Below are 55,546 nucleotides of genomic sequence, written 5' to 3'. Positions count from 1 at the left end.
CGCAACGAAATACGCTGTCCGCGCGATTTCCGATGGGCTCCGCCAGGAGAGTGACGATATCCGCGTAACCTGCATTCATCCTGGCGTGGTGGAAAGCGAGCTGGCCAACACGATCTCCGACGAAGCCGCTGCCGCCGCCATGAAAACCTGGCGTGCTATTGCCCTGCAACCCGATGCCATCGCCAGGGCAGTGCGCTACGCAATCGAACAGCCCGACGATGTCGACGTCAACGAGATCGTCGTGCGTCCGACGAAGGCGGCGCATTGATGCGATCCACTTTGGCCGCAATGCTTACGGGTATTGCCGTTGCTGTAGCCCCAACCGGCCTGACCCTTCCTTCAACTCCAATCCTTGCGGAGGAATCAATGACGCGCCAAGATCACCCCTATGTCGGAATGTGGGTCACCGAGGATCGCCATATCAGGCACGAACTCCTGCCGAACGGCCGTTATGACGAAGCGCGCGGTGACCGCGAGAGCGCCTATCGGGGACGCTATGAAGTGCAGGGCAACCACATAGAATACTGGGACGATACGGGCTTCACCGCGGACGGTGAGTTCGTCGAAGGCGTTCTCTATCATGCCGGCATGATCCTTTATCGCCAGCGGTAGAGAGCCACCCTGAGACAAGCAATTCAGGGTTCCACAAGGCGCTATTGCATGCCTTGCATGAGGCGCTCGGCAGTTTGCACCACAAGGCCCGCCACACCACATATCTCCCAGCAAGCGCGGCGGAAAGAAGCAGGATCGCGGGCAGAGTCGACATTGCAAATGGTTGTCACTATATAGCGGCGGCTTTGACGGCTCGCCTTTTACGTGGTGCCGGCGAGTGCGCGGTAAATGTGCTAGCTATTGTGTTATCTATTGTGATCTAAAACGGCTTGAAAACCGAAAAAAAGCAAATAGAAACAATAGCGCGGGTCAAACGAGTTTCGTCGAGAGAATCAGTCCTCAAGAACCAGAACGTGCTCCTTGAACCACCATTCCCTTCAGCTCTGTGGACCTCGGACAAGTTCGGCTTGCCGGGCGAAGCCGAGTCGGCTCGAATGGCAGCACGCATCTTTTCGAAGATGCCGACGTTTATGATTACCAATCGGCATAGCCGCTAGGGAAACAGCAGTATGAGTGAACACGCGATCGAGTTCTTGCGCGGGTGGATTGGCGAAAAAGTCCATTGCCAGCCCTCGCCAGCCAGAATCGAGAAGCAGGCCGAGACCCTCGCGAGGGAATGTGCGGCCAAAGCTGCCGAAGCCGGCATACCCCTGGAGGATATCCAGGAAGAGGTCGGCGACATTCAGGAGCTCATTGCTTCGAGGCTCGAAGAGGCGGCCGAGGCCGATCAGGACGAGCAGAATTCCAACAAGCCTGCCGGCTGACGGATCGCCCCCGGCAAAACCTGCCGGGCGATTATTGCCTGTCTGATGCAGTTGCGCGGTCTTATCGCCGCGCAGCCTTGCCAAATCTCTCCTCGAGCCATGCTTTCGGCAACGCCGGCACGAAATTGCCGTCGCGCCCGGTCATGTCATCATTGGCGACCAGCGCGTTGAGGATGGCTTCCTCCACGCTCTGAACGACGGCGTCGAAGAACGGGTTGATGTCGGCATCCGGTATGTAGCCGGCGCTGACCAGCTTGCCGGCGGCGCCGCGCGCCGCATCGGCATTGGCCGTGCTGACGGCGAGAAAAATATCGCCGGATGAATTGTATCCATAGCCGCCGGTCAGCGCGACGCCGAGCGGCACGCGTTTCGCCAGTCTTTTCAACTGATGCGGCATGAATGGCGCATCGGTGGCGACGATCGCGATGATCGAGCTCTTTTCCGCTCGCGGCGTGTTGTCCCGGATCGCCGGTTCGGCGAGTTCCGCTCCGGCCCTGACGCCACGCACGACAAGGTTCCGCCGCGCACCGAAATTCGACTGGACGAAGCAGCCGATCGTGAAACGCTCTCCGTTCCAGTCGACGCTGCGCGAGGATGTGCCCGATCCCGCCTTGAAGCCAAAGGTGATCATGCCGGTGCCGCCGCCGACGCTGCCCTCTTCGATCGGCCCGCTTTCAGCCATCTCGAGCGCCGAAAATACATGCTCGAAGCTCACATGGTGGCCGTTGATGTCGTTTAGAAAGCCGTCATAAGTCTCGCCCGCTACCGGCAGTGCCCAGGCGCTGTCGAGCGATTGCGGCAGCACCTTCTGCATCCAGCGCAGCGTTGCGTCGCGGCTGACGCCGCAGGAATGCGTGTTGGTGATGGTGATGGGAAGATTGAACGCTCCGAGTTCCTCTATCAGATGCGAGCCGGTCAGTTCGCCATTGCCATTGGCGCTGAACACGCCGGCGAACGCCGGTACGGCCAGTTCGCCCCTGGGCCGTGGCAGGATCGCGGTCACGCCGGTGCGTACTGGACCCTTGCCGACAACGGGCGGCCCGTCCCCTGAGATCAGCGTGGTATAGCCGACCGTCACGCCAGGCACATCGGTGATGGCGTTGAAGCGGCCCGGCGTGCCATCGAATGGGATCGCGAAGGCGCGGGCGCGCGGTTTGCCCGAGGGCGTCGCAAGATGAGGGTCGGTCATTTCTTCCTCAGAAAAGCGAACCTTGGCCGCCCGGCGCCTTGAGCTTGGCCGCGGGCTTGGCAACCGTCTTCGGCCGCGCCGTGCCACTGATGGCGACTGCATCCGCGGTGCCGTCGGCGAACTCCAGCGAAAGCGCCATTCCCGACACCACGTCCGTCGCATGCTTGACCACCGCGCCGTCCACATCCTTGACCAGTGCGAAGCCCCGCGCCAGCACGGCCTTGTGCGAGAGCGTCGCCAGCAACCGATCGGCCTGCGTCAGTTTTCCACGCAGACGGTCCAGTCGTCTCGAAATCGCGTGGTCCTGCCGCCGCGTCAGGGCCAGCAGGGCATCGCCTTGCAGTTTCTGCCGCCTCGCGATCGGCGCCGGTGACAGTCTGGCCGCCGTGCGCGAAAACCGCGCCCGACGCTCGCGCACGATGGCAAGGAACGCCGCTTGCGCACGGGCGAGGTCGCGGCGGGTCAGCGTGCGGGCTTCGTTCATGCGCCGCGACAAGGTGGCCGTCGTCAGCCGCTGCCCCAGAAGCCTGGCCCGCTTACGCTCGACGCTGACCGACAGCGCCCGGCCAAGCCGGCTCGTCGCCTCGTCGAAGCGCCGCCGCGGCAGCGCCAGCAACTGGTCGGGCGAGGGCAGCGCACGGGCGGCCGCGCGCGCCGCTTGCCGCTTGCGTTCGAAATTGCGCGACACCGCGGTGTTCAACCGTGCGCTGAGACCGGCAAGCGTCGCTTCGAGGTCGACCTTGACCGGCACGGCGATTTCGGCGGCGCCCGTCGGCGTCGGCGCCCGCACATCCGCGGCCAGATCGACCAGCGTCCAGTCGGTCTCGTGGCCGACCGCGGAAATCAACGGAATGGCCGAAGCGGCGACGGCCCGGGCGAGCGCTTCGTCGTTGAAGCCCCACAGATCCTCCAGGCTGCCGCCGCCGCGTGCCACGATCAACAGGTCGGGCCGCGGGATGGCGCCGTCCCATGGCAGTGCGTTGAAGCCGTTGACAGCAGCGGTCACCTCCGCTCCCGCCATTTCGCCCTGCACCCGCACCGGCCAGACGAGCACATGCAGCGGAAAGCGGTCCTTGATGCGGTGGATGATGTCGCGGATGACGGCGCCTGTCGGCGAGGTGACGACGCCGATGACGCGCGGCATGAAGGGCAGCAGGCGCTTGCGGCCGGCGTCGAACAGGCCTTCGGCCTGCAGCCGGCGCTTGCGCTCTTCCAGCAGCGCCATCAGCGCGCCGGCACCGGCCGGCTCAAGATTGTCGATGACGATCTGGTAGTTGGACTTTCCGGGATAGGTGGTCAGCCTGCCGGTGGCGATCACCTCCATGCCTTCCTCTGGACGGAATTTCAGCCGGCTCATCGTGGTCTTCCACACCACGGCGTCGAGCCGCGCGCGATCGTCCTTCAGGCAGAAATAGGCATGGCCGGAGGAATGCGGCCCGCGATAGCCGGAAATCTCGCCGCGCACCCGTACATTGCCGAAGACGTCCTCGACCGTGCGCTTCAGCGCGCCGGAAATCTCGCTCACCGTATACTCGGTGGCGTTGGTGCGTGATTCGGATGCTGTGTCGCTCATCGGCCGATTGGGGGACGGTTGTTGGCCGCCGTCAAGGCGCCTGTATCCGGCCGCGTGTCATAACGCGATCCCATCATCTCGCTACGGCCAAAAATTCGGCAGCCAGATAATCGCTGAACGCTCGAACTGCCGGCAACAGGCTGCGCCCCGAAGGCGACAGCAAAGTGATCCCAGCCTCTCCCGCCGTCCATTGCGGCAGGATGCGTTGCAATATGCCATTGCCTGTTTCGGCCTGGCAGAAATAGGCCGGCAGCGCCACGATCCCCAGGCCCGCGATGGCAGCCTGTTTCAGTGTTCCCAGATCGTCGCTGCGCAAGCGCGCCGTGAACGGCATCAGCACAGTCTCGCCGCCGGTGTTGCGCAGATTCCAGACCGCCCCGCCGGTCGGCCCGTTCAATGCCAGGCCGCCATGGCCGGCAAGGTCCTGTGGGCTTGTCAGTATGCCTGCGCCGGCAAGATAGATGGGTGCGGCGAAAAGGTGCCAGGGCGTCGGCGCGAACCGACGCTGGATCAGGCTGGAATCGGGCAGCGGCTCGACATGGCCGCGAAGTGCAAGGTCAAACCCCTCGTCGACAAGATCCACATACCTGTTGGTCGCGTGCTGGATGATGTTTACCTTGGGAAACTTTAAAAGGAACCGGGGTAGCAATTCCGCCAGGAACGACTGCGCCATGCCGATCGAGCAGGTGAAGCGGACCGTACCGCTGGGCTCGGCCAGTCGTCGCGCCGCGGCGCCTTCGGCCGATTCCGCCTCGACCAGCATTCCCACAGCAAACTGATAGACCTCCTGGCCGATATCAGTGACGGCGAAGCTGCGGGAGGTTCGCTGGATAAGACAGACGCCCAGCTGCTTCTCGAGCTCGATGATGCGCCGGCTGATGTTGGACTTTGATCGTCCAAGCGCGTGGCTTGCGGCAGTGAAGCTCTGTTTCTCGACCACCTTCGCAAAATAATAAAGATCGTTCAGATCCAGCACAGTCGCACATCGTTGCCAATAGAGGACGATACTTCCAATTCTATACCATTTTGGCTGTTTCGTCCAGATATTACCTTGCCAATTGCCGCGCTGATCAGCAGGTGCTGGGCTCCATTTGGAAAAGGAATAGGCATGACCGACCAGTTGAATATGAGCCACCACTCGAGCGTGGCTGACGTATCGGCCCGACCACGGTTTGGTCTGGTTTTGACATTGCTGGCTTTTGCCCAGCTTGTTATTTCGATCGACTACAATATCGTTTTTGTCGCTTTGCCCGAGGTCGGCCTGGGCCTCGGCTTCTCGGCGCAGACCCTGCAATGGGTCGTGAGTGCGTATGCGGTTGCGTTTGGCGGCTTCCTCTTGCTTGGAGGCAGGGCATCCGACCTGCTTGGGCGGCGGCGAATGTTCGTTTTCGGGCTTGTCCTCTACGCAGTGTCTTCGCTGGTCGGCGGTTTCGCCACGACGCCTCAGATCCTGATTGCCGCGCGCGCCGTGCAGGGCTTGGGCGGCGCCTTTCTTTTCCCGGCCACCCTGTCGCTGGTCAACACCACCTTCAGCGAAGGTCGCGAACGCAATATCGCTTTGTCCGTATGGGCCGGCTCTGGTGCCGGGGGCATGGTTCTGGGCTCGTTGCTTGGCGGCGTGCTGACCCAGGCATTCGGCTGGGAGGCGGTGTTCTTCGTCAACGTGCCTGTGGCCGGCATCGCGATCGTGGCGGCCTTTCCGGTGATTCCAGCAGACAGCGGGTACCAGTCAGGCCGCAAGTTCGATCTGCCGGGCGCATTGACGGCGACGGTCGGTACCACCCTGCTCGTTTTCACGCTCGTCCAGGGTCCAGAGTACGGCTGGGCCTCACAGGGTATTCTGGTCAGCGCTGCCGTTGGGATCCTGTTGCTGGCGCTCTTCGTGGCCATAGAGGCGCACAGCCGCGACCCGTTGCTGCCGCTGCGGCTGCTGGCCAACCGCAACCTCAGCACCGGCGTCGTCACCACATTCCTGTTCACCGCCACGTTCGGTTCTTTGCTCTATTTCCTGTCTTTCTACTTCCAGACAGTGCAGGGCTTCGGCGTTCTGCAGACTGGTTTCGCCTTCATGGTCCCGATGTTGGCCGTCTTGTCGGGCAATGCGCTGAGCGGTCGGATGGCGACCCGCCTGGGTACACGAAACACGCTCGTCGTCAGCCTTGCGATCGGCGCGATTGGTACGGCGGCCCTGGGCATGGCCATGTCGGCGGACAGCACTTATGCCAACTTGGTCCCCGGACTGATTGTCTTCAGCCTCGGCGGCGGCATCACCTTCCCAACAATGTTCGCAGCCGCAGCCAAGGGCGTTGCCGCGCATGAGCAAGGCATCGCCTCAGGCATTGCATCCACGGGTCAGCAGGTCGGTAGCGCGGTGGGGCTGGCTATCCTGGTTGCCGTTGCAAACGCCGGCACCGGCGGTTTGACAGGAGAAGCGCTGCGCGTCGCTACCGCTGAGGGTGTGCGGATGGCCGTCTATCTCGCCGCTGCCGGTACCGCGGTGATGATCCTCGTCGCACTGAATTTCCGTCGTCATTGAGCCCGAACTTGCTTCGGCTCCGCGGTGGCGGGCCCCATGGCGCTATGAGACACGAAGCCCTACCAGCCCGGCAGGATCTGGTTCGGCTTGGTCCGCTTCATCTTCGCGAAGGCGAGGGCGGCGAAATCGAACGTGCCGGTCTCCTCGCCGAGCGGCACGGAAATATTGTCGAGGCTTTCCGAAATATGGCGGGCGAGCGCGTCGACGATCTCCGGCCGCGAGGTCTGGCCGCGCATGATGCCGATGCGGCAATCGGGCAGGGCGCCGAAACCGTCGGCCTCGCCCAGCACCCGCATGCCGGGCCGCAGCGCGCATTCCGGCAGCACCGAGATCGCCAGGCCGGAAAGCACCGCCGCGGCGATAACGGTGGCCGAGAAGCTGGTGAACAGGATGCGGTAGTCGCGGTTCTGCTGGTCGAGCACATCGGCGGCGGCCCGCCGCCAGATGCAGTTCGGCCGGCCGAAGGCCATCGGCAGGATCGGCTGCTCATGCGTCGCATGATTGGCCGAGGTAACCCACAGCAGCGGTTCGCGCCGCACCACTTCCGATTGGCCGCGCGCGTCATTGTGCGTCACCAGCGCCAGGTCGAGATTGCCGCGCTTGATGTGTTCGACCAGTCCCGGCGTCGGTTCGCAGATAACGGTCAGTTCGACATGCGGGTTGGAACGGGCAAACCGCGCCATGATCTCGGGCAGGAAGCGATCGGCATAGTCGTCCGGCGTGCCGATGCGGATGGTGCCTTCGAGCCGGCGGTCGTCGAAGGCGGCCAGTGTTTCCTTGTTGAGATAGAGCAGCCGCCTTGCGTAGGAGAGCAGTCTGTCGCCTTCCTCGGTCAGCCGGTTGGTGCGGCCGTCTTTTTCGAACAGCGGCTTGCCGATCCGCTCTTCGAGCCGCCGCATCTGCATCGACACCGCAGACTGGGTGCGATGCACGGCTTCCGCCGCGCGGGTAAAGCTGCCGGTGTCGACAATCGAGATGAAGGTCTGCAACTGATCGAGATCGAGCGGCGCTTTCATCGGTCTAATCCATCATTGATGTTGATGCTAAAGATTAGAAACATTCGTTGGATTAATCAATCGCGCCGTGGCAAATTCCGACTGTCCACATGAAGGCATGTGAATCGAAGCCGGAACGGCCGCTGTCGCCAGCGCCCGATCGACTGGTTTCGCTCGTTCGAATGTGAAGGAGACCGACATGGCTACGTTTGATTTCGCTACCGAGACCTCGCGCATCACCTCGCGTCCGGCCGTTGCGACGCGCGTGGCCAATGCCGCTGCCAATGTTTACCGCGCCTGGAAAAACCGTCGCGCCTTTTATCGCCTCGGCGAGATGTCGGATGCCGAGCTCGCCGACATCGGTCTGACCCGCGCCGACCTGCACGTCGCTGTCGGTGTGCCCTTTGGCCGCGATCCGACCGAGAGGCTTCGCGTCATCGCGGTCGAGCGCGCCGAAACGATCGAGGATATTGCCCGCAAGGTGGCCTGATCGCACAAATTCGCGATTTTGGTCGCATTGAACCTTTTTGAGGCACGAAGCCACCAAGTTACGCAGGCTCCCCACTCCCTGCCGGATCCCCCCGGCCAGCCTGCGCGCTGCCCGGTCCTCCCAGGACCGGGCTTTCTTTTTTGGGCGGCACTGATGATTGGATGCCGGTGTCTAGTCTACCGCCGGCCCATACCCTGCTTGAACTGGTCGAAGATCGACTCCATGCCTTTCTGGTAGTCGTCGCGCTGCTGGGCACCCGTCTCGAACATCTTGCCGAACAGGTCGTCGAACGGATTTCTCGGCCTGCCGCTCGGATTGGCCTGCGGCTGCGGCGCCTGGGGCTGCTGGGGCGCCTGACGCGCCTGCGGCTGCGGTTGTTGCGCACCACCGCCGAACATGTCCTGCAGTACTTTGCCGAGCGGATTGTCACCATAAGGGTTCTGTGTCTGCTGGGGCTGGTTCTGCGGCTGCTGCGGCTGTTGCGCGCCGCCGCCGAACATGTCCTGCAGCACCTTGCCGAGTGGATTGTCGCCATAAGGGTTCTGTGTCTGCTGCGGCTGGGTTTGCGGCTGCTGCCCGCCGCCGAACATGTCCTGCAACAGCTTGCCGAGCGGGTTGTCGCCGTAAGGGCTCTGCGTCTGTTGCGGCTGCTGTGCGCCGCCGAACATATCCTGCAGGACCTTGCCGAGCGGATTGTCCGCCGGGCCTGCAGGCTGAGGGGCCGGCGCCTGGCTGCCGCCGCCCGCCTGCCACATCATCTGCTCGATGAGCTCGCCGAGCGGATTGCCGCCGCCGGGCCCACCCCCTGCCGCATGCATCTGCCCGCCTAACTGGTTGGTGGTCTGCTTGAACAGCCCGCCCATCATCATCGAGGCAATTGCCGGCAGCATCTGCTGCAACACCCGCTGGCTGACACCGCTCGCCTGCGCGGCCTGGCTGGCGACGGCGCGTGACAGATCCTTCGAGCCGAACAAATGCCCCAGAATTCCGTTGCCTTCATCGAGGCCCTGCGGCGAGAAGGCCCGGCTTGCATCCTCGAAATATTTGGCGTGCTGGCCGCTGGCCATCGCCGTCATGAAGGAGCCGAGTCCATAAGGGTCCGCTGTGTTGCGCTTCAGCCCCTGCGAAAAGGCCGGCAGCAGCGCCGCGACCGCCGCCTGCGTCTGCTGCTGCGAAAGCCCGAACTGCTGGGCCAGCGCCTGCATGCCATTGCCGTTCTGGGCCTGTGCCAGAATATCGAACAAGGAAGGCATTGTTTTCTCCTCCGGCAAATCCTCGTTTGGAGAAGCCTAGTTCGTTTCCATCACTGATTGAAGCGAATTTGCCGGACCGTGGCTCATGCGGATAGCGAAGCGTTAATACGCGTATTCCATGAACACCGGCTCGATCGAGCCGCCCCAGCGTGTGTGGTAGGCCGACAGCATCTCTTCGGCGCTGGTCGTGCCGCGCGCGACGACCTCGTCGAGCGTGTTGAGGAACGAGGTCTCGTCATAGCCGTCGCGGTTCTTGCGGCCGCGGTTCTTCAGTCCCATGCGCGAGATGACGAGCACGTCGCGGGCGATCTCGCGCAACGTCGTGTTGCGGAAGGGCGCTGAAATGCCCTGTTCCGGCACTGCGTTGCGCATTGCCAGCACTTCGTCATAACTCCAGCTCGAAGTCAGCGCCTCGGCCGCGTCGAGCGCAGCCGCATCGTAGAGCAGCCCGACCCAGAAGGCCGGCAGCGCGCAGATGCGCCGCCACGGCCCGCCATCGGCGCCGCGCATTTCGAGAAAGCGCTTCAGCCGCACGTCCGGGAACAGCGTCGACAGATGGTTCGCCCAGTCGCCCATCGTCGGCAGCCCGTCCGGCAGTTCGTTATGGGCAGCACCTGCCATGAACTGGCGGAAGGTGATGTGCGTCATGTCATGGTACTGGCCGTCGCGGATGACGAAATACATCGGCACGTCGAGCGCCCATTCGACATAATCGGCAAAGCCGAAATCGGGCGAGAAGCAGAATTCGAGCAGGCCGGAGCGCCGGTTGTCGGTGTCGCGCCAGATCTCGCCGCGCCAGCTCTGCAGGCCGTTCGGCCGACTTTCGGTGAAGGGCGAGTTGGCAAACAGCGCCGTCGACAGTGGCTGCAATTTCAGCGACACCTGCATCTTGCGGCGCATGTCGGCTTCGCTCTCGAAGTCGAGGTTCACCTGGATGGTGCAGGTCCGGTACATCATGTCGAGGCCCTTGGTACCGACCTTGGGCATGTAGCGGGTCATGATCTCGTAACGCGATTTCGGCATTTTCGGCGTCTCGGCCAGCGACCATTTCGGGCTGCCGCCAAGGCCGAGAAAACGAATGCCCATCGGTTCGGCGATCTCGCGTACCTGCGCCAGATGCGCATTGCCTTCGCGGCAGGTCTGGTGGATCGTCTCCAGCGGCGCGCCGGACAGCTCGAACTGGCCGCCGGGCTCCAGCGAGATCGCGCCCTGGCCGGTCGGCTCGACCAGGCCGATGATGCGGCCGGCATCCATGATCGGGTCCCAGCCGAGTTTGTCCTGCATGCCTTCGAGGATGGCGCGGATACCGCGCTCGCCGCCATAGGGCACCGGCGCATTGCCGTCGATGTAGAACGGGAATTTCTCGTGCTCGGTGCCGATCCGCCATTTGTCGCGCGGCTTGTTGCCTTCGGCCAGATGCTCGACGAGTTCGTCGACGCTTTCTATCGGCCGGAAATCGGTAGTATCGCGCGCCATAACAGCCCTCCGCACATGACCCCGAAAATCGGCTTCGATTTTCGGAAAGGATCATGTGCCCAATCAATATGCTACAGCGTCCTTTGCGCGCCCGAAAGGACGCGCTGCGCTGCAGAGCGGCCGGACGACCGCCGGCGCTAGATGGACGAAATGTCAGTAGCCGATCAAGCGAAAAATCCTGAGCCAGAGGGTAACGGGAATTGATCACCAATCGCCGATTGTCGCCTGGATCAGCGCCAGTGCCGCCACCGCCGCCGTATCCGCTCGCAGGATGCGCGGCCCGAGCGGAATGGCGGTAACGAAGGGCAGCGCTCTCAGCATCCCGCGTTCCTCGTCGGAAAAGCCGCCCTCCGGCCCGACCAGCAGCGCGAGCTTGTTCTCCCGCACCGCCTGCAATGCCGGCAGGGGATTGTTGGTGGCGGCATCCTCGTCGCAGAAGATCAGCCGCCGCTCACGATCCCAGTTGCCGAGCAGGCGCTCGAATTTTTCCGCTTCGCGCACATCCGGTACCGCCAATATGCCGCATTGTTCGGCCGCCTCGACGACATTGGCGCGCAGGCGCTCGATGCCGGGTCTTGCCACTTGCGTATGCTGGGTGATGACCGGCTGCAGGGTGCCAGCGCCCATCTCCACCGCCTTTTGCACGAGGTAGTCGAGCCGTCCTTGCTTCAGCGGCGCGAAGCAATAGACGAGATCGGGCAGTGGCGGCTGCGGCCGCTGCAATTCCAGCACCTTCAGGCGCAACGCCTTCTTCGATTTCGCGGCGATCGCCGCCGACCATTCGCCGTCGCGGCCGTTGAACACCAGAACCTCGGCGCCTTCGCCGAGCCGCAGCACATGGGAGAGATAATGGCTCTGCTGCGGGCCGACCTCGAACTCGGTATCCGGTCCAAGCTCGTCCGGCACGAACAGCCGCTGCATCTTGTAATTGGCGCGCATCGCCGAGGAATGCGGCAACGTCACCCTCGGCGTCAAGCCTCGGCGGAAGGATGCCAGACAGGCTCGTAGCCTTGCTGCAGCACCGAAACAGTTGTCGCCGGCGTGAGCATGTGGATTGGACCGTCGGTAAAACCGCCGAACCCCACCGGTTCGCGATAGCCGCCGAAACTCCAGGACAGCGCGGCGCCGTCAAACAGGGCGTACGCCCTGTTTCCTGACGAGATCATCATGCCGTCCGGCAAGTCCGCAAGCGCCTCCGGTTCCAGTCTCGGCGCCGGTCCGCCCGATGCCAGGCGCTCCTTGTGCAGGCGCTTGTCGAGTTGCGGCGCGCGCGGCTCGGCAATGCCGAAGGCGTCGCCGAAGCGCTGGACAAAATCCCTGGCTCGCTCGCGCCGGCAGAAAAAGCACGGCCGGTGCCCGGCCGCCAGCGCCGTCACCTCGTCGAGGAAAAACAGTTCGGTCCAGCCGGCCTTGCCGCCCAATTGGTCGTCGCTTTGCCGGTTGCGACCCATCGGCTCGCGCCGCACATTGCGGAATTCGCAGACGCAGATGATCCAGGCTTGCAGCGCCCAGCGCTTCTTCAACAGCGTTCTCGTCTCGGCGTCGTGAATGATGCCGCGATTGCCCATGAACAGGCCGCGCTCCGGCACGGCATGGATGGCGCCGAACGGATCGACCCGGTTTTGCAGTGGCATAGGCGTTCCCTGTTGGCTGCAATGCTGGCGCCATGATATCCCTCGCTGCATCTATTTCATGTCAGCAGGTTTCGATGCGGGTCTTGGTCGTCCAGAACTTCGACAATGAGGGCCTTGGCCAGATCGGCGCGGCGCTTGTCGAGGCCGGCGCCGATATCGATCTGCGCCGGCCCTATCGCGGCGACGCGCTGCCGCAAGATAGCGGCGGGCATGACGCCATGGTGGTGCTCGGCGGCGCCCAGAATGCACTGGACGACGAGCTCTGTCCTTATTTTCCGGGCCTGCTCGACCTGACGCGCGATTTTGCCGAGAGGGATCGCGCGGTGCTCGGCATCTGCCTTGGCGGCCAGTTGGTCGCGCGCGCCTTTGGCGGCGAGAACCAGATCGGCGGTGCCTCGGAGTTCGGCTGGCACGAGGTAGCGCTCACCGCGGCCGCGAACGCCGATCCGGTGCTCGCCGCCTTGCCCGAAAAATTCCCGATCTTCGAATGGCACGACGACACCTTTGTCTTGCCTGAGAGGGCCGTGCGGCTGGCCGGCAACGCCGTCGCCGAGAACCAGGCGTTCCGCATCGGCCGCGCCGTCTATGGCTTCCAGTTCCATTTCGAGGCCGACCGGCCGATGGTTCGCGACTGGAGCACCTCCTTCGCACCGCTGATTGCCGAGCGGCATCCTGAATGGGCAGGTCGGCTCGACGATGAAATGGCCCGCAACGGACCGCAAGCCGATGCCGCCGGCCTGGCCATCGCCCGCGCCTGGGTGGCGACGATCTGACGACTCATACAGCCAACGTTGCCTATTTGGCGACGTTGCATATTTGGCACGCGGCGCCAAATCCGCCGGGGATAACGCGTTTCATCCTTGGCCTGTGTCAATCCGCTAGCCTAAAAGGCGCCGCTCTGCATCTTCCGTGCAACCGCGATGAACCTATCCTGTGACCCGCGCGACACACCGCCGATACAGAACATGCCTAGAAGCGCGAAACCGTCAGACATTTGCGACGAATTTTGCGTTTCAACGCATTGGTAACCCGCTCGTGCATAGATGCAGGAAGCTCAACAAGAGATGACGTCCGTGAAAGCAGCCTTTTTGTCCTTTGCCATGTTGTCGGCCATTGTCTTGTGCGGCCTCGGCATTTATTCCGCCGACGCAGCCAACAACCACAATGCCGTCGACGGCTACGGCGTCACCGCCGCGCTTCGCTAGACCCTCTGCTCATAACCCCACGCCTTCCCTAAGCCCGCTCACCCGTGACTGTCAGGATATGCTTGTCCGCGCCGTCCACGACGAGCGCGGTGAGGTTTCCCGACTGCCAGGCGAGGGTGTCGACATTGACGCGGTTGCCTGTGATCTCGGGCTTGGGCACCGGCGTATGGCCGTGCACCACGATCTTGGGATGAAGACCGGTGTGATCGTGGAAGACCTCGCGGATCCAGATCAGGTCCTGCGGGCTCTGGCTTTCCAGCGCAATGCCGGGCCGGATGCCGGCATGGCAGAAGAAGAAATCGCCGAACGTCACTGAAAAGGGCAGCGAGCGCAGGAATTCGACATGGTTCTGCGGCACCGCCTCGACCAGTGCGGCGTGCCCTTGCCGCAATGCCGCATCGGCGCGGCCAAACCAGGCGCTGCTCCCACCGAGTGACACACCATACGACAGCGCCGTCTGGATGCCGCCATAGCGCATGAACAGCCCGTCCGGATCGGGGACATCGAGAAAATCGAGAAAGCCGAGATCATGATTCCCGGCCAGCATCAGGTGACGCGGATCGCGTTTTTGCGCGTCGATCAGGAAATCGATGACGCCTTTGGAGTCCGGGCCGCGGTCGACATAGTCGCCGAGATGGATCACGCGCCAATCGGCCGACGGCCTTTGACCGAGCTCCGCCTCGATCCGCCGGTGCATGGCGGCCAGCAGGTCGAGCCGGCCGTGCACATCGCCGATCGCATAAAGGCGCATGCCTTGCGGTCCGCGCGCCTCGTAAAAATTGATGCCGGGCTCCGTCAATGCCTGCGTCGCCTCCGTGATCATGCTGTCACGGGACTTTAGCGCCGAAGCTGATCCTTGCCCATGTCGGTGACCAGACGCTTTCCGCACAGTGCCAGCGTTATGTCCATCTCCTTGCGGATGATTTCCAGCGCCTTGGTAACCCCTTCCTTGCCGAGTGCGCCGAGGCCGTACAGGAAAGGCCGGCCGATATAGGTGCCCTTGGCGCCGAGGCACAGTGCTTTGAGCACGTCCTGGCCGGAACGGATGCCGCCGTCCATATGCACCTCGATCGTGTCGCCGACGGCATCGGCGATCTCTTCGAGCGCCATGATCGATGACGAGGCGCCGTCGAGCTGGCGGCCGCCATGGTTGGAAACGATGATCGCATCGGCACCCGACCTGGCCGCCATCATCGCATCTTCCTTGTCGAGAATGCCTTTCAGGATCAGCTTGCCGCCCCAGCGCTCCTTGATCCAGGCGACGTCCTTCCACGACAGATGCGGATCGAACTGCTCCTTCGTCCACGACGAAAGCGAGGCGAGGTCGCCGACGCCCTTGGCATGGCCGACGATGTTGCGGAAGCTCCGGCGCTTGGTCCCGGCCATGCCGACGCACCAGCGCGGCCTTGTCGCCATCTGCCAGAGGTGCTTCGGCGTCATCCGCGGCGGCGCCGAAAGCCCGTTGCGGATATCCTTGTGGCGCTGGCCCAGGATCTGCAGGTCGAGCGTCAGCACCAGCGCCGAACATTTCGCCGCCTTTGCCCGGTCGATCAAATCGAAGACGAAATCCTTGTCGCGCAGCACATAGAGCTGGAACCAGAACGGCTTCCTGGTCACCGACGCGACATCCTCGATCGAGCAGATGCTCATCGTAGACAGCGTGAACGGCACGCCGAATTCTTCCGCCGCCTGCGCCGCCAGCATCTCGCCGTCCGGATGCTGCATGCCGGTCATGCCGGTCGGCGCCAGCGCCACCGGCATCGCCACCTTCTCGCCGATCATGGTCGATTCCAGCGAGCGGTTGTCCATGTCGACCAGCACGCGCTGGCGGAACTTGATCTTTTGGAAATCCTCTTCGTTGGCTCGGTAGGTGCTTTCGGTCCAGGCGCCGGAATCGGCGTAGTCGAAGAACATCTTCGGCACACGGCGGCGCGCCAGGTCCTTGAGGTCGGCGATGGTGAGGATGCTGCTCATGGATCTTTTTCCGCTGGTTCTTCGCTGGTTCGTCGTTGAATTTTCTGGCCGCGGCCTACGGCTGTTTTCTTGCCGGCTCGCCATCACCGGGCTCGGAGCGCTGCCTGAGCCTCAGCCGCGACACGCGCTGCCAGTCGCCGCTGCGCTCGGCCTCGGCCATCGACCGTTCGACATAGGAGATGTGGTCCATCGCCGCCTGCCGCGCCGCGGCCGGATCGCCGGCCTTGACCGCGGTGTAGATTGCCCGGTGCTGCGAAAGCAGCGCCTCGCGCGCACCCGGCACGCTGAACACCAGCCGCCGGTTCTGGAACACGCCTTCCGACAGCAGCCGGTAACAGGCGCGCAGCGTGTGCAGCAGGATGATGTTGTGCGCGCATTCGCAGATCGCGTGATGGAACTCAACGTCGATTTCCGCCTCGTCGTCGAAATTGCCGGTCCGGTGCGCCTCGTCCATCCGTGCCATGATGCGGTCGAGCAGCGCCAGATCGTCCGATGTGGCGCGCCGCGCCGCATATTCCGCCGCCACCGCCTCGATCTCGCGGCGGTACTCCAGATAGTCGGTCACCGCCTTGCGATGCATCGAGATCAGGTCGGCCACCGGCTTCGTGAACAGCTGGCCGATGACGTCGGCGACATGGGTGCCGCCGCCTGGCCGTGTCGTCAATAGCCCGCGCCCTTCCAAGGCTTTCAAGGCATCGCGCAGGATCGGCCGCGACACCTCGAACTGGCGCGCCAGCTCGCGCTCGCCCGGCAGCCGGTCGCCGGTGCGCAGCACGCCTTCGAGGATCAGGCTCTCGATCTGCTGCACCACCTCGTCGGCGGTGCGCGAATGCTCGATCCGGGAGAAAATGTCGCTCAAACGGGGTGCCTGGGGGTTGAACCGATGTCGCGCAAGATAAAGCCAGCGTCGCCAACTGGTCAAATTATTTATCCAATTCGCCCGGCCGGGTCGGTTTCACAGCCGCGGCTTCATATCACCTTCTGCTAAACTGGCTGTTTGCGTCCCCTGGCGATTGCCTCTAGAGCAATTCCAGGAAAAGTGTGAAACGGTTTTCCGTCCGGAATTGCGCAGAATCAAAGGGATAGAGCGGTTCGGCGTTTCCGTGAAACGATAAAACCGCTCTAGAGGGACATCATTGCCAAAGGGCTCAGAGAAGCCCGGGGGACCAGCCGTGCCAGACGCCGACCCGTCCAATCTCGAATTCCAGCTGCGCGCCAAAGCCATGGGCGGCAGCGTCATGGGCTTTCCGGCGCACGAAGGTCGGCCCGGCGCGCTCGGCGAGGTCCACGCCCGACCGCATCCGCTGGTCGAAAAGCCGCGCGTGCTGGTGCAGCTTTCCTTCATGACCGAAGGCGGATCGAGCGTCGATCTGGCAGTGCTTTCGGAACTGTCGCAGCGCCTTGGTATTGCCGCGCCCGACCGCCATGCCCGCCATCACGCGATGAAGTGGGGCAAGGGCTCGCTGCGCTGGGAACGGCACACGGAGTTCTCGACCTATCTCTGGGAAGGGCCGCTCGCCGAAAACGGCAGGGGGCAAGAAGATACCCCCTTCGGCAACGGGTTTTCGCCGCCGGGCACGGTGATTTCCGGCATCAGGCTCGAAATCCGCAAATGGACACCGGCGAACGAGCGGCTGATCGCCGGCTTCGACCCGACCAGCCTGTGCTATTCGCTGGTCGAGCGCGGCAACGCGGCCATCGTCACCGATTTCCGCCAGGATGGCGACGGCTTGACCCGCATGCTGGTGCTCGATCGCGGGCTGACACCGGCGCGCACCGGGGCGCTGTCGCAGCGGCTGATCGATATCGAGACCTACCGCACGCTGGCCATGCTTGGGCTGCCGCTGGCGCTGATGCTTTCGGGGCGTGCCCGCCGCATCGAGGACAGGCTGGCCCAGACCACGCTGGAAATGAAGGTCGCCGAAACCCGCGACAGCCAGACCTTGCTGGCCGACCTGACCGAACTTGCCGCCGAACTGGAGGCGGATGCCGCCTCCAGCCTCTACCGGTTCGGCGCCAGCCGTGCCTATGACGGCATCGTCGGCGAGCGGCTGGAGGCGCTCGAGGAAGAAGCCGTGCCCGGCTACGACACCTGGGGCGGGTTCCTGCAGCGGCGCGTCGCCCCGGCCATGCGCACCTGCCGTTCGGTCGAGGAGCGCCAGGCCAATCTGTCGCGCAAGCTGACCCGCGCCACCACGCTGCTGCGCACCTGGGTCGACGTCGAGGTCGAGAAGCAGAACCGCGATCTCTTGGCATCGATGAACAATCGCGCCCGCCTGCAATTGCGCCTGCAGCAGACGGTGGAGGGACTCTCGGTCGCCGCCGTTTCCTACTATGTCGTCGGCCTCATCGGCTACGTCGCCAAGGGCGCCTCGATCTTCGGCCATGCCTTTGCGCCGGAAATGGTCACCGCCGCCTCGGTGCCGCTCGCCGTCCTGCTCGTCTGGTGGGGCGTGCGCCGTGTCCGCCGCATGCACTCCGAACCGGGCAAGCAGCCGGGCGAGTAGTGTGGGGCGCGCAGCGGCAGATTGCCGCTGCGAAAGGCTGTCCCGGCCATAGGCCCGCGATCCCGGCCAAAGCGGCATTTGCAACCGATAGCCGTCGCTGGTAAAAGATTTTTACCAGTCGGTCGAAGGAGGCTGTCGATGTCCGGTCTTGCGATGCCGAAACCAGACGACGCCACGCTGCGCCGGCGCGATGAGATCGTCGCCGATATGCGCATCATCGTGCCGGGCGAGGGCGTCGTCGACGCAGCCAATGCGATGCGCGCCTTCGAGAGCGATGGGCTCACCGCCTACCGGCAATTGCCGCTGGTCGTGGTGCTGCCGCAAACCGTGGCGCAGGTCTCGCGCGTGCTGAAATATTGCAGTGACCGCAATATCCGCGTCGTGCCGCGCGGCTCCGGCACCTCGCTCTCCGGCGGCGCGCTGCCGCTGGAAGACGCGGTGCTGCTGGTGATGAGCCGCTTCAACCGCATCCTCGAGATCGATTTCCAGAACCGCATCGTCGTCGCTCAGCCCGGCGTCACCAATCTCGGCATCACCACCGCCGTCGAGCAGGAGGGCTTCTATTACGCCCCCGATCCATCCTCCCAGATCGCCTGCTCGATCGGCGGCAATGTCGCGGAAAATTCCGGCGGCGTGCACTGCCTAAAATACGGTCTCACCGCCAATAATGTGCTTGGTATCGAGATGGTGCTGATGAATGGCGAGGTGGTGCGCCTCGGCGGCAGCCATCTCGACGCGGAAGGCTACGACCTGCTCGGCGTGATGACCGGCTCCGAAGGATTGCTCGGTGTCGTCACCGAGGTCACCGTCCGCATTTTGAAGAAGCCCGAGACGGCGCGTGCCCTGCTGATCGGCTTCCCGACCAGCGAGCAAGCCGGCCAATGTGTCGCCGACATCATCGGCGCCGGCATCATCCCGGGCGGCATGGAGATGATGGACCGCCCGGCCATCCACGCCGCCGAGGATTTCGTCCAGGCCGGCTATCCCCTGGATGTCGAGGCGCTGCTGATCGTCGAGCTGGACGGGCCGGGTGTCGAGGTCGACCATCTGATCGGCCTGGTCGAAGCCATTGCCTATAGGAACGGCTCGACCACATGCCGCATTTCGCAATCGGAGCAGGAGCGGCTGAGTTTCTGGGCCGGCCGCAAGGCAGCCTTCCCGGCGGTCGGCCGCATCTCGCCCGACTATTACTGCATGGACGGCACCATCCCGCGCAAGGAATTGCCGCGCGTCCTCGCCGGCATGCGCGAACTGTCGGAGAAATACGGGCTCGGCGTCGCAAATGTCTTCCACGCCGGCGACGGCAATCTGCATCCGCTGATCCTCTACGACGCCAACGTGCCGGGCGAGCTCGACAAGGCGGAGAGTTTCGGCGCCGACATATTGCGGCTCTGCGTCAAGGTCGGCGGCGTGCTGACCGGTGAGCACGGGGTCGGCGTCGAGAAGCGCGACCTGATGCCGGAAATGTTCAACCAGATCGATCTCGACCAGCAGATGCGCGTCAAATGCGCCTTCGACCCCAATCACCTGCTCAACCCGGGCAAGGTATTTCCGCAGCTGAGGCGATGCGCGGAGCTCGGGCGGATGCACGTGCATCGCGGGCAGCTGGCATTTCCGGACATTCCGAGGTTTTGAGGGTATGTTGGCGCTTGGACACCCCCCTCTGTCCTGCCGGACATCTCCCCCGCAAGGGGGGAGATTGGCTGCTTCAACGTCCTGCTCGCCTTCAAGCGTTGATGGTTGGCGAAAGCCTAAGCGACATTCGATCTCCCCCCTTGCGGGGGAGATGTCCGGCAGGACAGAGGGGGGTGGGAAGGATCGCGGCTTCTCGTCATTTACGACTGGTGGTTCTGCCGCATGACCACCTTCACCCCGACCACATCAGCGGAAACCCTCTCCACCATCGCCTGGGCCGCAGCGGAAGACTCGCCGCTCGAGATCCTCGGCCATGGTTCCAAGCGCGGCATCGGCCGGCCGCAGCAGAGCGAGCATACGCTCGACCTGTCGAACCTGTCCGGCGTCACGCTCTATGAGCCGGCCGAACTGGTGCTGTCGGCGAAAGCCGGCACGCCGCTGGCCGCGATCGAAAGCCTGCTTGCCGAAAACGGCCAGCAACTGGCCTTCGAGCCGATGGACTACGGCCCGCTGCTCGGCGGTGAACCAGGACGAGGCACGATCGGCGGCGTGCTGGCCGCGAACCTTTCCGGCCCGCGGCGGCTGAAGGCCGGGGCTGCGCGCGATCACATCCTTGGCATCGCGGCCGTTTCCGGCCGTGGCGAGGCCTTCAAGTCGGGCGGCCGTGTGGTCAAGAATGTCACCGGCTATGATCTGTCCAAGCTGATGGCCAACAGCTGGGGCACGCTGGCGGTGTTCACCGACGTCACCTTCAAGGTGCTTCCCGCTGCCGAGACCGAAGTCACGCTCGCCATCCGTGGCCTGCTCGACGATCATGCCACCGCCGCCATGGCGCTGGCACTGGGTTCCAGCGCGGAGGTGTCGAGTGCGGCCCATCTTCCTGAACGGGTCGCCGCGCGGGTCGCCGGCGGCAGTCTCGGCAGCGATGCGGCGACGCTGCTGCGCATCGAGGGTTTCGGCCCGTCGGTCGCCTACCGCATCGCCGCGCTGAAAGACCTGCTGAAAAACGCCGGTCCGCTGCAGGAGATTTCCGGTTCGGTCTCGTATTCGGCCTGGCGTGACATCCGCGATTGCGCGCCATTCGCCGACGGCAGCGAAAGGCCGGTGTGGCGCGTCTCGATGGCGCCGTCGCAGGGCCACCTTATGGTGCTGGCGCTGCGCATGCAGGCCGCGGTCGATGCCTTCTACGATTGGCAGGGCGGGCTGATCTGGCTGCGCATGCAGCAGGACGATCCAGAGGCCGGCCTGTTGCGCGGGCTGATCAGAAAGCATGGCGGCGGCCATGCCACGCTGGCTCGCGCAACCCCTGCGCATCGCGCGGCGATACCCGTGTTCGAACCGCAAGCGCCGCCTCTTGCAGCACTGTCGGCGCGGCTGAAGGCCGAATTCGACCCGAAGAATATCCTCAATCCCGGGCGTATGGCGCCGGGCGCAGGCTCTGCTACTCTCGCCCCAGCAACCGAGGGAGGAGCGCAATGAGCGATGCAGGCCAAAACGGTACGTCACGCCAGACCGACCGCTGGCTGGAGCCCGGTCCGACCAACGCGCTGGTCATCTATATCCTCTATCTCGCCGGCCTCGTTATCGGCGTCAGCGGCATTGTCGGCATCGTCCTGGCCTATATCAACCGCGGCAAGGCCGGCGGCTTCGTTGAAAGCCATTACGCATTCCTGATCCGCACCTTCTGGATCGGCCTGCTCTATGCACTGATCTCGGCGCTGCTGATGGTCGTGGTCGTCGGCGTCGTGCTGATGGTCGCTGTCGCCGTCTGGTTCATTGCCCGCTGCATTCTCGGCCTGCAGGCGCTGCAGCGCGGCGAGGCGGTCAAGAACCCGGAAAGCTGGTTCCTCGGACTATGAGCATGATCCCAAAAAGCGGATACCGGTTTTGGGAAAAGATCATGCTCAAACGGTAAGGATTCGTTTACGTGCAGACCTCCTTCTCGCTTGCCCAGCTTGCCGATCCGCATGTCGCGGAATCGGAAAAGATCCTGCGCAAATGCGTGCATTGCGGCTTCTGCACCGCCACCTGCCCGACTTATGTGACGCTCGGCAACGAACTGGATTCGCCGCGCGGCCGGATTTACCTGATCAAGGACATGCTGGAGAACGGCCGTCCCGCAGACAAGGAGATCGTCACCCATATCGACCGCTGCCTGTCCTGCCTCGCCTGCATGACCACCTGCCCGTCGGGTGTCAACTATATGCATCTGGTCGACCATGCCCGCGCCCATATCGAGCAGACCTACAAGCGTCCGCTGGCCGATCGCCTGACACGCGCCATGCTGGCGTTCGTGCTGCCTTATCCCTCGCGCTTTCGCGCAGCGCTCAAGCTGGCGAAGCTCGGCCAGCCATTCGCCGGCCTGTTTGAGAAAATCCAGGCCTTGAGGCCGCTGGGCGCCATGCTCAAGCTCGCACCGGCGTCGGTCCCGGCAGTCTCGCCGATGGCCTCGCCGGGCGTCCATGCAGGGCAGGGCGGCAAGAAAAATGGCCGCGTCGCCATCCTCGCCGGCTGCGCGCAATCCGTGCTCGATCCCGGCATCAACGATACGGCGATTTCGCTGCTGACCCGGCTTGGCGTCGAGGTCGTCGTGCCCGAGGGCGAGGGCTGCTGCGGCGCGCTGGTGCATCACATGGGACGCGAGGACGCTGCCTTGGCGTCGGCCCGACGGAACGTCGACGCCTGGACGCGCGCCATCGAGCAGGGTGGGCTCGATGGCATCGTCATCACCGCATCCGGCTGCGGCACCACCATCAAGGATTATGGCTTCATCCTGCGCCTCGATCCTGCCTACGCCGACAAGGCGGCGCGCGTGTCGGCGCTGGCCAAGGACATCACCGAATATCTCGGGAGTCTCGACCTGCCGGAACCGGTGCGTAGACCGGGCACTATCGTCGCCTATCACTCGGCCTGCTCGATGCAGCATGGCCAGAAGATCACCCGCCAGCCGAAGGAGCTTCTGGTCCGGGCCGGGTTCGTCGTGCGCGAGCCGCGCGAAGGGCATCTCTGCTGCGGTTCTGCCGGCACCTACAACATCCTGCAGCCCGGGATTTCGGCGACGCTGCGCGACCGCAAGGTCAGGAATATCGAGGCGACCGGCGCTGAAATCGTCGCCACCGGCAACATCGGCTGCATCACCCAGATCGCCTCCGCCGCCAAGCTGCCGGTGGTGCATACGATAAAGCTGCTCGACTGGGCCTATGGTGGGCCGAAGCCCGAAGGCGTTCGCGAAGACAGGGTGGTTGTCGCGGCCGAGTGATCCGCCAGTCGCCTACTCCGCCGCCAGTCTGTCCGCCGTGCCGTAGGTTGCCTGGTAGCGGGCGCGCTGGCGGCTGAGCGCCACCATCGTGTTGCGCAGCAGGATCGCCACGGTGATCGGGCCGACGCCGCCCGGCACCGGCGTGATCCACGACGCGACGTGCCTGACGCTCTCGGCATCGACGTCGCCGACGATGCGGCTTTCGCCGTCCGGTCCGATTTCCGAATTGATGCCGATATCAATCACGGCGGCGCCCGGCTTGACCATGTCGGCCTTGATCAGCCGCGGCTTGCCGACGGCCACGAACAGCGCGTCGGCGCGGCGTGCATGTGCCGCCACCGAGCGCGTCATGTGATGGCAGACGGTTACCGTCGCGCCTTCGCTCATCAAAAGGAAGGCGATCGGCTTGCCGACAATCTCGGAGTGGCCGACGACCACCACTTCGAGCCCCTTGAGGTCGAGGCCGGTTTCCCTGAGCAGTTCGACCGAGGCAGCGGCAGTGCAGGGCGCCAGGTCGAGCTGGTTGTAGACGATGTTGCCGATCGACGCCGGATGCATGCCCTCGACGTCCTTGAGTGGATGCACCGCCGCCTGCAGCGTCTTGATCGGGATATGCACCGGCACCGGTCGCTGGATGATGATGCCGGTGACGCGCGGGTCGGCGTTGAGGCCGTGGATCGCAGCTTCGAGTTCGCCGGCAGTGATGTCGGCGCGAAAGCGCCTCTCCTCGAAGCCGATTCCGGCCAGCCCCGCCTTGGCGCGCTGGTTGCGGACATAGATGTCGACCGCCGCTGTGTCGCCGACGGTGATCGACACCAGCTTGGGCGGAAAGCCTTCGGCGGTGGCGATCGCCGCGTCCTCGCGCACGCTGGCGATGATGCGTTGGGCAACCGGGCCGCCCTTGAGATAGCGGCTGTCATCGGAGAGGGACATCGAGATAGGGCCTTTGTCTGGAATTTTGGCTGCCACATAGCAAAGGGACGGCGAAAAGGCAGCGCGAAAAGCGAACCGCTATGCCTGTCGCGCGACGTGCCGGCGAAATCTTCGTCAATTCTCGCTGGCGGAAACAAAAAGGGCAGCACGGCTTGCCGCGCTGCCCTTTCGTGACTGGCCGCATCCCCACACGGCCCGTCCCCCGTTGTTTATTCATCTGGCCTCAGAAAGCCAAAGCTAATGTCTTTCTAGACCAGATGATTCGTCGCGGCAACTATATCACCACCACCGTTGTTCCGATATTCACGCGTTCGTAAAGATCGACCACATCCTCGTTGCGCATGCGGATGCAGCCCGACGACACCGCGCCGCCGATGGTCCAGGGCTGGTTGGTGCCGTGGATGCGGTATTCGGTCGAGCCGAGATAGAGCGCGCGTGCGCCGAGCGGGTTTTCCATGCCGCCGGCGAGATAGGTTGGCAGATAACGGCCCTTTGCGGCTTCGCGGGCGATCATCACCGCCGGCGGCCGCCAGTCCGGCCAGACCCGCTTGTTGGTGATCTTGTGAGTGCCGGACCATTCGAAGCCCGGCTTGCCGGTGCCGACGCCGTAGCGCCGCGCCTTGCCGTTCTTCTCGACCAGATAGAGGAAATTCTCTCTCGTATCGATGACGATCGTGCCCGGCTTCTGCGGGCCGTCATAGGCGACTTCCTGCGGCAAATAGACGGGATCGATCTGCGGCCGCATCACCATGCGTTTGGCCGGCGCCTGCACCGCTGCGGTGCGCAACTGATCGGGTTCAGCTTGCCGCCGGTAGCGCCGTAGCGGCTGCGCTTCCTGCCGGCTCTGCCGCACGATGCCCGGCGCATGGCCGAGCTGCAGCACCCAGGGCGCCGAAAGGTCGGGGCTGACCACCACCGGCGGCCTCTCGGCATAGCGGTCGTTGGCATTGGCGGCACCGACGGCAAGCACGGCCGCGGCGCCGAACAGTGGGAACAAGAATATCTTCATCGGATCGCACCTTGATCGTCGAACATGCCGGGGCGCAAAGCCTCCCCGATTTCCGCGACATTGGGCGCGAAGCGGCAACCGAAACATGAATCGGAATGCGTAAAATGCCTGTCTGTCAGTAAACCTTTTGGTGTGGTTACCGCCCGGTTCAGGAATCTGGTAAAGCCGCGGTAAAGGCCGCTTCAAAACGCGTTAACGCCAAGACACGAACGGAATTCCGCCATGGACGAAAAGACAGGTCTGCTTGCTGGTCCCGACGGCATCGCCCGCTGCTTCTGGCACGGCAACCTGCCGGATTATCTGCACTACCACGACCACGAATGGGGCCGGCCGGTCGCCGACGATCGCCGGCTGTTCGAAAAGATCTGCCTCGAAGGCTTTCAGTCGGGCCTGTCCTGGCTGACCATATTGCGCAAGCGCGACAATTTCCGCGAGGCCTTCGCCGGCTTCGATGTCGACAAGATCGCCGCCTTCACCGACGCCGATGTCGAGCGCCTGCTCGGCAATGCCGGCATCATCCGTCACCGCGGCAAGATCGTTTCGACCATCAACAACGCCAAACGCGCCCGCGAACTCATCGACGAGGCCGGCTCGCTGGCCGCCTGGTTCTGGAAGTTCGAGCCCGGCCCGGACGAGCGGCCCGAGATCGTCGACCTCGCCCATCTGCGCGCCAATCCGACGACGGCCGTTTCGGTCCGCATTTCGAAGGAGCTGAAGAAGCGCGGCTGGAGCTTTGTCGGCCCGACCACCGTCTACGCTTTCATGCAGGCGATGGGGCTGGTCAACGACCATCTCGAGGGCTGCGTCTGCCGGGAACCGGTCGAGGCGGAGCGGAAAGCGTTCAGGCGGCCGAAATAGCGGCTCAGGCGCCGCCGGCGCCGGCCAGGAAAAACCCGGCCAGGATGGCCGCCAGCGCGGCGAACACCGGATAGATCACCAGCAGGCCGGTCATCAGCACGTCGCGCATGGTCGGCCCGCTGCGCTGTTGCGCCGCGATCTCGAACAGTCCGGCGATTTGCTTCGTCGTTTTTGGCCCATAACCATCGGCCGGCCGCAGCCGGACCGGGGCGTCGCATGCGCCGCTATCGATGATGTCGAACTTCTGTAGCGTGGCCATGGCCCCGAACCCCTTGTTTCGGCGCGCTTATCGGCCCGGATTGTGTCGGCACGATGCCGCGCGCATGGCGCAATTGTTTCAGCTTCTTTTTCTTGCCTTCTCCCCTTGTGGGAGAAGGTGGATCGGCGCGCAGCGCCGAGACGGTTGAGGGGTGTTGGAAGAAATGAGGCGCAGGCGTTCCCTGGAACACCCCTCATCCGACCGAGCTTCGCTCGGCCACCTTCTCCCACAAGGAGAGAAGGAAGAAGCGCAAACCCTTGCCGCTCCCGGCTGCATCGGTTAGGACACCCGCGCCGTGGAAATCGGTTATTTTAACCGATCCCCGGAGCGCCACGAAACACCGAGTACCCATCCCATGGCCGACAAATCCGAAAAGATGAAAGCGCGGCTGCCGCGCGGCTTTGTCGACCGCGGCGCCGACGATCTGCGCGCCGTCGAGAAGATGATGGCGACGATCCGCTCGGTCTTTGAGCTTTACGGTTTCGAGCCGGTCGACCAGCCGCTGATCGAATACACCGATGCGCTCGGCAAATTCCTGCCCGACCAGGACCGGCCGAACGAGGGCGTGTTCTCGTTCCAGGACGACGACGACCAGTGGCTGTCGCTGCGCTACGACCTGACCGCGCCAATGGCGCGCTTTGTCGCCGAAAATTTCGAGCGCCTGCCGAAGCCCTATCGCAGCTATCGCTCCGGCTGGGTGTTCCGCAACGAGAAGCCCGGTCCCGGCCGTTTTCGCCAGTTCATGCAGTTCGATGCCGACACGGTCGGCACGCCGGGCGTCGCCGCCGACGCCGAGATGGCGATGATGATGGCCGATGTGATGGAGGCGCTCGGCATCAAGCGCGGCGACTACGTCATCCGCGTCAACAATCGCAAGGTGCTCGACGGCGTGCTGGAGGCGATCGGCCTTGGCGGCGAGGAGAATGCCGGCCGCCGGCTGCAGGTGCTGCGCGCGATCGACAAGCTGGACAAGTTGGGCGTCGAGGGCGTGCGCCTGCTTTTGGGTGCAGGGCGCAAGGACGAGAGCGGTGATTTCACCAAAGGTGCCGGGCTGGATAACGCACAAATCGACGTTGTGATCAGCTATTTCACAGTCATGGCGCAGCACGATCCCGAAAAAATTGTCCAGACACTGGGATCCATCAACCCCGGACTCAGCAATCTTGTCGAGGAAAGGAAACTCGAACATCTGGGCATAACGAATGCGTCGTTTGTCGAGGGCCTTGCAGAGCTGGAACAGATAAGAACCATGGTCGCACAAAGCGGCTACGGTGAAGACCGTATCCGCATCGACCCCTCCGTCGTCCGCGGCCTCGAATATTACACCGGCCCGGTCTACGAGGCCGAGCTGCTGGCCGAGATCCCCAATGAGGACGGCCAGATCGTCCGCTTCGGTTCGGTCGGTGGCGGTGGCCGCTATGACGGGCTGATCTCGCGTTTCCGTGGCGAGCCGGTGCCGGCAACCGGCTTTTCCATCGGCGTCTCCCGCCTGATGACGGCGCTGAAGAACCTCGGCAAGCTCGACACGTCTGACGTGATCGCACCGGTCGTCGTGCTGACCATGGACAAGGATACGGAAAGCCTCGGCCGCTACCAGAAGATGGTGGCCGAGCTGCGTGCCGCCGGCATCCGCTCCGAAATGTATCTCGGCGGCGCCGGCATGAAGGCGCAGCTGAAATATGCCGACCGCCGCGGCAGCCCGGTCGCCATCATCCAGGGCGGCGACGAGCGCGCCAAGGGCGAGCTGCAGATCAAGGACCTGATCGAAGGCGCCAAGATGTCGGCCGAGATCGCCGACAACGCCGAATGGCGCGCCGCACGGCCGGCGCAGGTGACCGTGGCGGAAAGTGGGCTGGTTGCCGAGGTGAGGAAGATACTGGCGGCGCAGGCGGCCGACCGGGCGAAAGGTGGCGCGTGAGCACCCCCCTCTGGCCTGCCGGCCATCTCCCCCTCAAGGGGGGAGATTGGCAGCTTCAGCCTCACCGTCTTCTTTCCAACGCTGGAGATTGGCGAAAGCAGGCGCGATATCCAATCTCCCCCCTTGAGGGGGAGATGGCCGGCAGGCCAGAGGGGGGTGCCTCGCGCCCCACATCCCCATGACCTCCCCTGCCATCGCATCCGACATCGCCAGCCTATTCGCCGCGCGCAACACCCATGCGGTCGAGGTCGCTGTGCTGCAGCCGGCCGACCCGTTCCTCGACATGGCCGGCGAGGATTTGCGGCGCCGCATCTTTCTCACCGAGAGCGAGACCGGACAGACGCTTTGCCTGCGGCCGGAATTCACCATTCCGGTCTGCCTCGACCACATTGCCAGCCAGGCCGGCACGCCGCGCCGCTATTCCTATCTCGGCGAGGTGTTTCGCCAGCGCCGCGAGGGCGGCAACGAATTCTTCCAGGCCGGCATCGAGGACCTCGGCGACCGCGACACGGCCGCCGCCGATGCGCGTTCGCTGGCCGATGCGCATGCGCTGCTTACGCTGGTGCTGCCCGGACGGGAGCTGGCGGTGACGCTTGGCGACCAGACCATTTTCGAGGCGGTGCTGGCAGCGCTTGGCCTGCCGCGCGGCTGGCGCATGCGGCTGGCCCGCGCCTTCGGCTCGGCGCCGATGCTGGAGGCCGCTCTTGCCGACCTCGCCAATCCACCCCGCAACAGCCAGCTCGCCGGCGCGGTGGCAGCGCTTGTCCTCGACGGCGATCTGGAGGCTCTTTCGGCGCATATCGCCGGCGGCATGGAACAGGCCGGCCTGTCGGCAACGGCCGGGCGTTCGCCGTCCGAAATTGCCCGGCGCCTGATCGAGAAGGCCGAATTGCGCAGCGTCCGGCTGTCGAACGAGGCATTTGCGGCTTTGAAGGGTTTCCTGGCGATCGACGTGCCGCTAGATAGCGCCGCCGGGGCGCTCGCAAGTTTTGCCGCCGATGCCGGGCTTTCGCTGGGAACTGCGCTGGAGAATTTTGCCGCCCGCGCCGCGGCAATCGAAAGCCTCGGTCTGCCGATGTCTGAAATCAGCTACGATGCCGCCTTCGGCCGGCCGCTCGATTATTACACTGGCCTGGTCTTCGAGATCGCGGCGCAGGATGGCGACCGGCCACTGGCCGGCGGCGGCCGCTACGACCGGCTGCTGACGCTGCTCGGCGCCAAGACGCCGATCCCCGGCGTCGGTTTTTCCGTCTGGCTGGACCGCATCGAAGCGCTGCGGGAGACGGCGCCATGATCACGCTGGCGCTGCCGTCGAAGGGCCGGCTCAAGGAGCAGGCGCTGGAGGTGCTGGCCAAGGCCGGGCTTGCCGTCAGCCTGCCGGGTGACGAGCGCAAATACCGCGCCCGCATCGATGGCCTGGACGGCGTCGAGATAGCGTTCCTGTCGGCCTCCGAAATCGCCGGCGAAATCGGCCAGGGCTCGGTCGATCTCGGCATCACCGGCGAGGACCTGCTGCGCGAAAACCTTGCCGACTGCGAGGCGCGCGCCGAAATCATCGCCCGCCTCGGTTTCGGCAATGCCGATGTCGTCGTCGCCGTGCCCGACATCTGGCTCGACGTCGACACCATGGCCGACCTCGACGACGTCGCCGCCGATTTCCGCCAGCGCCACGGCCGGCGGCTCAGGATCGCCACCAAATACTGGCGCCTGACCCAGCAGTTCTTTTCGCAAAAGCACGGCATCCAGGTCTACCGCATCGTCGAAAGCCTCGGCGCCACCGAAGGCGCGCCGGCGGCCGGATTGGCCGACATCGTCGTCGACATCACCACGTCAGGCGCGACCTTGCGCGCCAACCATCTGAAGGTGCTCGCCGACGGGCTCATCCTGCGCTCGCAGGCCTGTCTCGTCGCGTCGCGGAAGATGCGCGCTCCGGCCGACGAGGCGGTGTTGCGCGATGTCGCGGCCAGGATGGCGTCGGTGAACTCGGGTTGACGATTGCGGAGCAGGCGCCGTCGGCCAAGCTGCCAATCTCCCTCCTTGCGGGGGAGATGGCCGGCAGGCCAGAGGGGGTGCTGTCCCGCCGACCTGTCAGCCAATCGGAGCCTCATCCGTTCCCGGTTGGGGGTGCTGAAGTCGAACTTGGCGATCCTTCGCACCCCCCTCTGCCCTGCCGGGCATCTCCCCCGCAAGGGGGGAGATCGGATATCGCCTCGGCCTTTGCCAACCACTAACGTTGGATCCAGCGGTCTAGCCGCGGCAACGACCTGAAGCGAATTCCTGACGTACAGCAATTTTGTTCTTGCTTTGTGCCGGCAGCTATGCTACTAATCTCGCTATGGTGCCAATTGGCCCCGAAGACCCGCCCTCCGTGGCGGGTTTTTTATTTTCGGCCCTGACAGGCGAGTTCTCACCCCAGCCCTACCATCAGCGGGATTTCCACCACCCCGCCGGGCTGATAGGCTCGGCCTGTCTGCGGAGGACACGGCGATGCCGATCAATCTCGACGAGTTGAAGAATGCCACCAGCCTGCGCGGCAAGCGCGAGGGCGGCTCGTTCATTGCACCGGTCGACGGCACGGCGCATGTCTCGGGCGAGCGCAGCGTGCCGCTGCTCAACCTGACGATCCCGGCGCTGTTTGCCGATACGGTCGGCAGATACGGCACGCTCGATGCCGCCGTCTTCGTCGAGCAGGACAAGCGCTTTACCTGGGAGGAACTGTCGGACACGGTCGATGCGCTCGCCGCCGGCTTCCTGGTGCTCGGCCTCGAGAAAGGCGACCGCGTGGGCATCTGGTCGCCGAACCGCTGGGAATGGCTGGTGACGCAATTCGCCACCGCCCGCATCGGCCTGATCCTGGTCAACATCAACCCGGCCTACCGGCTGGTCGAGCTGGAATATGCCTTGAACAGGGTCGGCTGCAAGGCGCTGGTCACCGCCGCCAAGTTCAGGAGTTCCGACTATCTCGGCATGATCGAGACGCTGGCGCCGGAGATCGCCAGGGCCACCCCCGGCAAGCTCGAAGCCAACAGACTGCCGGCGCTGAAGACCGTCATCCGCATGGACGAGGAGAGTTCGCCGGGCATGTTCAATTTCGCCGACGTGTTGGCGATGGCCGGGCGCGACGAGCATGACAAGCTCGACCGCATCTCCGACGGGCTGAAACCGGATGACGCCATCAACATCCAGTTCACCAGCGGCACGACAGGCGCGCCCAAGGGCGCGACGCTGACTCACAACAACATCGTCAACAACGGCAATTTCGTCACTTCGGCGATCCGGCTTACCGTCGACGACCTGCTGTGCATCCCGGTGCCGCTCTACCATTGCTTCGGCATGTCGATGGGCACGATGGGCTGTGTCACCAAGGGCGCGACCATGGTTTTCCCCAGTGAAGGGTTCGATGCCGGCGCCACGCTGAAGGCAGTGGCAACGGAACGCTGCACCGCGCTCTACGGCGTGCCGACGATGTTCGTCGGCCTGCTCGACCATCCGGAGTTCGCCTCCTTCGATCTCACCAGCCTGCGCACCGGCATCATGGCCGGCTCGCCATGCCCGATCGAGGTGATGAAGAAGGTGGTGTCGCTGATGCATATGGCCGAGGTGACCATCGCCTACGGCATGACCGAGACCAGCCCGGTGTCGTTCCAGAGCAGCGTCGACGATCCCTTGGAAAAGCGCGTCTCGACCGTCGGCCGCGTCCATCCGCATGTCGAGGTCAAGGCCATCGACGCCGAAGGCGCCACCGTCGCCGTCGGCGCGCCGGGCGAGCTCTGCACGCGCGGCTGTTCCGTGATGAAGGGCTATTGGGACGACGAGCAGAAGACCCGCGAGGCCATCGACGCCGACGGCTGGATGCACACCGGCGACCTCGCCACCATCGATGCCGAGGGCTATTGCAACATCGTCGGCCGGGTCAAGGACATGGTCATCCGCGGCGGCGAGAACGTCTATCCGCGCGAGGTCGAGGAGTTCCTCTATCGCCACCCCAAGATCAAGGAGGTGCAGGTATTCGGCATTCCCGACCCGAAATACGGCGAGGAGCTGTGCGCCTGGATCGTGCTGAAGCCCGGCCAGATCACCACCGAGCAGGAGATCAAGGCCTTCTGCGCCGGCCAGATCGCCCACTTCAAGATCCCGCGCTACATCCGCTTCCGCACCGAATTGCCGATGACGGTGACCGGCAAGCCGCAGAAATTCCTGATGCGCCAGGCGATGATCGATGAACTGGGATTGGTGACGCAGAAGACGGCTTGAGCGCGCGCTTCAGGCTTTCGCAGGGTTCGCAGAAGGGGTTTGCCCAGAAGGGACCTGCAACACGGCTTGCGGAAGGGGCTTGGAATGAGTGGTTTCGCAAGATCGGCGGTTTCCTACGGCATGCCGTTGGCCGCCCTGGCGATGGCTGTCGCGGTCAGGGCCAGCGGGGTGTCGGTGGACGAAGGGTCGCTTGGCACCAGGATATTTATCGGCGCGCTGTCGAGCGCGATCATGTTCATCACCATTTTCGTCGTGCTCGACCACGCCGAGGCGGTGGCCAGGCGGATAGGCGAGCCGTACGGCACGTTGGTGCTGACCATCGCCGTAACGGCAATCGAAGTGTCGATCATCGTTTCCATCATGCTGCATGGAGCCAACAACCCGACGCTGGCACGCGAGTCCGTCTTCTCGACGGTGATGATCACCTCGACCGGCGTTGTCGGCATGTGTCTGACGTTTGGCGGCTGGCGTCATCGCAAGCAGGCGATCGTCCGCCAAGGGACCAGCGCCTATCTGGCGGTGCTGGTCGCGCTCAGCGTCATGACGCTCATTCTGCCGACCTACACGAAAACCACCGATCCCGGCACGTTCTCGGCGGCTCAGCTTGGCTTCGTCAGCGTGCTGTCGGTGCTGTTGTATGCCGGTTTTCTGTTCGCGCAGACTGTCCGCCACCGGGATGATTTCATCGACGGACAAGCGCATGGCGCCGCAGTGCCAGCCGACGCCCACGAAAGCATTGCCGCTAGTGCTCTGCTCCTGCTGATCGGGCTGATCGGCATCGTCATGCTGGCCGAGCAGGTCGCCGCCAGCGTCGAGGATGCGCTCGTCGCCTATCAGGTGCCCCAGGCCGACGCCATTGTCGGCGCAATGATCGCCGGGCTGGTCTTGATGCCGGAAGCCATCTCGGCGGTTCGCGCCGCACTCAACAACGAACTGCAGCGCGGCCTGAACGTCGCCATGGGTTCGGCCTGCGCCACGATCGGCCTGACAATACCAGGCATCGCCGCCGCCAGCCTGCTGACCGGAAGAGGGCTGACCCTGGGCCTGCCGGCGACCGACGTGGTGCTTTTGGTCCTGGCGCTCTTCATCTGCAATGTGAGCTTTAGCACCGAGAGAACGACGTTCCTGACCGGGCTGGTGCATCTGGTGGTGTTTTGCACGTATGTGTTTTTGATATTTGTGCCGTGAGGGTGGGGGGAGGTGGGCGGTCAGAGGCGGATAGGTTAGGAAAACTGCTTGAACGTCTCAATATGGGCCTGTGGCGGTCTGTCCGCTCTTGGTCACCGCTTCTCGAAAGCAGACATCGGTGTGCGATGCGTCGACGGCTCATTTGTGGCGGCAAGCCGTGCAAGACGAGCGTCGGTTGACCATCGGGATCACCACCCTGCAGCGCGTGAAAGGTGCAGTGTGGCAGGTCGAAGGTGACGTGTTCGAACTCCATGTGTGTCAGGCTTCTCCAAGAGCGGTCGGACGAGCGATCCTGATGCTGGCCTCGGTGTCTCTGGTTTTGGACATGTGCGTCTCCTCAGGCGCCGGGTGTACTGCGTCAGCCGGCAGTCGGTTTCCGTGACACCGGCCCGCAACCTTCAGAATATGATAGCTCGCGGCAAGGAAGCCGGTGCTGGTTTATCAGAAGGCCCCGCAGGCGGCAGCGGCGGAATAGTCAGAGCCAGCGGCGAACCTCGGCCTTGTAGCGGCGGTAGTCGTCGCCGAACTTCGCTTCGAGATAGCGCTCCTCGCGGGCGATCACCTGCGTCTGGATCGCGATCAGCACCAACGGGAGCAAGGCGAAGGCGATCGGCCCGTCGAAGCCGATCGCAAGGCCGGAATAGATAAGCGCCATGCCGAGATACATGGGATTGCGGGTCCACCGATAAGGACCGGTCGTTGCGATGAGGGTCGTTGGCTGCGACGGCGGAACGTTGGTGCCCAGCCGCCGGAACAGCCCCGCCGCCGCAAGCATCATCGCCGCGCCGGCAACGAACAGCAGCGCGCCCGTCGCGACCAGCAACCGCCAGTCGATGCCGAAAGAGCGCAGGGTGACGAACCGCTCCGCCGCCAGCCCCAACAGCAGCGCTCCTAGATAGACGAAGGGCGGAGGGAAGCGCACACCCGCGCTGTCCGGTTCGACGGCCATGCTCATCTCCAATCTGTGCTCTCAAACAAGCATCGACTGCTGGGCTGAGATACCCGCCGTCGCGCCCTGCGATATTGCTGTGGTGACCGAAGCCATGGCTGGGTTTGCAAGATCGCCGGCGGCGTACATGCCGGGTATGCTGGTTTCGCGGCGCTCGTCGGCCTTCAGGGCGATGCCGAGGGGCGTATTGACCGTGGCGAGTCCCAGTGATTCATGCAGGCTTGCGGACGGCTTGTTGCGCGGATGCGCGAACAAGATATCGACTGCGACATCGGGGGCGGTATCGAGCTTGACGGTGGCATTGTGGCCCCTGTGGCGGGCGATTTCGGTGATCCGGCCATCAACGACAGGTATGTTGCGGCGCGCCAGATCGGCCTGGATATCGGGTGCAATGTCGTGACCATCGGCGAAGACCGTCAACGTGTCGGTCCAGTCGTGGTACAGCCTGACATAATTGTGCGACGGCGGGCCGGACCAGACGAGGCCCCAATGCTGGCCGGCGACTTCAAAGCCATCGCAATAGGGGCAGGGTACGATGGACGTGCCCCAGCCTTCGGCAAAGCCCGGAACATCAGGCATCTGGTCGGCAACGCCATAGCTCAGGATCAGTCGCAGCGCCCCAAGGCTTTCGCCAGCGCCAGTGAGGACAGAGAAATCGTCGATGGCGCCGGAGACCCTGTCGGCCCGGGCATTGACCAGCCTGATCGTGGGATAGCGCGCCAGCTGCTGCCGCGCTTCGGCCAGGATGTCCAGCGGTGGCTTGTGATCGTGGCCGAGCAGACCATGCGAGTGGCCGGCGAAGCGGTTGCGCGGCAGGCCGGTATCGAGAACGGTGACCTTGCGGCGGGCACGGCCGAGCTGCAGGGCGGCGGCGAGACCGGCAAAGCTGCCGCCGATGATGATGACGTCATCCATGGTGATGGGCTCCGTATGTGGATGAGGGGTTGGCTTGGGCCTGGCTTGCACATTTTTGACACTGCGTGGTATCGTAATTCAAGAATTATGATACTGTCAAGGACTGGAATTGTCGTGACCGAAAACAGCCAGGGCCGGCGCGGCCGGCCCGCCAATGAGGCGCTTGGCCAAACGATAGTCGACGCCGCGTGCGAACTCTTTGAGGAATTGGGTTTTCATGCGACGACATTGGACAAGGTCGCCCAGCGAGCGAAGATATCCAAGCTCAGCATCTATCGGCACTTCGAGAACAAGGAGGCGCTGTTCAGCGCGGCCATCGCGGCCCGCTGCCATCAGTTTGCACCACAGGCCCTTTTTGAAGGCGTCGACGGTTCGGCCGAAGATCAGCTCATGGCGGTGGGATCATCCCTGCTTCGCACGCTGTTGAACCCGGACGTCCGCAGTGTCGAAGCCATGATCATGGCCGACAAGACGAATCAAAAGTCGTTAAGCAAGCTCCATTACGAAGCCGGCCCCGCTCATGTCATCGCCCAAATCGAGGCCCTGTTGCGTCAGTTGCACGCGAAGGCGGTTCTGAACGTGACCGACCCTCTCCGGTCCGCCCGCTTGTTTGCCGCGCTTATCAAAGGATCCGATCTCCTGATTATCGCACGCTTCGATGAGGCGAGAGCAGAGGACGACAACGAAATCGAATCCTATTGCCGGTCGGCCGTCGCCATGTTCATCGCCGCGCACGGTGGCAACGACCACCCGGGCGGATAGCCTAGGAGTACTTGCATGATATTTGGGATGCTCGCATTGACATCAACGCGACTATTATCGTTGGGCAGCGGGCTGACCGGCGGAGTAACCGCTACCACCCCATTCGAGGCCTTAGTGCCGGCTTAGCAGACCGTCAGCTTTCGGGAAGCTGCAATGGTGGTCTGAACGGCAAAAATGCGGCGCAAAGCAGCCATTCAGGATTTGCCGGACCTTGTTGCGGAGCCGCCATGGTGCAGATCGCGGAACTCTAACCCTAGCGGAACCAACCGCCACGCAGCCGATTAACCGGCATGGAGCTCCAAACCACCCAAGGGCCACCCCATGAGCATTCTGCAAACCACGAAGAAGGCCGTCGAGCAGGTCACCGGCATCGCCAGGCCAGACAGGCGAGAGGTCGCCGACCTCCTGAGGCCGCGCAAAGCGAATGCATTTCGGTTCAGGGATGACGGGCTGGTGCCCAACCATCCGTTCTGGCCGCTGGTCGTCTATCGCGGCGCCGTGACGCTGCCCGAAGACTTCGATCCGGCGGCTGTCATGGAGGCGCTTTTTGAAGCCAATGGCTGGGGCGATAGCTGGCGCAACGGCATCTACAACTACGTTCACTACCATTCGCGCATACATGAGGTGCTGGGCGTCGCGCGCGGCACGGCCAAGGTCCGCTTTGGCGGCAGCAAGGGACGAACGCTGTCGCTGAAGGCCGGCGACGTCGCGGTGCTTCCGGCCGGCACCGGACACCAGCGTCTTTCCGCATCCGACGACCTTCTGGTCGTCGGCGCCTATCCTCCTTCCGGCACCTATGACGAATGCACGACCGCCGCCGACCATGCCAAGGCGGTCGCGACGATCCCCAGGGTCGACCGCCCGCGGAAGGACCCTGTCTACGGAAGCAAAGGCCCGTTGCTCGCAGCCTGGAAAAGGGACTGAAGTCGTTCCTTTCGAAGGGGCTTGCGGGTTCGCTTCGGGGCTCAAACCGAACCTTTGACCAACACCTACGGCGCCACCGACGAAGAACGCCGCCTTGTAGATGGCGAAGCGGATCGTACCGGCTGTCGGCGTGCAGCGCTGGCAATCAAGCTTGGTGCTATGTTATTGCAGTGACCCTGCCCGACGCATCGAGGCGACAACTGACTTGCGCCTGCCGGACTTCGATGCCACCTTTTCCAGCGTAGTCTATTCGCACCTCGATCGGCGCCGTGAGTGCACCCCGACGTTGATGCAAGGCGCCTGCGCTTACCGCGTGGACACGGACGGCGCCAAGCGGCGTCGCAGCGGCCATGATCGCCGCGCGGCAGGCTCGCACCACCGCAACCGGCGTACCGGGTTTCACTGTCAGTGGTCCCAGAGATCCAAAGGGATACCCCTTGGTGGAGTCACCCCCACCGGCTTTGGAAGGCCTGAGGACGGGTGGCAGGACGATGGATTGCCCGGCGGTCTTGGCAGAGGCAGGGGCCGTCGCTGCAGTCGAACTGTCGGGTGCGGTAGCCGCCTCGTTTTCGGCGGACGGATCGTCGCCCACACTGGCACTTGTGCTTGTGTCACCAACGTTGCCGCTGGCACCAACGCCTGCGTCGACTGATCCGTCATCTGCACCGACCGAAGCTCCAACATTTGCTCCGCCTACGCCGTCGACGCTCGTGCCCGCCCCCACAGATACGCCTTGCGAACCGGCGCTCACTCCAGCACTGACCCCGACACCGCCGGCCCTACCGCCCACACCTGCTTCAAGAGCGGAGGCAGGCCCAATTGTGATCCCGATCGTCAAGGCGGCTGCGACATACTTCTTCATTGTCATCTCCCCTGCGGCTTTCGCTCCCTAGTCTTCACTGGCGCGGCTCGCCGTTTTTGGATGGCCGTGTTGGAAGCAATGCTGCGGGAAGAGGTATGGTTGCCAGCAGAGCAGTTTGCGGCGACTTTTGGACCTTCACTTTCTGTTTTTTCGGCAAGTCCGGTTTACGGGCTGGTTGGGCGCCCGAACGCGATAACCTACTTGCAAGTGCACTCGCGGGGGTACGTGCTTTCGGCGCGCGCTCCACAGCCGCAGTGCGACGCTTACCCTTGACAATATCAATTGCCTCGCGCGCGGTACTGAGGCGGCGGGCTAGACCGATAGCCTTTTCACGCTCCTGGTCCAGCGCGGCACTCAAATCTACCGAGTTCTGCTTTAAAACATCGCGTTCCCGGCGAACAATATCGAGGTCACGTACAGCTGAATCTGCTCGTTCGCGTCCCCGTTCGAGTGTTTCTCGAGCCTGCTTTAGCGCGGCCTCGGCCACCTGTCGGTCCCTTATGGCGTTGGCCTGCTCGACGGCTGCCAGATTTGCGCCTTTCTTAAGAGCATCGATAGTTTGGCGAGCCGTGGTAAGTTCTTGTTCCAAGAGCTCAACCTTGTGCCGCTCGTCATCAAGCGTTCGCTTCGCAGCAAGCTGGGAGGCTTCCATAGAGGGGTGCGCTCCAAGCGCGGCAGCCTTCTCGCTGTTCCAAAGACTGGCTTCGGCCCTGTAGCTTTCGATAACGCGCTGCGCGGCCTCCAGATCGAGCGCGAGCGCTTCGTCTGTTCGCTGCTGCTCATTTAGGGCTTGTGCTTGCTGAGCCACCGTGTCTGCCAGCACGTGTGCCTGGGCGCTTAGCTCACGTGCGCCGCGCTGCATAGCGTCCAGCTCCGCTCGTGCTGCGGCCAATTCGCGGCGTAAAGCCTCCTCATGCTCGCCGAGCGGCGTTTGCGCGCCCTCCTTGAGTGCCCGTGTTTTGAGTGCCTGCGCTTCGCTGAGCACCAGCTCTCTAGATATACGGGATCCCAGCGCGCTCGGTTGTGGCTTGCCCGGTTCTTTGCCGACCTTGGTGTGTTCGGAAACCACGACCGACGAGCTGTCGTTAGCTGTGGCAACCGCTGACGCTTCGGGCGCCAACTGACCATTTGCCGGAGATCCCAACAGCAGAACGAGGCATAACGGAATGAGGGATGGTATGGCGTTGCACCCCCTGCCGCGTATCTCGTGAAGTAAAATCAAGGGCCGTCGTTTAATAAAGGTGAAGTCACAGCGGAGACATTTTGACCTGGTACTCTGCGCATGATTCATCACTGAACCTCACCGATCGCGGCCCTCACCGCTATTGTATTCTCCACTTACTGCACGCCGCGGATGCCGCACCAAAAAGATCAATGCTAGTCAAGCACCCTCGGCACCGCCAAAGCACGGAATTGCGCGCAAGGCTGTTTCCTATTTCCTTAGTTGTCATCATTCGAACAAACGGGACTTTCGGCTTTCGGGATGACCATCTTCCCTACCCAACGGCTGTGATGCGGCGCAAAGCAGCCATTCAGGTGCGAAGGTCGACTTCGGGTCAACACCAGACTTCCGCTGGATGGTACGGCGCACCTCACCCGCCAGCACCGCCGCTTCCAATCGGGATGATCTTCGCAAGCTGGATGCATTCATCGTGCCGGACCTTGGTGGGGAGCCGCATGGCGGCTTGCTCGCCGCCTGGGAAAGGGACTGAAGTCGTCCCTTTCGAAGAGGCTTGCGGGTCCGCTTCGGGGCTAACCGGACCCAACATCCGCCGCTCTACGCCGCCAGCACCGCCGCATCCAGCCCGCGAATAATCTTCGCCAACTCCACACATTCGTCGTGCCGCACCTTGTTGCGCCGCCATGCTAGGCAGATCGTGCGTTGCGGCATCGGTTCCTGGAACGGCACGATCTTCAGATCGGGGATAGTGCTGGCCGGTCCTGTCGCCATTTCCGGGATGAGCGTGACGCCGAGCCCGTGCGCCACCATTTGCAGCAGCGTCGTCAGGCTGGTCGCGCCGTAGCTTGCCATTGCCACCGGCCGCACGCTGCCGCAGACGGCGAGCGCCTGTTCGCGCAGGCAGTGGCCTTCCTCCAGCAGCATCAGCCGCTCCAGCGCCGGGCTTTCCGGCGGCACCGGCGGTGAGGCGAAGGCGGGATCGCCGGCCGGCACGGCCAGGAAGAACCGGTCGGAGAACAGCGCCTCGGTGACCAGGCCTGGGTAATCGAGAGGCAGCGCCGCGACGAAGGCGTCGAGCTTTCCCGAAGCCGTGTCCTCGACCAGAGAGGCGGTCACCGCCTCGCGCAATTCGAGCTGCAATGCCGGGAAATGCCGTTTCAGTTCCGGCAGCACATGCGGCAAGAGATAGGGCGCCACCGTCGGGATGATGCCGAGCCGGAAGCGGCCTTCCATCGCCGGGCGGCCGCGCCGGGCCGTCGCCTCGACGTCGCTGATATCGGCAAGAATGCGCTCGATGCGCGGCAGCAGGGCCTGCGCCTCGTCGGTCATCCGCACCGATTTGCCGCCGCGCTCGAACAACCGGCAATTGAGCCGCAGCTCCATCTCGGCGATCTGCGAAGAAAGCGCCGGCTGGCTGACGCCGGCGAGTTTGGCGGCGCGGCCGAAATGCAGCGTCTGCGCCAGCGCTTCGAAATAATGCATCTGCCGGACGGTCAAGCCAATCATAAGGAAAACCTATCAGAATAAACAGCAAAGGCAATTTGTCTTTATCGGCTGGGCAGGCTAGTCTGGAACCATTCCAGAATGGCGCGGCTGCTGGCCCTGCCCGGAAAATCAACAAAATCCCGGAAAATCAACAAAATCGGAGGCAAAGATGGACGCGAAAACCGACGACAACAGCGCCGGCAAATGCCCGGTCCCACATGGATCGGCCAGGAGGAGCAATCGTGACTGGTGGCCGAACCAGCTTGACCTTGCCGTCCTCCACCAGCAGTCCAGCCTCTCGGACCCGATGGACGAGGACTTCGACTACGCCAAGGAATTCAAGAGCCTCGATCTCGATGCGGTGATCAGGGATCTGCACCAGGTGATGACCGATTCGCAGGATTGGTGGCCGGCCGATTTCGGCCATTACGGCCCGCTCTTCATCCGCATGGCCTGGCACAGCGCCGGCACCTATCGCATCGGCGATGGCCGTGGCGGCGCCGGCGCCGGCCAGCAGCGTTTCGCGCCGCTCAACAGCTGGCCGGACAACGCCAATCTCGACAAGGCGCGCCGGCTGCTGTGGCCGGTCAAGCAGAAATACGGCCGCAAGATCTCCTGGGCCGACCTGTTGATCCTCACCGGCAACGTCGCGCTGGAATCGATGGGCTTCAAGACATTCGGCTTCGCCGGCGGCCGCGCCGATGTCTGGGAGCCCGAGCAGGACGTGGACTGGGGATCGGAAACCAAGTGGCTCGACGACGAGCGCTATTCCGGCGACCGCGAACTTCACGGCCATCTCGGCGCCGTGCAGATGGGGCTGATCTACGTCAACCCGGAAGGGCCGAACGGCACGCCCGATCCATTGGCCTCGGCACGCGACATCCGCGAAACCTTCGCCCGCATGGCCATGAACGATGAGGAAACCGTGGCGCTCATCGCCGGCGGCCACACCTTCGGCAAGACCCATGGCGCCGGCGATGCATCGCTGGTCGGGGCGGAGCCGGAAGGCGCCGGCATCGAGGCGCAGGGCCTCGGCTGGTCGAGCAAGCATGCCACCGGCATTGCCGGCGACGCCATCACCTCGGGCCTCGAAGTGACCTGGACCACGACGCCGACGAAGTGGAGCAACAACTTCTTCGACAATCTGTTCAACTACGAATGGGAGCTGACCAAGAGCCCGGCCGGCGCCCATCAGTGGACGCCGAAGGGCGGCGCCGGTGCAGGCACCGTGCCGGACGCGCACGATGCCTCGAAGCGCCGCGCCCCGGCGATGCTGACCACCGATCTCGCGCTGCGCGTCGACCCGACCTACGAGAAGATCTCGCGGCGCTTCCATGAGAATCCGGATCAGTTCGCCGATGCCTTCGCCCGCGCCTGGTTCAAGCTGACGCATCGCGACATGGGTCCCGTCGTCCGCTATCTCGGCCCGCTCGTGCCGAAGGAAGAGCTGATCTGGCAGGATCCGATACCGGCAGTCGACCACGAGCTGGTCGGCGAACAGGATATCGCCTCGCTGAAGGCGAAGATCCTGGCCTCCGGCCTGTCCGTGTCCGAGCTGGTCTCGACCGCCTGGGCCTCGGCCTCGACTTTCCGCGGCTCCGACAAGCGCGGCGGCGCCAACGGCGCCCGCATCCAACTGGCGCCGCAGAAGGACTGGGAGGTCAACCAGCCGGCGCAGCTGGCCAACGTGCTCGAAAAGCTCGAAGGCATCCAGAGCGAGTTTAACGCCGGGCAGTCCGGCGACAAGAAAGTCTCGCTTGCCGACCTCATCGTTCTCGGCGGCGTCGCCGCGGTCGAGAAGGCGGCGAAAGACGGCGGCCATGACGTCAAGGTGCCGTTCACGCCAGGCCGCATGGACGCCTCGCAGGAACAGACCGATGTCCAGTCCTTCGCCGCGCTCGAGCCGAAAGTCGATGGCTTCCGCAACTACGTCAGGGGCAAGCCGCCGATGTCGGTCGAAGCGATGCTGGTCGACCGGGCGCAGCTGCTGACCTTGACGGCGCCGGAGATGACTGTGCTCGTCGGCGGCTTGCGAGTGCTCGGCGCCAACACCGGCAAGTCGAAGCACGGGGTGTTCACCGACAGGCCGGGCACGTTGACCAACGATTTCTTCGTCAACCTGCTCTCCATGAACACGGTCTGGGATCCGGCCGCCGGCTCCGATGAAGTCTACGAAGCGCGCGACCGCAAGACCAGGGCGGTCAAGTGGACCGGCACCCGCGCCGATCTGATCTTCGGCTCGCACGCGCAGTTGCGGGCGCTTGCCGAGGTCTACGGCTCGGCCGACGCCGGGCAGAAGTTCGTCAGGGATTTCGCCGCGGCCTGGACCAAGGTGATGAACGCCGACCGTTTTGACCTCGTGGCCTGATCCAGCACACGAAGTTCTCGACGCAACAAAAAAGGCGCGGGCCTCGACCCGCGCCTTTTCGTTGGGCCTCCGAAAAGTCAGTCCTTCTCGAAGATACCGGCCTTGGCAACCACGCCGGCAATGGCGCCGCCGATCAGCGGCGCGACGATGAACAGCCACAGCTGGCCGATCGCCGCAGTTCCCGAAAACAGCGCCGGTCCGATCGAACGGGCCGGGTTGAGCGATGTGCCGGTCACCGGGATGATGGCGAAATGCAGGCCGGCCAGCGTCAGGCCGATTACGAGGCCGGCGAAGGCCGTGGTGTGCTTGGCGTTGGTGACGCCGAGGATCACCGTGACGAAGGTGAAGGTGCCGATCAGCTCCCACAGGAAGGCCGAGCTGACGCCCCATTTCGTCACGTCCCAGCCATTGGCGCCGAAGCCGCCGGTGTGGCCGCCGACCTGTCCGGAGACGATGATCCACAGTGCCAGCGATGCGATGATGGCGCCGATGACCTGCGCGATCCAGTAGGGAATGACGTCCCTGGCCGGCATCCGCCCGGCGAGGAACACACCGAGCGTCACCGCCGGATTGAGGTGCGCGCCGGAAATCGGGCCGATCGCATAGGCCGCCGCAATCAGGCCGATGCCGAATGCCAGACCGATACCTTCCTGGCCAAGCGGCAGCGCGCCGCCGAAGCCGCCCGTCACCACCGAAGCCGTGCCGATGAACACCAATAGAAACGTGCCTAGAACTTCCGCCAGATAAGTTTTCATTGCCCTCTCCTCGTGTCGACCCGCGGCTCCGCTTTTTTCTGCGACGCGAATCACCGCGCAAAGAGTATTCGCAACCGCAAAAGTTGCAAAGCAGCGCAGTTGCACCTGCCGGCGTGCTTGTGCTCGCCAGACAAGAACATTAGAGGCTTATAATATATTGATCGAATTATTTGGTCCCGCATGCCGACGCCCGCTTGGTGGCGGCGGCTCGCGATGCACCAACCCACATTCGTCACCCGCCTTGCATGGATTGTCTCGCCGTCGGGGAAACAGACTGTTTCAATCAGGACACGAAAAGCTCTAAGAGCAGGGCCGGATTTTATTTTGCTGAGTAATGGAAGACGACAATGAGACTGGGCGGGCGGCTGGCGGCAGCCATCGAAGTGCTTGACGACATCGGCCGGCGCCACCGGCCGGTGGCCGATGCGCTGAAGGACTGGGGCCTGTCGCACCGCTTCGCCGGTGGCGGCGACCGCGCCGCGATCGGCAACATCGTCTACGACGCGCTGCGCCGCAAACGCTCCGCCGGCTGGCTGCTCGGCGACGACACGCCGCGCGCCATCGGCTTCGGCGCGCTGCTGCTCGAATGGGGCCAGACGGCGCAGTCGCTGAACGAGGCGCTCGAGGGCGACAAGTTCGCGCCGCCGCTGCTGAGCGCCGACGAATTGAAAACCCTCGCCGCTCGCCGGCTCACCGACGCGCCGCCGGCTGTCAGGGCAGACATCCCCGACTGGTGCATGCCGCTGTTCGAGCGGGCGTTCGGCACGGCCTGGGTGGAAGAGGGTGCCGCGCTTGGCACTCGCCCGCCGCTCGACCTCAGGGTCAACACGCTCAAGGCCGATCGTGGCAAGGTGCTGGCGGAATTGGCGGAGACCGGCGCCAAGCCTGCGCGGATCGCGCCGCACGGCATCCGCATCCCGCCGATCGACGGCGACGGCAGGCACCCGAACGTGCAGGCCGAACCGGCCTTCCAGAAAGGCTGGTTCGAGGTTCAGGACGAAGGTTCGCAGATTGCAGCCGAACTGGCCGGCGCCGAGCCTGGCATGCAGGTGCTCGACTTTTGTGCCGGCGCCGGCGGCAAGACGCTGGCGCTGTCCGCGGCGATGGACAATCGCGGCCAGATCTTCGCCCACGATGCCGAGAAGGCAAGGCTGGCGCCGATATTCGACCGCATCCGCCGCTCGGAAAACCGCAATGTGCAGATCGTCACCAAGCCGGCCGAGCTTGCGCCGCTCGGCAAGCACATGGATATCGTCCTGATCGATGCGCCCTGCACCGGCAGCGGCACGTGGCGGCGCCGGCCGGATGCCAAATGGCGGCTGACGCAAAGGCAGCTCGACGCCCGCAAGGGCGAGCAGGAGACGATACTCGATGCCGCCAAGGACTTCGTCAAACCCGGCGGCCTGCTGGTCTACATCACCTGTTCGGTGTTCGACGAGGAGAATGGCGACCAGGTTTCGGCCTTCCGGGACCGCCATCCCGGCTTTGTCCCGGTCGATCACCGCCAGCTTTGGGACAGCCGTTTTGCGGGCCACGAAGCGGCAGTGCGTATTGGCGCCGCGGGCGGCATTTCGCTGTCGCCGTTGCTGAGCGGCACCGACGGCTTTTATTTCTGCGCGCTGCGGCGGGCTGGCTGAACGGTTGCCGGATGTCGCCGATCTCGCTTCTTATCAGCAGGTTTAGCCAATTGCTGCAGTGCAGCATTTGCGATTGCCTGCCGCCCACCCCTCTGCGATAAATGCCTCTGCAATAAGATTTGTCGAGAAACGAAGGGCGACGGCCATGGCAGCAAAGATCGTTCCTGCTCCCGATTATGAGGACCGCGTCAGGACGTCCTTCGCGCGCCAGAACGCGATGATGACGATTGGCGCCGAGCTGACGCTGGTGACGCCCGGTATCATCGAGATCGAAATGCCCTATTCGTCGGCACTGACCCAGCAGCACGGCTTTCTTCATGCCGGCGTCATTTCGACGGCTCTCGATTCGGCCTGTGGCTATGCGGCATTCTCGCTGATGCCGGAAAATTCCGGCGTGCTGACCATCGAGTTCAAGGTCAATCTGCTGGCGCCCGGCCGGGGCGAGCGCTTCCTGTTCCGCGGCTCGGTGACCAAGCCCGGTCGCACCATTATCGTCGCCGATGGCCAGGCCTATGCGTTCGCCACCGACGGCGAGGCCAAGCTGATCGCCACAATGACCGGAACGATGATGACGGTGCTCGGCCGCGACGGTATCGAGGGCTGAGGAACGGGCAGGGGAGGATGGACGATCATGGCCGGCAAGACACCTGGTGAGCTCACCCTGATCTCCGGCAAGTCCGTTCTCTTCGTCATGGCGGCCGAGGCCGAATACGGCCCACACTTGCAGCGGCTGTTCACGCCGCTGCTGACCGGCGTCGGACCGGTCGAGGCCGGCGTCGGGCTCAGCGCCGAACTGTCCCGGCTGCACGCCGGGAAGGCGCTGCCGGATCTCGTCGTGTCGCTCGGGTCGGCGGGCAGCCGGACGCTGGAGCAAACGGAAATCTACCAGGCCGTTTCGGTTGGCTACCGCGACATGGACGCCTCGCCCTTGGGATTCGAGAAGGGCGCCACGCCGTTTCTCGACCTGCCGGTGAGCGTGCCCCTGCCGTTCAGGATACCAGGCATCAGGCCGGCGACGCTGTCCACCGGCGCGGCAATCGTCTCCGGCGCCACCTACGAGGCGATCGCGGCCGATATGATCGACATGGAGACCTTCGCCTGCCTGCGCGCCTGTCAGCTGTTCGACGTGCCGCTTATCGGCCTGCGCGGCATTTCCGACGGGGCGGCCGATCTAAGACACGTCGGCGACTGGACGGAATACCTGCATGTCATCGACGAGAAGCTGGCCGCGGCGGTGCAACTGCTGGAACAGGCGATCGCGTCTGACACGCTGCAGTTTTGACCTGTCCCATGAAGATGCGGATTCGGAGTGAGAGAGACGCCCCGCAACCCATTGCGCCGACTCGTTTCTTTCTTTAAACGCTCGCCATGAAAACAGCCAATCATCCCGACACCGTCCTGATTGTCGATTTCGGCAGCCAGTTCACTCAGCTGATTGCCCGCCGCATTCGCGAGGCCGGCGTCTTTTCCGAGATCGTGCCCTTCCAGTCGGCTGAGGCGGCGTTCAAGCGCATCAATCCAAAGGCGGTGATCCTGTCCGGCGGTCCGGCCTCGACCAGCGACATCGGCAGTCCGCGCGCGCCACAGATCGTCTTCGACGCCGGCGTGCCGGTGCTCGGCATCTGCTATGGCCAGATGGCGATGTGCGTGCAGATGGGCGGCGTCGCCGAAAGCTCCGACCATCGCGAGTTCGGCCGCGCCTTCGTCGAGATCGCCAAGGACAGCCCGTTGTTCGAGGGCCTGTGGGCGCCCGGCCAGCGCCACCAGGTGTGGATGAGCCATGGCGACCGTGTCATCTCCCTGCCGAAGGGATTCGAGGTGCTCGGAAAATCGGAGGGCTCGCCCTTCGCCATCTTCGGCAATGTTGAGCGCAAGATGTACGGCCTCATGTTCCACCCCGAAGTGGTGCACACGCCGGACGGCGCCAGGCTGCTCCAAAACTTCGTCCACAACATCGCCGGCATCGAAGGCGACTGGACGATGCGGGCCTACCGTGAGCACGCGGTCGAGACGATCCGCAAGCAGGTCGGCAAGGGCAAGGTGATCTGCGCGCTTTCGGGCGGCGTCGATTCCTCGGTCGCGGCCCTGCTGATCCACGAGGCGGTCGGCGATCAGCTGACCTGCATCCTCGTCGACCACGGGCTGATGCGCAAGGACGAGGCGGCCGGCGTGGTGGAGATGTTTCGCCAGCACTACAATCTGCCGCTGATCCTGGTCGATGCTTCGGACCGTTTTATCGGCGCGCTCGAGGGCGAGTCGGATCCGGAGAAGAAGCGCAAGACCATCGGCCGGCTGTTCATTGAAGTGTTCGAGGAGGAGGCCGAGAAGCTCGGCGGCGCCGACTTCCTGGCGCAAGGCACGCTCTATCCCGACGTCATCGAAAGCGTCTCTTTCACCGGCGGACCGTCGGTGACGATCAAGTCGCACCACAATGTCGGAGGCCTACCCGCGCGCATGAACATGCAGCTGGTCGAGCCGCTGCGCGAATTGTTCAAGGACGAGGTGAGGGCGCTCGGCAAGGAGCTCAGCCTGCCCGACAGCTTCATCGGCCGGCATCCGTTCCCCGGCCCCGGTCTCGCCATCCGCTGCCCGGGCGGCATCACCCGCGAAAAGCTGGAGATCCTGCGCGAGGCCGATGCCATCTATCTGGATGAGATCCGCAAGGCCGGCCTCTACGACGCCATCTGGCAGGCCTTCGCCGTGCTGCTGCCGGTGCAGACCGTCGGCGTGATGGGTGACGGCCGCACCTACGAATTCGTCTGCGCGCTGCGCGCCGTCACCTCGGTCGACGGCATGACGGCCGACTTCTACCATTACGACATGGCATTCCTGGGCGCCGCCGCCACCCGCATCATCAACGAGGTGCGCGGCATCAACCGCGTCGTCTACGACGTGACGAGCAAACCGCCAGGCACGATCGAGTGGGAGTGAGGAGGGAGTGCGGTGGAGTAGTATCGGATAGCAGAGGACACTCGAGCGAATCCTAGGCCATCGATAGCAGCCGATAGGTTCTAGGCGACCGGCAGATCTGCCGCTGTGTCGGGCGTCTCCCCGCTCTTCGAACGGCGCCCATACCCCGTCGGGCCCACCCCAACCTTCGCGACTTTGTGGCCTTCAAATATTCGGTCGCGCGCTGCTCGAAGAAGTTAGCGCGCGACCAGTTCTCGGCGTCGACCACACGGTCGTAGATCGATTACTGCTCCTTCTTGAACAGGTCCTGGAAGATGAGCTGGCCCCACGTGCGGCCGCGTGCGTGAACCAGCGCGCCACCCTCGTTGAGCTTTCCCAGCTTGACGGGTGCGAACCCGAGTTGTTTGGCCAAGGCCGCCACCGGAGCGGTCGCGTCCTCGTCGTCGCTCGACAGAAAGACGACCCGGTGGCCGCCCTCGACGACCAGGTGATTGAACCCTTTCACGAACTTGGCGCCGGTGAACGCCTTCGCGACGAAGGCGGAGGACGGGAGACCGTCCAGCTCTTCAGGGACTGGAAACGCGTTCATCGCGTCGATGACCGTCTTGCCTTTCCAACTCGGCAGGACCTTCGCAACCTCGCGATGCTCCCCGAACGGGACCGCCAAGATGATTGTGTCGGCCTCGAGTGCATCCCGCAGCGACTTGGCGACGACCGTGGGTCCAATCGCCCGAGCCTGCGGCGCCAGCGCCTCGGGCGGCCGGCGGCTCGCGACGGTCACGTCGATGTTTTTACGGGCGAAGGCGTGGGCGAGGGCCTGGCCTACCGCACCGAATCCTACAATCGCATAGCTCATAATACTTCTCCGATCCGTGTTGGTCTTGATTCCCGGCCCTCAACGGCGCTGGGTTATCCGTTTCGCTGCATGGCGACCTTCGCGAGATCTTCGGACTGCCACCCCAAGCGATGCGCGTCATCGGTTCGAATTCCTGAATTGACGCGTAGACGTCCTGCCGTGAACGACTTCCGCGCGGCCGGACGGTCAGCCGCGCGGCAGGCAAGCCCGGATACTCGAACGTGTGCGTCCAATCCTCCTCACTCGTTCATGTCGACATGGCTTGCGATCTCCGACTCAGGCGGAACCTATGACTCACAACCGACCCCAAGGAACACTGTTGCCGCCCGTCTAGCCGTCTTGTCGGTATCGGCGAAGCCGCTGATCTGTGCTAAGCCGCCGCCCGAATAGCCAAAGGAGTACACCCGTGAGCGAGCCGACCGTGGCCGAGGCGACCGACAGCATCTATGCATCGCTCCGGGCGAACAATGCCGACATCGACGCACATATCGCGGCGCTCAAAGCAGCGCTGACGCGAGAGGGGATAGAACAGGCGGTGTTCGATCCGGCAAGGCTGGCACAGAACAACCGTTCGGGCCGCAAGCTGATGCAGGCTTATTTTCGGCAGCGCGGCGTGAGCGTGAGGTTTTCGGCCTCGTAGGGGCGCACACTGAGGCGCCACAGCCCGCCGGCAATCATTGTGGTCCAGGACCCCTCGGGGAGTTCAGGCAAGTCCGCTTTTGGCTTCTGTAGGCCGACATGCGTCTTCTGGCCCCGCCGACGTCAAAGTACCTAGGAAATCGGCCGACAAATGGTCAATTCAATCACCTGCGCTGGCTGCCGAGTACATCAGCGACCGATTCGCCGCTTCTGGCCTTCGGATTTGACCGGCCCAATCGCATGTATCTGCCGCCTCGAGCGCTTCGGCGCGGTCAGATTTGTCTAACGCTCCTATCCGTCGAACCGACGCGAAGAACCGTGGATAGTCGCCCGAACACAAATCGAATAAGCGGAGAAACGCAGTCACCCGATCGCTGTAGACGGAAGTCGCGGCGAGCTTTGCGTTGTTGATCGGAGCATCGAACCAGGCGTCATATCCACGGTATCCACCCCAGCGCCTGTCGCGCATCTGTCGGTATCGCGTCCTCAGCCGTTCGATCGCGGCCTTCTTCGCGGCCCACTTCTGCTCAGAAGTAACATCGTCGTCATAGACATGCCTTAGCTCGTCCCGGGTCTGCGACACCAGCACAAGAAATTCAGCTCTGCGCCTCCGGTCGGCTTCGTAACGGCGCAATCCGGCAGTATCGCCGGTCGCGCGCAGCCATTTTCTCACACCCGTTGTTTCGACAGCGACAGCGAACGCTTCGTTGAACGAGGAATCGTCATGCACGTAGACGCGCTGGTGAGCGAGTTCGTGGAATACCAGCCCTGCAAGATACGTTTCATCTTGGCTGAGCATGGTGCTTAGCAGCGGGTCACTTGACCAGCCGAGCGTGGAATATGCAGTGATGCCCGTCACATAGATGTCCAGGCCCTGTCTCTGAAGTTCGACAGCGGTTTCAATCGCAGACCTTTTGGAGAAGTACCCTCGGTACGGTACGCATCCGAACACCGGAAAGCACCATGTTCGTGGCGTCAGCGAGAATTCCGGCGCTGCAAAGATGGCCCATGTCACCGCGTCTCGACCAACGTCAACATAGCTGCGGTAGCTGTTGTTGTCCGGCAGCGCTAGTTCATCTATCGCAAACTGTCGGATGGCGCTCGCCGATGCCATTCGAGCGCGCAATGTCCCAGGGGTCGAAGGATTGTCGATCAGCTCTCCGACATCCTGGCGCGCCGCCATGATCTCCACGTGACCCTTCAAGGATTGTGCGTAGTAGGAAATGCTGGTGCAACCTGCCACGCCGGACATCACGATCATCGCAGCAACCGAACGAAAAGCATGCATCATGCCCACGGCATCGCTCACACTTCCGGATAGGGCAAATGTCGCAACTACGCCCGGTCCCAAACAGTCGCGCCAATTTGGTAAGGTCCTGGAGGGGGTTTAGGTTAGACGTTCGTCCTCGGCAAGATAGTCACAATTCGGTCACTCGCTGCCAAATTGCCGAATGTCCGGACACGGCCGACTTAAGCAACGCAGCATTTTCCACTTTGAGGCGAAATAATTCTCAACTATGGTCCGCCAGGCTTTAGGCATGGGGGAATATTGCCGATGGTTTTATCACGCAGGGGTGTCGTGCTCGGTGGCCTGGCGCTGGTCGCGGTGGGTGCAACCAGCAATATTGCTCAAGCCGCGGCGGCAAAATCCTTTTTCGCCGGTACCGCCAGCGACAACAATTTTGTCTATCGCAAGACCAACTTCGCCAAGATCGACAAGAGATGGCATCGCCAGATCGTCAAGTATTTCAGCAGCGAGCCGGTCGGCACCGTCGTGGTCGATACCCGCCACCACTTCCTCTACGTCATCATGGAAAACAAGACCGCCATCCGCTACGGCGTCGGCGTCGGCAAGGACGGCTTCAAATGGTACGGCCGCGCGACGATCGACCGCCGCGCGCTGTGGCCGCAATGGGTCCCGCCCCCCGAAATGCGTAAGCGCAAGCCGGACCTACCACCCATGGTCGCAGGCGGCGCGTCCAACAATCCGCTCGGGCCGCGCGCGCTCTATTTGCACCGCGACGGCGCCGACACCGGCTACCGCCTGCATGGCACGCTGGAGCCATGGAGCATCGGCACCGACGCTTCCAGCGGCTGCATCCGTATGTTCCCGGAAGACATCATCGACCTCTACCAGCGCTGCCCGATCGGCACCGCGGTGCAGGTCCTGCCGCACATCGCCGACCAGGCGCCCGCTTCCACCACTGTCGAATGATTGGCGCCTCATGAACCGCACGATTGAAAACACGCGCCGGCTGCTCGCCGCCGGCCTGCTGGTGCTGGTCGCATCCTGCTCGACCAGCAACACGCTGGCCCCTTCCACGCCCGACGTCACCAACACCGAGGTTGCCGGCTTCCAGAACGTGCAGCCGGGCAGCGAGGAGGATTTTATCCTCAATGTCGGCCGCCGCACCTATTTCACGCAAGGTTCGGCCGCGCTCGATTCTGTCGCCAAGGCCACCCTCGACACCCAGATCGCCTGGTTAGCAAAGCATCCGCGCTGGCTGCTCAAGCTGCAGGGTTTCGCCGACGATCCCGGCGCAAGTGAAACGGCGCTGTCGCAGCAGCGCGCCGATGCGGTGATGGACTACCTCGCCGCCGGCGGCATAGACCGCAACCGCATGTGGGCCAAGGGCTACGGCAAGGACAGGCTCGTCCGCGAGTGCCCCGACAACGCCTGCAGGTCGCAGAACCGCCGGGTTGTGTCTAATTTGCGCGATGTGAGGGACGAGCCATAGGGCTGCTGTTTTGCTTGTGACCCGAAGCAGAGTCTCACACGCGACGGCGGCATGGCTGCTTTGCGCCTCATCTCAGTCGTTAACCCAAACTCTGCCTCGACTTGAAAGCGGTTGTTCCCACAACTGCAACAGCGGCAGCCAAGCGTCCTTTCTTTTGTGATGATCCCAAGAGCCATTGCTCTGCCACACTACGGCCTTTGGGTTACAGACAGGCGAGTGTGACGCCTGTTGCTTCGGCGTTTCCTGCGGGCTTGCGAACCGCAATATCGGAAGCCGATCGCTCGGTGACCTCCGTCGCCGATTTGGATCAATCAGCGGTTCACAATTTGTTTCGCGTAGGATAATGCCCGATCGTGGGAAATTTTGCGATCGTCACTGAATGAACAACCTTGACCTTTCCGCCACGACTTCGTTCTGAGCGTCAAGCCAGAGTACGCTACCAAGATTGTAAGCGGTCAGAAGAAAGTCGAACTGAGGCGTCGATTTCCGTACCTTTACACGCGCGGCAGCGTCGACTTCTTCCGCACATATCCCGGAATGTATGTGCCGCGGCCGCTGATGCTGCGATGTCAGGTCCTCGGTCAACCACTGCAGCATATCGCGTACGAGACCCTGGCTTTGACCAAGATGAATTGGAACAACACTCAGTTCGACAACGGAATGCCGATTACTATTGCGACGGCAAGACAGGTGCGGCAGGTGCTGAAGTACCTCGGAGACGGGCAGGAGATCGCTCCAAGGTACAGCTTTTACATGTAGAGAATCGGCTCTGACGCTGCGGAAGCGGGCAGCTCTATGTCGGCGAACGAAAGCGATGGAGTGAACACAAACGCCCACTCTGGCTGCGCGAACGGAGGGGAGTGCTGTGGAGTAATATCGGATAGCAGAGGACACTCGAGCGAATCCTAGGCCATCGATAGCAGTCGATAGATTCTAGGCGACCGACAGATCTGCCGCTCTGTCGGGCGTCTCCCCGCTCTTCGAACGGCGCCCATACCCCGTCGGGCCTACCCCAACCTTCGCGACTTTGTGGCCTTCAAATCTTCGGTCGCGCGCTGCTCGAAGAAGTTAGCGCGCGATCAGTTCGTGGAGATGTTTCGCCAGCACTATAATCTGCCGCTGATCCTGGTCGATGCTTCGGAGCCGGTGCTTTCCAACCATGCGGTCGAGCGGCACAATATCACGGCGGTCTGGCCGGAAAGCCGGCGCGCCAATCCCGCTGTGCGCGCCTTCCTCGACCTGTTGCAGGGTGTGTCGAGAAACAGGTGAAGGTCACGGCCAGCATTTGGCCTGAAGACACCGGGCAGGGGAAACTCAGCCGCAGGTGTCGACCGTCCGCTGGTCGGCGCCATTAGCGCCATAACCGTCTCGGCAGCTACGCGACGAAGCGGACCACGCCGCCATCCACCCGCAAAGCCGCGCCGGTTGTCGCCGAAGCCTGCTCCGAGCATGCGTAGATGATCATGTTGGCCACCTCATCGGTGGTCGCGAAGCGTTGGATGAGGGTGGTCGGACGCATCGCCTTCAAGAAGCCCTGTTCGGCCTCCTGCTGCGTGATTCCGTTTGCGTCAGCCTGCTTCGCCATGAAGTCGCCCAGGATCTCAGAGCGGGTAGGTCCCGGCAGGACGGCGTTGATTGTGACACCCGTGCCCGCGACCGCCTCGGCGAGCCCGCGCGACACCGCGAGTTGAGCGGTCTTGGTCATGCCGTAGTCGAGCATTTCCTTAGGGATGTTGACTGCGGACTCGCTACTTACAAACACGACGCGGCCCCAGCCTTTCGCCACCATCCGCGGCAGATAATGACGGGTCACGCGCACGCCACTCATTACGTTCAACTGGAAGAGGCCAAGCCAGTCCTCGTCGGGGATCTTCGCGATGTCCTCGACGCCACTGTAGCTCCGGATGTGAGCCGTACCAACATTGTTCACAAGGATATCGGCGTCCGGCGCCTGCGCGATCAAGGCCTGGGCACCCTCCGCTGTCGCAAGATCGGCGGCGATGCCCGAGATGTCGCTTCCGGGAAAGGCCTGCCGCATCTGCCTCACCGCCTCGTCGACCCGGGTATTCCCACGGCCGTTGACGACGACCGATGCACCGGCACGGGCAAACCCCTCCGCCGTCGCGCGGCCGATTCCGGCGGTGGATCCGGTGACAATCGCCTTGCGGCCCCTGAGTTCAATATTCATGTCATTTATCTCCAATGGTAGGTGGGTGATCATCCGCCGATCCAGGCTGGAAGCGCCCGTCGTCTGTTGAGTACCGACAATATTCGGGACGAAGGCAGGCCCAGTACTGTTCGGTCGAAAGCGTTGCGGCCCAAGCAACCGGCCAGGCCTTAAGACAAGCCCATTCAACTTGCCCTGCTTGCCACTTCCGCCTCCGCAGCGCGGGCGAGGCTTTCGACCCATTCCTGGTGATAGCGGTAGAGTGCACCGGGATGCTTGCGCCCGAGTTCCTCAAGGAACCAAGGGCCCTGCTGCGTTTCTTCGGTCAGCACATGGCAGCCATCGACCGTAGGAGTGATGACCCAGCCGTGGTACGCGCTCGAGCCGGTCTCGTCGCCATCGACCGTCGTCGCCCACGCGAGCCTGCGGAAGGGTTCACACTCCGTCACGACCAGACTCATCGGAAAGCCAACCGTCACCCGGCTGTATCTGGTTTGAAGCGCCAGTTCCGGCTTGCCGGTCAAGATCTTGACCTGATCTTCGGCGGGAAAGTAGCTCGACCAATTCTCGGCATCGACGAGCAGCTTCCAGACCACTTCAGCCGGCGCCTTCACGTCAATGTCGTTGAGTGCGTAGATGGCCGACGTTTTCGGATCATATCGCTCGGGCCAAATCACATGATCATACATCGATTACTGCTCCTTCTTGAACAAATCCTGGAAGATGAGCTGGCCCCAAGTGCGGCCGCGTGCGTGCACCAGCGCGCCACCCTCGTTGAGCTTTCCCAGCTTGACGGGTGCGAACCCGAGTTGTTTGGCCAAGGCCGCCACCGGAGCGGTCGCGTCCTCGTCGTCGCTCGACAGAAAGACGACCCGGTG

Annotated in this window: 52 protein-coding genes and 2 pseudogenes (1 of these 54 cut by a window edge); 28 read left to right on the top strand and 26 right to left on the bottom strand. The window is 63.5% G+C overall.

Features of this window, described 5'->3' with window-relative positions; all coding sequences use genetic code 11:
• A protein-coding gene (locus NKH89_RS29515) for an SDR family oxidoreductase (RefSeq protein ID WP_352482372.1) crosses the window boundary here: on the top strand, positions 1–268 show its 3' end. Its footprint begins 461 nt before the window's first position; only the last 268 of its 729 coding nucleotides appear in the window; the start codon falls outside the window, past its left edge; its stop codon occupies positions 266–268.
• On the top strand, positions 268–612 hold the full coding sequence (locus tag NKH89_RS29510) for an Atu4866 domain-containing protein (RefSeq protein ID WP_502895967.1): 345 nt from the start codon (positions 268–270) through the stop codon (positions 610–612). The genes NKH89_RS29515 and NKH89_RS29510 overlap by 1 nt, the downstream gene beginning before the upstream one ends.
• A 377-nt stretch (positions 613–989) precedes the next feature.
• Here NKH89_RS29510 and NKH89_RS29505 read toward each other — a convergent pair whose 3' ends face one another.
• From NKH89_RS29505 to NKH89_RS29490, 4 genes are all read right to left on the bottom strand, one after another.
• Entirely contained in the window at positions 990–1,460 is a 471-nt protein-coding gene (locus tag NKH89_RS29505; protein ID WP_352482371.1) for a hypothetical protein, read from the bottom strand.
• Entirely contained in the window at positions 1,438–2,565 is a 1,128-nt protein-coding gene (locus tag NKH89_RS29500; protein ID WP_352482370.1) for a DmpA family aminopeptidase, read from the bottom strand. Before NKH89_RS29500 ends, NKH89_RS29505 begins: the two co-directional genes overlap by 23 nt.
• A 7-nt stretch (positions 2,566–2,572) precedes the next feature.
• The gene (gene xseA / locus NKH89_RS29495; protein WP_352547833.1) at positions 2,573–4,138 is read right to left on the bottom strand and encodes an exodeoxyribonuclease VII large subunit; all 1,566 of its coding nucleotides are present in this window, start codon (positions 4,136–4,138) and stop codon (positions 2,573–2,575) included.
• A gap of 73 nt (positions 4,139–4,211) precedes the next feature.
• Positions 4,212–5,432 carry a LysR substrate-binding domain-containing protein gene (locus tag NKH89_RS29490; RefSeq protein ID WP_352547831.1) on the bottom strand — a complete coding sequence of 407 codons (1,221 nt, stop codon included), beginning with the start codon at positions 5,430–5,432 and terminating at the stop codon, positions 4,212–4,214.
• Between NKH89_RS29490 and NKH89_RS29485 the strand changes: the two genes are divergently transcribed.
• Positions 5,316–6,674 (top strand): MFS transporter, encoded by a 1,359-nt coding sequence (locus NKH89_RS29485; RefSeq protein WP_502896951.1) that lies wholly within the window; start codon positions 5,316–5,318, stop codon positions 6,672–6,674. The genes NKH89_RS29490 and NKH89_RS29485 overlap by 117 nt on opposite strands.
• A 59-nt stretch (positions 6,675–6,733) precedes the next feature.
• Here NKH89_RS29485 and NKH89_RS29480 read toward each other — a convergent pair whose 3' ends face one another.
• Entirely contained in the window at positions 6,734–7,690 is a 957-nt protein-coding gene (locus NKH89_RS29480; protein WP_023716458.1) for a LysR substrate-binding domain-containing protein, read from the bottom strand.
• 178 nt (positions 7,691–7,868) lie between these two features.
• Between NKH89_RS29480 and NKH89_RS29475 the strand changes: the two genes are divergently transcribed.
• The gene (locus tag NKH89_RS29475; RefSeq protein WP_023716459.1) at positions 7,869–8,159 is read left to right on the top strand and encodes a DUF1127 domain-containing protein; all 291 of its coding nucleotides are present in this window, start codon (positions 7,869–7,871) and stop codon (positions 8,157–8,159) included.
• Between the two features lie 176 nt (positions 8,160–8,335).
• On the opposite strand, the gene NKH89_RS29470 is transcribed toward NKH89_RS29475, so the two are convergent.
• From NKH89_RS29470 to NKH89_RS29455, 4 genes are all read right to left on the bottom strand, one after another.
• On the bottom strand, positions 8,336–9,412 hold the full coding sequence (locus tag NKH89_RS29470; protein ID WP_352791183.1) for a DUF937 domain-containing protein: 1,077 nt from the start codon (positions 9,410–9,412) through the stop codon (positions 8,336–8,338).
• 102 nt (positions 9,413–9,514) lie between these two features.
• On the bottom strand, positions 9,515–10,888 hold the full coding sequence (locus NKH89_RS29465) for a glutamate--cysteine ligase (protein WP_352791181.1): 1,374 nt from the start codon (positions 10,886–10,888) through the stop codon (positions 9,515–9,517).
• A 204-nt stretch (positions 10,889–11,092) separates the two neighbouring features.
• Positions 11,093–11,827, bottom strand: a complete 735-nt coding sequence (locus tag NKH89_RS29460; protein WP_352791199.1) for a 16S rRNA (uracil(1498)-N(3))-methyltransferase — start codon at positions 11,825–11,827, stop codon at positions 11,093–11,095.
• A gap of 32 nt (positions 11,828–11,859) precedes the next feature.
• Entirely contained in the window at positions 11,860–12,522 is a 663-nt protein-coding gene (locus NKH89_RS29455) for a hypothetical protein (protein WP_352547826.1), read from the bottom strand.
• A gap of 74 nt (positions 12,523–12,596) precedes the next feature.
• On the opposite strand from NKH89_RS29455, the gene NKH89_RS29450 reads away from it, so the two are divergent.
• On the top strand, positions 12,597–13,295 hold the full coding sequence (locus tag NKH89_RS29450) for a type 1 glutamine amidotransferase (protein WP_023716464.1): 699 nt from the start codon (positions 12,597–12,599) through the stop codon (positions 13,293–13,295).
• A 291-nt stretch (positions 13,296–13,586) separates the two neighbouring features.
• A complete protein-coding gene (locus tag NKH89_RS29445; RefSeq protein WP_023716466.1) occupies positions 13,587–13,727 on the top strand; it encodes a hypothetical protein in 141 nt (46 codons plus the stop codon).
• 28 nt (positions 13,728–13,755) lie between these two features.
• Here NKH89_RS29445 and NKH89_RS29440 read toward each other — a convergent pair whose 3' ends face one another.
• From NKH89_RS29440 to NKH89_RS29430, 3 genes are read right to left on the bottom strand one after another with little or no spacing between them, the layout of a single operon-like run.
• Complete coding sequence (locus tag NKH89_RS29440; RefSeq protein ID WP_352910848.1) at positions 13,756–14,526, bottom strand: metallophosphoesterase family protein; 771 nt, start codon at positions 14,524–14,526, stop codon at positions 13,756–13,758.
• A gap of 38 nt (positions 14,527–14,564) precedes the next feature.
• The gene (locus NKH89_RS29435; RefSeq protein WP_023716468.1) at positions 14,565–15,701 is read right to left on the bottom strand and encodes an alpha-hydroxy acid oxidase; all 1,137 of its coding nucleotides are present in this window, start codon (positions 15,699–15,701) and stop codon (positions 14,565–14,567) included.
• A gap of 55 nt (positions 15,702–15,756) precedes the next feature.
• Positions 15,757–16,560 carry a FadR/GntR family transcriptional regulator gene (locus NKH89_RS29430; RefSeq protein WP_352482361.1) on the bottom strand — a complete coding sequence of 268 codons (804 nt, stop codon included), beginning with the start codon at positions 16,558–16,560 and terminating at the stop codon, positions 15,757–15,759.
• Between the two features lie 364 nt (positions 16,561–16,924).
• Between NKH89_RS29430 and NKH89_RS29425 the strand changes: the two genes are divergently transcribed.
• The 5 genes from NKH89_RS29425 to glcF all read left to right on the top strand — a co-directional run bounded on the left by NKH89_RS29425 (position 16,925) and on the right by glcF (position 23,102).
• On the top strand, positions 16,925–18,208 hold the full coding sequence (locus tag NKH89_RS29425) for a DUF3422 family protein (RefSeq protein WP_023716470.1): 1,284 nt from the start codon (positions 16,925–16,927) through the stop codon (positions 18,206–18,208).
• A gap of 138 nt (positions 18,209–18,346) precedes the next feature.
• Entirely contained in the window at positions 18,347–19,843 is a 1,497-nt protein-coding gene (locus tag NKH89_RS29420) for an FAD-linked oxidase C-terminal domain-containing protein (RefSeq protein ID WP_352493848.1), read from the top strand.
• A 222-nt stretch (positions 19,844–20,065) separates the two neighbouring features.
• A complete protein-coding gene (locus NKH89_RS29415; protein WP_352910829.1) occupies positions 20,066–21,322 on the top strand; it encodes an FAD-binding protein in 1,257 nt (418 codons plus the stop codon).
• Entirely contained in the window at positions 21,319–21,702 is a 384-nt protein-coding gene (locus NKH89_RS29410) for a DUF4870 family protein (protein WP_023716473.1), read from the top strand. The genes NKH89_RS29415 and NKH89_RS29410 overlap by 4 nt, the downstream gene beginning before the upstream one ends.
• 68 nt (positions 21,703–21,770) lie before the next feature.
• A complete protein-coding gene (glcF, locus tag NKH89_RS29405; protein WP_352910827.1) occupies positions 21,771–23,102 on the top strand; it encodes a glycolate oxidase subunit GlcF in 1,332 nt (443 codons plus the stop codon).
• Between the two features lie 12 nt (positions 23,103–23,114).
• Here glcF and NKH89_RS29400 read toward each other — a convergent pair whose 3' ends face one another.
• Together NKH89_RS29400 and NKH89_RS29395 are read right to left on the bottom strand one after the other, a co-directional pair.
• The gene (locus NKH89_RS29400) at positions 23,115–24,035 is read right to left on the bottom strand and encodes a bifunctional 5,10-methylenetetrahydrofolate dehydrogenase/5,10-methenyltetrahydrofolate cyclohydrolase (protein ID WP_023716475.1); all 921 of its coding nucleotides are present in this window, start codon (positions 24,033–24,035) and stop codon (positions 23,115–23,117) included.
• Positions 24,036–24,309: 274 nt separating this feature from the next.
• Positions 24,310–25,044, bottom strand: a complete 735-nt coding sequence (locus tag NKH89_RS29395) for a L,D-transpeptidase (RefSeq protein ID WP_352482354.1) — start codon at positions 25,042–25,044, stop codon at positions 24,310–24,312.
• Between the two features lie 222 nt (positions 25,045–25,266).
• On the opposite strand from NKH89_RS29395, the gene NKH89_RS29390 reads away from it, so the two are divergent.
• Positions 25,267–25,902, top strand: coding sequence for a DNA-3-methyladenine glycosylase I (locus NKH89_RS29390; protein WP_352716875.1), 636 nt, complete (start codon positions 25,267–25,269; stop codon positions 25,900–25,902).
• Positions 25,903–25,906: 4 nt separating this feature from the next.
• Here NKH89_RS29390 and NKH89_RS29385 read toward each other — a convergent pair whose 3' ends face one another.
• Positions 25,907–26,161, bottom strand: a complete 255-nt coding sequence (locus NKH89_RS29385) for a hypothetical protein (protein ID WP_352910826.1) — start codon at positions 26,159–26,161, stop codon at positions 25,907–25,909.
• 355 nt (positions 26,162–26,516) lie between these two features.
• On the opposite strand from NKH89_RS29385, the gene hisS reads away from it, so the two are divergent.
• From hisS to NKH89_RS29360, 5 genes are all read left to right on the top strand, one after another.
• Entirely contained in the window at positions 26,517–28,079 is a 1,563-nt protein-coding gene (gene hisS, locus NKH89_RS29380) for a histidine--tRNA ligase (RefSeq protein WP_352482351.1), read from the top strand.
• Between the two features lie 178 nt (positions 28,080–28,257).
• Positions 28,258–29,373, top strand: a complete 1,116-nt coding sequence (locus NKH89_RS29375; RefSeq protein WP_352910825.1) for an ATP phosphoribosyltransferase regulatory subunit — start codon at positions 28,258–28,260, stop codon at positions 29,371–29,373.
• The gene (gene hisG / locus NKH89_RS29370; protein ID WP_352910823.1) at positions 29,370–30,071 is read left to right on the top strand and encodes an ATP phosphoribosyltransferase; all 702 of its coding nucleotides are present in this window, start codon (positions 29,370–29,372) and stop codon (positions 30,069–30,071) included. Before NKH89_RS29375 ends, hisG begins: the two co-directional genes overlap by 4 nt.
• A gap of 495 nt (positions 30,072–30,566) precedes the next feature.
• The gene (locus NKH89_RS29365) at positions 30,567–32,333 is read left to right on the top strand and encodes an AMP-binding protein (RefSeq protein WP_352910822.1); all 1,767 of its coding nucleotides are present in this window, start codon (positions 30,567–30,569) and stop codon (positions 32,331–32,333) included.
• An 84-nt stretch (positions 32,334–32,417) separates the two neighbouring features.
• The gene (locus NKH89_RS29360) at positions 32,418–33,521 is read left to right on the top strand and encodes a calcium:cation antiporter (RefSeq protein WP_352910819.1); all 1,104 of its coding nucleotides are present in this window, start codon (positions 32,418–32,420) and stop codon (positions 33,519–33,521) included.
• 475 nt (positions 33,522–33,996) lie between these two features.
• On the opposite strand, the gene NKH89_RS29355 is transcribed toward NKH89_RS29360, so the two are convergent.
• Together NKH89_RS29355 and NKH89_RS29350 are read right to left on the bottom strand one after the other, a co-directional pair.
• Positions 33,997–34,470: a methyltransferase family protein gene (locus tag NKH89_RS29355; RefSeq protein WP_023716484.1), complete on the bottom strand. Its 474-nt coding sequence runs from the start codon at positions 34,468–34,470 to the stop codon at positions 33,997–33,999.
• Between the two features lie 21 nt (positions 34,471–34,491).
• On the bottom strand, positions 34,492–35,385 hold the full coding sequence (locus tag NKH89_RS29350) for an NAD(P)/FAD-dependent oxidoreductase (RefSeq protein WP_352910818.1): 894 nt from the start codon (positions 35,383–35,385) through the stop codon (positions 34,492–34,494).
• A gap of 114 nt (positions 35,386–35,499) precedes the next feature.
• Between NKH89_RS29350 and NKH89_RS29345 the strand changes: the two genes are divergently transcribed.
• Entirely contained in the window at positions 35,500–36,147 is a 648-nt protein-coding gene (locus NKH89_RS29345; protein WP_023716486.1) for a TetR/AcrR family transcriptional regulator, read from the top strand.
• A 321-nt stretch (positions 36,148–36,468) separates the two neighbouring features.
• Positions 36,469–37,071: a cupin domain-containing protein gene (locus tag NKH89_RS29340; RefSeq protein ID WP_352592609.1), complete on the top strand. Its 603-nt coding sequence runs from the start codon at positions 36,469–36,471 to the stop codon at positions 37,069–37,071.
• A gap of 157 nt (positions 37,072–37,228) precedes the next feature.
• Here the strand turns inward: NKH89_RS29340 and NKH89_RS29335 are convergent, their stop codons facing one another.
• The 3 genes from NKH89_RS29335 to NKH89_RS29325 all read right to left on the bottom strand — a co-directional run bounded on the left by NKH89_RS29335 (position 37,229) and on the right by NKH89_RS29325 (position 40,619).
• The gene (locus NKH89_RS29335) at positions 37,229–37,933 is read right to left on the bottom strand and encodes a hypothetical protein (protein ID WP_352910817.1); all 705 of its coding nucleotides are present in this window, start codon (positions 37,931–37,933) and stop codon (positions 37,229–37,231) included.
• Between the two features lie 34 nt (positions 37,934–37,967).
• Positions 37,968–39,224, bottom strand: coding sequence for a coiled-coil domain-containing protein (locus tag NKH89_RS29330; protein WP_352910816.1), 1,257 nt, complete (start codon positions 39,222–39,224; stop codon positions 37,968–37,970).
• Positions 39,225–39,710: 486 nt separating this feature from the next.
• Complete coding sequence (locus NKH89_RS29325) at positions 39,711–40,619, bottom strand: hydrogen peroxide-inducible genes activator (RefSeq protein ID WP_352482345.1); 909 nt, start codon at positions 40,617–40,619, stop codon at positions 39,711–39,713.
• Positions 40,620–40,767: 148 nt separating this feature from the next.
• Between NKH89_RS29325 and katG the strand changes: the two genes are divergently transcribed.
• Positions 40,768–42,966, top strand: coding sequence for a catalase/peroxidase HPI (katG, locus tag NKH89_RS29320; protein WP_352910813.1), 2,199 nt, complete (start codon positions 40,768–40,770; stop codon positions 42,964–42,966).
• A 77-nt stretch (positions 42,967–43,043) separates the two neighbouring features.
• On the opposite strand, the gene NKH89_RS29315 is transcribed toward katG, so the two are convergent.
• A complete protein-coding gene (locus NKH89_RS29315; RefSeq protein ID WP_023677138.1) occupies positions 43,044–43,721 on the bottom strand; it encodes an MIP/aquaporin family protein in 678 nt (225 codons plus the stop codon).
• A 347-nt stretch (positions 43,722–44,068) separates the two neighbouring features.
• Here NKH89_RS29315 and NKH89_RS29310 point away from each other — a divergent pair, with 347 nt between their 5' ends.
• The 4 genes from NKH89_RS29310 (at position 44,069) to guaA (ending at position 48,289) form a co-directional block, all read left to right on the top strand.
• Positions 44,069–45,358 (top strand): RsmB/NOP family class I SAM-dependent RNA methyltransferase, encoded by a 1,290-nt coding sequence (locus tag NKH89_RS29310; RefSeq protein ID WP_352910811.1) that lies wholly within the window; start codon positions 44,069–44,071, stop codon positions 45,356–45,358.
• Between the two features lie 145 nt (positions 45,359–45,503).
• A complete protein-coding gene (locus tag NKH89_RS29305) occupies positions 45,504–45,962 on the top strand; it encodes a PaaI family thioesterase (protein ID WP_352910808.1) in 459 nt (152 codons plus the stop codon).
• Positions 45,963–45,989: 27 nt separating this feature from the next.
• The gene (locus tag NKH89_RS29300) at positions 45,990–46,640 is read left to right on the top strand and encodes a 5'-methylthioadenosine/S-adenosylhomocysteine nucleosidase (RefSeq protein ID WP_352910805.1); all 651 of its coding nucleotides are present in this window, start codon (positions 45,990–45,992) and stop codon (positions 46,638–46,640) included.
• Positions 46,641–46,726: 86 nt separating this feature from the next.
• Positions 46,727–48,289: a glutamine-hydrolyzing GMP synthase gene (gene guaA / locus NKH89_RS29295; protein WP_023716495.1), complete on the top strand. Its 1,563-nt coding sequence runs from the start codon at positions 46,727–46,729 to the stop codon at positions 48,287–48,289.
• A gap of 262 nt (positions 48,290–48,551) precedes the next feature.
• Here the strand turns inward: guaA and NKH89_RS29290 are convergent, their stop codons facing one another.
• Positions 48,552–49,124, bottom strand: coding sequence for an NADPH-dependent F420 reductase (locus tag NKH89_RS29290; protein WP_352910803.1), 573 nt, complete (start codon positions 49,122–49,124; stop codon positions 48,552–48,554).
• Positions 49,125–49,530: 406 nt separating this feature from the next.
• On the opposite strand from NKH89_RS29290, the gene NKH89_RS29285 reads away from it, so the two are divergent.
• The gene (locus tag NKH89_RS29285; protein ID WP_023716496.1) at positions 49,531–49,764 is read left to right on the top strand and encodes a hypothetical protein; all 234 of its coding nucleotides are present in this window, start codon (positions 49,531–49,533) and stop codon (positions 49,762–49,764) included.
• Positions 49,765–49,923: 159 nt separating this feature from the next.
• On the opposite strand, the gene NKH89_RS29280 is transcribed toward NKH89_RS29285, so the two are convergent.
• The gene (locus NKH89_RS29280) at positions 49,924–51,054 is read right to left on the bottom strand and encodes an aminopeptidase (protein WP_352482497.1); all 1,131 of its coding nucleotides are present in this window, start codon (positions 51,052–51,054) and stop codon (positions 49,924–49,926) included.
• Between the two features lie 264 nt (positions 51,055–51,318).
• On the opposite strand from NKH89_RS29280, the gene NKH89_RS29275 reads away from it, so the two are divergent.
• The 3 genes and pseudogenes from NKH89_RS29275 to NKH89_RS29265 form a co-directional block, all read left to right on the top strand.
• Entirely contained in the window at positions 51,319–51,978 is a 660-nt protein-coding gene (locus NKH89_RS29275; protein ID WP_352482339.1) for a L,D-transpeptidase, read from the top strand.
• A gap of 10 nt (positions 51,979–51,988) precedes the next feature.
• The gene (locus tag NKH89_RS29270) at positions 51,989–52,501 is read left to right on the top strand and encodes an OmpA family protein (protein ID WP_352482338.1); all 513 of its coding nucleotides are present in this window, start codon (positions 51,989–51,991) and stop codon (positions 52,499–52,501) included.
• Between the two features lie 1,143 nt (positions 52,502–53,644).
• Positions 53,645–53,770 (top strand): annotated as a pseudogene (locus tag NKH89_RS29265) (LysR family transcriptional regulator); the annotation flags it as partial.
• A 106-nt stretch (positions 53,771–53,876) separates the two neighbouring features.
• On the opposite strand, the gene NKH89_RS29260 reads toward NKH89_RS29265, so the two are convergent.
• From NKH89_RS29260 to NKH89_RS29250, 3 genes and pseudogenes are all read right to left on the bottom strand, one after another.
• On the bottom strand, positions 53,877–54,689 hold the full coding sequence (locus NKH89_RS29260; protein ID WP_023716502.1) for an SDR family NAD(P)-dependent oxidoreductase: 813 nt from the start codon (positions 54,687–54,689) through the stop codon (positions 53,877–53,879).
• A gap of 164 nt (positions 54,690–54,853) precedes the next feature.
• Positions 54,854–55,357: an SRPBCC domain-containing protein gene (locus NKH89_RS29255; protein ID WP_352547369.1), complete on the bottom strand. Its 504-nt coding sequence runs from the start codon at positions 55,355–55,357 to the stop codon at positions 54,854–54,856.
• A 3-nt stretch (positions 55,358–55,360) separates the two neighbouring features.
• Positions 55,361–55,546: pseudogene (locus NKH89_RS29250) on the bottom strand (NADP oxidoreductase coenzyme); the annotation flags it as partial.

The sequence above is a fragment of the Mesorhizobium sp. M0923 genome (assembly GCF_040319365.1).
Lineage (GTDB): Bacteria > Pseudomonadota > Alphaproteobacteria > Rhizobiales > Rhizobiaceae > Mesorhizobium.
The sequence above is the reverse complement of the archived record's forward strand: the minus strand, read 5'-3'. Positions and strand labels throughout refer to the sequence as shown.

What these genes read in the sequence shown, in the direction of transcription:
- katG (WP_352910813.1), top strand. Translation starts at nt 40,768, where the DNA reads ATGGACGCGAAAACCGACGACAACAGCGCCGGCAAATGCCCGGTCCCA.
- NKH89_RS29455 (WP_352547826.1), bottom strand. Translation starts at nt 12,522, where the DNA reads ATGCCACTGCAAAACCGGGTCGATCCGTTCGGCGCCATCCATGCCGTG.
- NKH89_RS29390 (WP_352716875.1), top strand. Translation starts at nt 25,267, where the DNA reads ATGGACGAAAAGACAGGTCTGCTTGCTGGTCCCGACGGCATCGCCCGC.
- NKH89_RS29510 (WP_502895967.1), top strand. Translation starts at nt 268, where the DNA reads ATGCGATCCACTTTGGCCGCAATGCTTACGGGTATTGCCGTTGCTGTA.
- NKH89_RS29375 (WP_352910825.1), top strand. Translation starts at nt 28,258, where the DNA reads ATGACCTCCCCTGCCATCGCATCCGACATCGCCAGCCTATTCGCCGCG.
- NKH89_RS29450 (WP_023716464.1), top strand. Translation starts at nt 12,597, where the DNA reads ATGCGGGTCTTGGTCGTCCAGAACTTCGACAATGAGGGCCTTGGCCAG.
- NKH89_RS29330 (WP_352910816.1), bottom strand. Translation starts at nt 39,224, where the DNA reads ATGAATCATGCGCAGAGTACCAGGTCAAAATGTCTCCGCTGTGACTTC.
- NKH89_RS29470 (WP_352791183.1), bottom strand. Translation starts at nt 9,412, where the DNA reads ATGCCTTCCTTGTTCGATATTCTGGCACAGGCCCAGAACGGCAATGGC.
- xseA (WP_352547833.1), bottom strand. Translation starts at nt 4,138, where the DNA reads ATGAGCGACACAGCATCCGAATCACGCACCAACGCCACCGAGTATACG.
- NKH89_RS29445 (WP_023716466.1), top strand. Translation starts at nt 13,587, where the DNA reads ATGACGTCCGTGAAAGCAGCCTTTTTGTCCTTTGCCATGTTGTCGGCC.
- NKH89_RS29310 (WP_352910811.1), top strand. Translation starts at nt 44,069, where the DNA reads ATGAGACTGGGCGGGCGGCTGGCGGCAGCCATCGAAGTGCTTGACGAC.
- NKH89_RS29460 (WP_352791199.1), bottom strand. Translation starts at nt 11,827, where the DNA reads ATGCGCGCCAATTACAAGATGCAGCGGCTGTTCGTGCCGGACGAGCTT.
- NKH89_RS29400 (WP_023716475.1), bottom strand. Translation starts at nt 24,035, where the DNA reads ATGTCCCTCTCCGATGACAGCCGCTATCTCAAGGGCGGCCCGGTTGCC.
- NKH89_RS29480 (WP_023716458.1), bottom strand. Translation starts at nt 7,690, where the DNA reads ATGAAAGCGCCGCTCGATCTCGATCAGTTGCAGACCTTCATCTCGATT.
- NKH89_RS29260 (WP_023716502.1), bottom strand. Translation starts at nt 54,689, where the DNA reads ATGAATATTGAACTCAGGGGCCGCAAGGCGATTGTCACCGGATCCACC.
- hisS (WP_352482351.1), top strand. Translation starts at nt 26,517, where the DNA reads ATGGCCGACAAATCCGAAAAGATGAAAGCGCGGCTGCCGCGCGGCTTT.
- NKH89_RS29465 (WP_352791181.1), bottom strand. Translation starts at nt 10,888, where the DNA reads ATGGCGCGCGATACTACCGATTTCCGGCCGATAGAAAGCGTCGACGAA.
- NKH89_RS29365 (WP_352910822.1), top strand. Translation starts at nt 30,567, where the DNA reads ATGCCGATCAATCTCGACGAGTTGAAGAATGCCACCAGCCTGCGCGGC.
- guaA (WP_023716495.1), top strand. Translation starts at nt 46,727, where the DNA reads ATGAAAACAGCCAATCATCCCGACACCGTCCTGATTGTCGATTTCGGC.
- NKH89_RS29305 (WP_352910808.1), top strand. Translation starts at nt 45,504, where the DNA reads ATGGCAGCAAAGATCGTTCCTGCTCCCGATTATGAGGACCGCGTCAGG.
- NKH89_RS29335 (WP_352910817.1), bottom strand. Translation starts at nt 37,933, where the DNA reads ATGAAGAAGTATGTCGCAGCCGCCTTGACGATCGGGATCACAATTGGG.
- NKH89_RS29255 (WP_352547369.1), bottom strand. Translation starts at nt 55,357, where the DNA reads ATGTATGATCATGTGATTTGGCCCGAGCGATATGATCCGAAAACGTCG.
- NKH89_RS29420 (WP_352493848.1), top strand. Translation starts at nt 18,347, where the DNA reads ATGTCCGGTCTTGCGATGCCGAAACCAGACGACGCCACGCTGCGCCGG.
- NKH89_RS29350 (WP_352910818.1), bottom strand. Translation starts at nt 35,385, where the DNA reads ATGGATGACGTCATCATCATCGGCGGCAGCTTTGCCGGTCTCGCCGCC.
- NKH89_RS29395 (WP_352482354.1), bottom strand. Translation starts at nt 25,044, where the DNA reads ATGAAGATATTCTTGTTCCCACTGTTCGGCGCCGCGGCCGTGCTTGCC.
- NKH89_RS29275 (WP_352482339.1), top strand. Translation starts at nt 51,319, where the DNA reads ATGGTTTTATCACGCAGGGGTGTCGTGCTCGGTGGCCTGGCGCTGGTC.
- NKH89_RS29425 (WP_023716470.1), top strand. Translation starts at nt 16,925, where the DNA reads ATGGGCGGCAGCGTCATGGGCTTTCCGGCGCACGAAGGTCGGCCCGGC.
- NKH89_RS29360 (WP_352910819.1), top strand. Translation starts at nt 32,418, where the DNA reads ATGAGTGGTTTCGCAAGATCGGCGGTTTCCTACGGCATGCCGTTGGCC.
- NKH89_RS29340 (WP_352592609.1), top strand. Translation starts at nt 36,469, where the DNA reads ATGAGCATTCTGCAAACCACGAAGAAGGCCGTCGAGCAGGTCACCGGC.
- NKH89_RS29435 (WP_023716468.1), bottom strand. Translation starts at nt 15,701, where the DNA reads ATGAGCAGCATCCTCACCATCGCCGACCTCAAGGACCTGGCGCGCCGC.
- NKH89_RS29280 (WP_352482497.1), bottom strand. Translation starts at nt 51,054, where the DNA reads ATGATGCATGCTTTTCGTTCGGTTGCTGCGATGATCGTGATGTCCGGC.
- NKH89_RS29500 (WP_352482370.1), bottom strand. Translation starts at nt 2,565, where the DNA reads ATGACCGACCCTCATCTTGCGACGCCCTCGGGCAAACCGCGCGCCCGC.
- NKH89_RS29315 (WP_023677138.1), bottom strand. Translation starts at nt 43,721, where the DNA reads ATGAAAACTTATCTGGCGGAAGTTCTAGGCACGTTTCTATTGGTGTTC.
- NKH89_RS29385 (WP_352910826.1), bottom strand. Translation starts at nt 26,161, where the DNA reads ATGGCCACGCTACAGAAGTTCGACATCATCGATAGCGGCGCATGCGAC.
- NKH89_RS29475 (WP_023716459.1), top strand. Translation starts at nt 7,869, where the DNA reads ATGGCTACGTTTGATTTCGCTACCGAGACCTCGCGCATCACCTCGCGT.
- NKH89_RS29270 (WP_352482338.1), top strand. Translation starts at nt 51,989, where the DNA reads ATGAACCGCACGATTGAAAACACGCGCCGGCTGCTCGCCGCCGGCCTG.
- NKH89_RS29290 (WP_352910803.1), bottom strand. Translation starts at nt 49,124, where the DNA reads ATGAGCTATGCGATTGTAGGATTCGGTGCGGTAGGCCAGGCCCTCGCC.
- NKH89_RS29355 (WP_023716484.1), bottom strand. Translation starts at nt 34,470, where the DNA reads ATGGCCGTCGAACCGGACAGCGCGGGTGTGCGCTTCCCTCCGCCCTTC.
- NKH89_RS29410 (WP_023716473.1), top strand. Translation starts at nt 21,319, where the DNA reads ATGAGCGATGCAGGCCAAAACGGTACGTCACGCCAGACCGACCGCTGG.
- NKH89_RS29300 (WP_352910805.1), top strand. Translation starts at nt 45,990, where the DNA reads ATGGCCGGCAAGACACCTGGTGAGCTCACCCTGATCTCCGGCAAGTCC.
- NKH89_RS29325 (WP_352482345.1), bottom strand. Translation starts at nt 40,619, where the DNA reads ATGATTGGCTTGACCGTCCGGCAGATGCATTATTTCGAAGCGCTGGCG.
- NKH89_RS29415 (WP_352910829.1), top strand. Translation starts at nt 20,066, where the DNA reads ATGACCACCTTCACCCCGACCACATCAGCGGAAACCCTCTCCACCATC.
- hisG (WP_352910823.1), top strand. Translation starts at nt 29,370, where the DNA reads ATGATCACGCTGGCGCTGCCGTCGAAGGGCCGGCTCAAGGAGCAGGCG.